This is a genomic window from Candidatus Methylacidiphilales bacterium (assembly GCA_025056655.1).
Classification (GTDB): Bacteria; Verrucomicrobiota; Verrucomicrobiia; order Methylacidiphilales; family JANWVL01; genus JANWVL01.
Map to the genome: position 1 here is coordinate 1 of JANWVL010000112.1, position 55,143 is coordinate 55,143.

Consider the following 55,143-nt stretch of genomic DNA (forward strand, 5'->3'; position numbering starts at 1 on the left):
AACCCAAGGCATAGGAGTATCCCTAGAGGTAGTGCCAACAATATACCCAGACCGCAGAATAGACTTAGACTTAAAGCCAAGAGTCACTGATTTTGAGGGATTTATAGATTATGGTGCGCCAATAAATCAAGGTGACATCTATGACGACGATATCATTACACTGGTGCGGGGCAAAGTAAATTATCCGGTTTTTAACAATCGATCAATAAGCACTAAAGTCCAAGTTGTTGACGGTCAGACTGTTGTAATGGGAGGTCTGATTCGAGAAGATACAGAAAAAATTAGGGACAAGGTGCCTGTTCTGGGCGACATCCCTCTTGTTGGTCGGCTATTTAGAAGTGAAATCGATAAAAACGTTAAGCGAAATTTAATTATCTTCGTTACTGCTAACATCATTCGTTCGACGGGCAAGCCATATTATGAATCAGTGAATCCCGAAGCGACTTTTGTGAGCGAGACAAGCACCAACATTGACTCCCTTCCTCAGTAAAAGTTAATGTAAAATTATGAAATACTTATTCTTTGCAGCCTATCTTCTCTGTGGTTTAGTAAATCTACATTCGCAACAGGCGAAGCCTAAGACTCAACCTATAGATCCCGTTCAGCAAAGGGAAATCGTTAGAAAAAAAGAGGCGGTATTTTCGGCTGTTCAGTCTATAGAAAATGCTTCTATTAAAGAAAGAACGGGAAACTTAGAGGAAGCCTTTGATCTTTATAATCGTGCTGCAGAAGTTTTTCGAACAACTCCTCAGGCAGAGGCTTACTACCAGCAAGCATTAGAAGGTATGCTGAGAGTTGGAGAAAAACTATATGAACAAGCTAAAGAGAAAGGAGATCTAGAATTAGGTTCCAAAATTGTAAATCAACTTTCAAGCTTTGATGCTAACAATCCTAAAATTATAGAAATGAAACAGGCCTTAGATAAATCGCTAGCCAATCCTGGCAGCGGCGACTTTAAAGTTAATCCTGCCGTAACAGAAGCATTTAAAAATAAAGTCGAAAATGTTCAGCGACTTTTAGTTGAAGCGGAACAGTTTAGAAGAACGGGGCAATACGATGAAGCGGAGAAACGACTTAAAAAGATACTAAGTCTAGATCCTTACAATCTTGCAGCATTGCAGGCTCTTGAACGCATCTTCAATGAGAAACATGAATTTGCTGAGAAATATAGAGAAATGTCTAGAGAGCGCTCTCTTCTTGAATTGAAGCAGCGGTGGTCTGAGCCATATAGAAGATCAGAGTTTGAAGAGATTACTGAAGAGAGCATTACTCCAATGACTCGTTCTGTTCGATTCGATACCAGCCGAAAACTCCGTTCTATAATTATACCCTCACTAAATTTCAATGATGCTAGCATTGATGAAGTAGCTGCTTTTTTAAATGCCAAGGCTCGTGAATTGGACCCAGAAAAGGTAGGGATTAATTTTATCGTTCAACCTGAAGCAGCTGTATCCGCTACGCCCGTTACACTTAATTTAACAAACATCCCGCTAGATGAAGCCTTGAGATACATAGCACAGCTTGCAAACGTTAAAACGCGTATAGAAGAATTCGGAGTGCTTATAGTTCCTCTTACAGCAGCCACCGATGTTTTGATACGGAGGACGTTCAATGTTCCCCCAAATTTCTTCCCTGCTACGATGGATGATCAAGAAGCTAATAACCAGCAGCAAGGTCAACGCCGTCGCCCTACTGGGACAGCCAACAGGGGTAACGTCCGAGTAGCAGGCAATCAGGATGTTCAAAGGTTTTTAGAATCTCAGGGTGTAGAATTCCCCGATCGAGCTAGTGCGGTCTATATTCCTGCATCTGGAGTTCTCCAGGTTTATAATACACAGGAGCAAATTGATCTTATAGAAGAGTTAGTAAATGCCGTATCGGGACAGTCTCTGATTGTAGAAATCGAAGCTAAATTTGTAGAAATCAATCAAGAAGATTTGATGGATTTAAGTTTTAATTATTCACTGGATCCACGGTTTACATTCCTTGAAGCTATAACACGTGGTAAATCACAAGGGCAACTTTATGTGCCCTCCGCTCAGACAGCACTTAGAGGTTCGCAAGGGTTTGCAGCAGATACTTTGGATAGTTTAATAGGGAGAAAAAATCTCCCCTCTGCACACCGTTTTGATGTTGCTGGTTTTCTTAACGGGCGTTTTTATTCAGCTGTTATTACAGCATTAAGTCAAAAGCGAAGTGCCGATGTCCTCGTCTCTCCGAGCCTTAGAGTAAAAAGCGGCGAGGATGCAGTGATCAATATGTCTCGCACATTTTACTATCCAACGGAGTTTGAGAAGCCTCGAACCATTTCGATTCCTATAAATACATTTGGTTCGCTAATTGTGGGGCCTGCTGTTGTGATCCCTGCCTTTCCAACCACTTTTGATAAGCGTGACATAGGGATCAAGATGAATATCAAGCCACAGGTTGGAGCAGATAACAAAACGGTAGATCTTTCGCTATTCCCTGAGTTAGTGGAATTTGAGGGATTTATAAACTATGGTGACAGAATATTTATTCCTTCTAGCAGAGGTCCTGTTTTACTTTCAGAAAATAAAATTGAACAACCCGTATTTAACACGCGTCGAGTCAACACTAAGGTGCTAAATAAAGATGGTTATACCGTAGTTCTAGGCGGCCTTTTGAGGGAGGACGTTCAAAAGGTTAGTGATAAAATACCTGGATTAGGGGATATCCCGATCGTTGGTCGATTATTCCGATCCGAAGCGGAAAGGACTCAGAAGAAGAATTTACTAATATTTGTGACCACGCGAATATTGAGGCCAGATGGCGAGCCGTATAATCAGGTGAACATTGAACAGCTTTCTCAAGTAAACTTTTAAAGAAATAACAGGGTTGGCATAGAAAGTGCTAATTTTCGGGCATGAATCTAGAATTTACGAATAAGGAGTATTCAAGTGGGAAATTTAGATTGGTTGAATCTAATCTGATTAAGAAAATTTATTTAGCTCTAGCCTTAGGAGGGTGTTATTTGCATGCGTCGCTGACAATGGCATCGCAATACACCTCTCTAGCTGTGAAAGGCGATGTAACTTACACTGCGAAAGGGACAAGACATCTGCTAAAACCGGGTTTGACGCTATCGGTTGACACTATTATTATTTCAGGTGCAAATGGGCAAGCTATAATCCAACTTGGGCAGAGTTTTCAGGTTTTTCAGATCACGTCGAATACCAAGGCTAAGCTTGCTGCTACAGGGGTAGAAAAGCTCTAAGCTTTAGCGTTTAGAATTGTCCTCATCTTGCGTCTCTTTTGCGGGGTTGTTTAGTAGGATGGCGCCATCCGGCAGTTTATCGCTAGCGCATCGAAAGCCGATCCAATTAGACATATAGTCCGCAGTGTGTCGACGGATGCGACGGGTTATATCAAGCTCCTTGTTGGTATAATTACCTCCTCGTATGACCGGGACATGCTCGGAGCTTATTCGTGAACTATTATCCCATGTATCCGTCCATTCGCTTAGGTTCCCAGCCATCGCATACACACCATACGGACTTCGATCTTCAGGAAATGAGTCGACAGGGGCTGGGCCGGCATAACCATCTACATGACCTCCTGGTTGTTCTTGGGTAAAGCTGTAGTCAATTCCTGAGTTGGCTTTTTTTTCATCTGGGTCGTTTCCCCATGGAAATTTCTGCCCATCTGTTCCACGGGCAGCCTTTTCCCATTCGATCTCTGTTGGGAGACGTTTCCCTGCCCATTTTGCGTAGGCATACGCTGAATACCAGTCTACGTTGAAGACTGGGGAGTCCATAGTTAGCAATTGTCCATTAAAAGGTTTGCGTGCACGAATGCTTGATAGAATTTTATCCCAATCTTGGGGCACGTAGCTGCGATTTTTATCTACTAGGGATGAGTGGGCATAGTCCGAGGCATTTTTTTTGGTGGCAATATCTTCTAGAAATTTTTGATATTGACCTATGGTAACTTCGTATGCATCGATGTAGTATTTGTCTGTTGTTGCAGTATTCCCGTCTTGATAAATGAAGTCTCCGGCTGGAATCTCGACCATGTAATTGAAATTTCTGCCGACAGGGTTGTATGTTATTTTTTGGATGATTATCCAGCTTACGAAGGCACATGAAGCTAAGAGTAGAATAGCAAAGAGAGTGAGCTGGATATTTCGCTTTTTTTCAGCTTGCGCGGCTAGCTTTTGGGCACGTTCGTGTTCAGGTGTGACAGCGATTTCCTTTTTAGGAGCTAGATCAATACAAATCTGTTGAGCTTGGGCTTGAATGGCCTGAATGTCGGGGTTTTCGACAGATGCTGAGACCAGGAGCTCCTGCACGCGTAGAACCGAAGGGTGGCTTGTGTTAAGAAGTTGACGGCATGTGTTAACGATACTTTGTAAACGGAGGGAAGCTCCCGGGGAGTCGGGTAAGTCTGGGTCGACGCAATTTTGTATTTTGACTACACCATCGTCAGAGAGATAGATTTGCTCATCGCTTATCGCGGGATGTTTTATTTCGAGTGATTTCCAGTGAAGAAGAACAGTCGTGAGCGTGTGTATGATCGTGGCAATTAATCGCGGTTCGAGTTTTTTTCCTGATCGTAAAATGTCACGCAGACTAGGGGCTTGCCAGTATTCGCGGACAATAGCTGGGCGTCCTGCAATCTCTGTGGCTTGATAAACGGCAAGAACATTAGGATGTGTGGCTTGTGCCATACTGGCAGCCGATCGGATCAGGCGTGAGTGGGCGGCCTCGTCAGTTTTAGCAGGGAGTATGGAGAGAAGAACTTTTCGGTTGATGTTGCGTTGGGTTGCCTCGTAACATTCGCCCAACGAGTCATCGGGGAGTTTCTTTTCAATAAAGTAAGGGTTCCAAAATATACCTTCGAGAGTTGGGAAGAGGCTAGCGATAAAAATATCAAATAGGTTTTCCTCGCACGGCAGACCTAGAATAGGAAAGCCTTCTAGATAAGGGAGATAATCAGTAAGGTCATAAATACTCGTAACTAAAATCGGCACGCTTGGGTTTTGAGCACGAAAGTTGTAAAGAAACTCTAGGGTGTTGTTTGTCTGGAGATATACTTCTGTGAGGAGCAGGTCTATTTTTTTTTCTGTAGAGTTAGAGTTAAATTCAGATAATCCCTCTTCAGTTCCGATAACTTCAACCGTCGCATCAGGCAGAAGAGCCTGTATGCGCTCACTCATGAAGGTTTGGTAGATTGGTTCGGGGTGAATGATCAGAACGAATCGAGACATATCAAAAACTAATATGCTTGATGAGGGGAATATTCGCTAAGTGGCAGAGCCAGGAGGATGACCTTAGAATGAATGAAACTGCTAGCGCTCTGTAGCATTATCCTCACTCCTTGTTCCTCCATACCTTCTATTAATCTGGGATTGAGGTTCTGAAAAGCTTTTTTTGCTGGACTCGTGCTTCGGGGTTGCCTCTACGGAATAAGACGAAGAGATTTTCGACATTTGAATGAAGTAATTTTTTACCCACGGTGAAATTAAGAAAAATAAGATTTGGAGAATTATCGCAATGGTAAATGCGATTACCGCGATGCGGTAGGTTTTTGGGCGGATGCGTTGAAATCCCGAGGGAGGGAGGGAAGGAAAGGCAGAGGGATTCATGCAGTGAATGGACTGTGCTTGAGGCCTGAGTAGTAGGATTCGAGCCAGTCAAGCGCTTTTTTGTAGCTTTTTCTCTCGAGATAGTGGCGAAGTTGTGGATGAGTCTCGGAAGGAGCTTGGGTTTCAAGGGTAGCGAGTGAGTGAAGGGAGCTTGCTATGCCAGTTGGATTTTGCGAGCGAATGGCTTGGTAGTAGCGATTAAGCTCTGCGAGTAAAGTCTGATAGTATTCCAAGCAATTCATGGAGTGGTGCTAACATCAGAAGTTAAAAGTTGCTGATGGTTCTGCAACTGTTTTAGGCGTAATTGACCGCATGCAGCATCAATATCATGTCCCTTTTCATGACGAACCGTTGCAGAAACGCCATGCTGACGAAGAGTATGAAGAAATGCCTGGATTCGATCAGGGGAAGGACGCCTCCATGGTAACGGATCCACTTTGTTATAAGGAATGAGGTTTATCTTGGCGCGAATCCGTTTAGCATGTTGAGCGAGTAAGGTGGCCTGTTCGAGTGAGTCGTTCAAATCTTCAATGAGGATGTATTCAAAAGTAATTAGGCGATTTTTCTTTTTCTGATAGCTTGCACAAGCTTCTAGCAAGAGAGAAAGTGGATATTTGCGGTTGATCGGCATGATTTTGTTTCGGATATCATCGGTGGCGGCATGAAGTGAAATGGCTAAAGCAAATTGTTCGGGACGATCGGCGAGCTTCAAAATTTGAGGCACAAGACCGCTTGTGGAAATGGTGACATGACGGGCGCCAATGTTTAAGCCCCAGGGTGCATGAATAATCTCTAGAGCTCGCATGAGGGAATCGAAGTTAGCGAGAGGCTCGCCCATTCCCATAAATACAAGGTTATCAACACGTGTCTGTGTGAGAGCTTGTATCTGTAAGATTTGGCTAACAATTTCTGCTGGCGATAAATTCCGTTTCCACCCCTCGAGTCCACTAGCACAAAACTTGCAACCGTAAGCACAACCGACCTGTGTTGATAGGCAAACTGTAAGACGTTTTGAACGTTGACCGTCCTGTCCAATATTTGCAGGGATCAGAACACTCTCGATATAGTCACCTGATCTCAGTCGCCATAAAAACTTCTGTGTAGAGTCGCTTGATCCTTGAATCTTGACTAAGGATAATGCGTTAAGCTCCCATTTGTCCTCCAGTGTGTGTCGGAAGGATAGAGGGAGATTGCTCATTTTCAGAAAACTCAATGTCGCTTTCTTGAAAATCCAATCTAACACCTGATCCTTACGATAAGATGGCTTATCCATTCCCTCCCATTCGTCTGGAAGGTGGTCGAGTAAAAACGGTTTCAACATATCGGCATCAAGGCTGTTTGAATTGATCGCGTGTAATGAGTGTCTGAAGCGTTTGCTTCTTTCCTCCGCTCCATTGAGGCATATTTACGGTGGAGGTGAGCTCAATTTGGCCTCGTTGCTCTAAGTCACGACGGGGAATGAAGAGTGTCTGAGAGGCTGTTTGACCTATACCTAACATGGGAAAATAAAGTCTTTGAGTCGGAAGCCATGACATGTTCACGTCCACATAGATGTTACTTTCAGAACGGGTGCCGCGGTTTTGAACGGAAATTTGGACAGGAATGAGATCTCCCACCTCGTCAGGGACGTGATGACTGACGATTGCGACATCGCGTAGGTTGGGGATATCCTGGTTTAGTAAGCGCATGATATTGATCATTCCATGTCCGTATATCGGATCGTATCCGGGCGCGCCGGAATCGTCAGAGTAAGTTTGCAGCATCTGGATCAGGCTCTGTGGAGTGAGAGACGGGAATTTGTTTAACAGGTGAACGATAGCTCCCGAGACTACGGGAGCAGCAGCTGATGTTCCTGAAAAACGCACAAAGGCCTCGTCTTTCCAAGCTGCGTTTATTCCCCAACCCGGTGCGGTCAGCACAAGGTCATAGCCTGTATTTGAAAACGGCAAATGCTTTCCTGCTGCATCGACTGCGCCGACGGATAGAACGCCGGGGTATGCAGCTGGGAAGGCTACTCTCGGTTGTCCCTGGTTTCCAGCAGCCGCTACTACAAAGACCTTTCTTGCTAAAGCATCTGCGATAGCTTCGCGCAAAAGGCTGCTGTCTCCGGCGCTTCCTAGGCTTAGGTTGATAATCCTAGCGCCGCTCTGCAAGGCCATCTGAATCCCTTGTGCTAATGTAAACGAGTCTCCGTAACCGTCATTGCCTAGCACTGGAATGCTATGGATGATACTCTGTGGTGCGATTCCTGGCACAAGCGGATGATTTCCGACTAAGATTGAGGCTATTGCCGTCCCGTGGCCTGAGGCTGCAGTTTCTGGTTGATTGAGCAAATCGCTCTTGGGTGGAGGCATGGAGATGACCCGCCCAGCTGGTATAGCACTATGGGGTCGGATAGGCGTGTCTAATAATGCAATTATTATTGGAACATTTCGAGAGGCTTGGCTCAAATTCAAACCAAGCCAATCCACAAGGTTGTTGTGAAAAGATTGATAATCGGCTGGATTAAACGATTTGTTTTCAGCGTTGCTAAATGGTGGGATTGAGATGCGGTAGTTAAAATCAATTCCTAATGGCTCTGGGGCTTGTTCTAAGACGTTTCCAAACTGATATAAATTTTCAAATTCGACAGCGATTGCCCGATATGCGGATATCACCCCGATGGTCTTCAGCCCATACCTATCGGCTATTTCACGAAATTGCTCCAGTTCTTCATCGGTAGCAAACCGCAAGACTCTTTGGTTTGGAATTGCTCCTCGAGGCAGTTGAGTTTCGTAGCGTTGTCCTTGAGGAGTCGCGCGCGATGTTTTTTGTGAGGCCTCCTGGTCTATGCTGTTGATTAGACCTTCAAAATTTAAGGCAAGCTCCGGGTCCCCGTGAGAAGTCCTTGCAGGGGAGTAAGGCTTTTTGGGATTCGGTTTGTAGAGAGTTTTTAATAGAAGAACCCCTAAAATTGCGAGCCCGCAGATTAACGCAAAACGAGGGTTCACCCTGAAAGCTTTGTGCATAATCATATCTTAAGCTGTTTTTCCAATTCTGCGAGATTTCATCGAGACGAGCCGACAGACTGACTGATTATAAAACTATATCTTTCCAACAGACAATAGGACTACTTTCTTCATTGCTAATAAATGTCCTCAATCCCAAACTATCATGCCAACATCCAGACGTTGACCGTGTAGATCACTTTGATAAGTTATGTCGCATGCTCAGAGGCAGCTCGGTGGCGTCACTCCTGTTTTTAGGAGTGGCATTTACAACTTGGGCTCAGCGAGATTACATACTCCGTGAAGATAACGGCCGGGTTATCCTTGTGCCCAAGACTCGACTTCAAAAAAAAGCAGAAAATCAAGCTGCTTCGAGGCTTGCAGAAGTCTCTCGCCCGATCAATGATCAGCGTCAGATACGTGAATTTCGCTCACCTCTTCCTATCACAAGCGGGGGGGCAACTCCTGCGCCACTGCCACAACGCACACCGGCCAATCCTAATGAATCATATCCCCGAGAGCAGAGTGAATTCGGAGTTGGCCATCCACGCCGTCCTACGCAGACTTTACAGCCTGCTGATCCGGGAGCTTTAGAAATCGGCAGGCAGGAAACTGGGCGATTAACGTCCCCGGATGCAACTATTGATGGAGTCAGCGTAGAGATTATTGCCCCCAAAGTGGATGAAGTTTTAAGAACCAACGAAGCCCTTGTTTTTCTGAAAGTCAGCGGTTATCCAATCAGTCCCACCGCGTTTCGCGTAAAAGCGATCTTGGATAACGAATCGCCGAGGACGCTCGATAATATTCGGAAACCGATTATTTTTAATAACCTCTCACAAGGTGGGCATTTGCTTCGCGTCTACTTAGTCAAGCCCAATGGTCGTGTCGTAGATGATCCAGGAGCTTTTGCTATGAGACGCTTTTACGTAGGGCAGAAAGATTTTCGCCACCAGATTGATGCCTTAGCTCCGCTTCTGACGGTGAATGATCCAGTGGCGGGACGTATTGAGTTAAGCCCCGCGGGGCTGTTTTGGTTTGACTTTTTGACTCGCAATGCGCCCATCGGTGAGGGGGCTTACGGCATCCGATACCGCTTCAATAATGTCTCTGCGACGGTTTATAGTCCTAAACCGATCTTTTGGCGCGGTCTTAGAGAGGGCCGATATCAGTTCACTGCCGAGCTGATCGATCCGGAAGGAAATGTTGCTGCAGGCCCATTCAACCGCGTAGAGCGGGAGTTTGAAATTGTTATAAACCAACAAGCTGGTGGGGTGGCAGTCCAGAATGATCATCAAAAACTTCAACTTCAAAATCTTCAACCTACCTCACCATCAACCTCTGATGCTGATCCGCCTCTTGATATTGATATTCCGTCTCCATAGGGCTTTTGAAATAAGAGTTGCGGCGCACTCATAAATCTCATAGGAAGAATATTACTGCCGGCGTGGCGAAATGGCAGACGCGATAGACTCAAAATCTATTATGGGCAACCATGTGTGGGTTCGAATCCCTCCGCCGGCATGGGAATAACAGCATTCATGACGGCGAATCCACAAGAAGGTAAAGCCACTTCGCGATCAGATCCGCCTGCTTTGTGGCAAGTCTTGGGGCTGAATATCGTTCCCTTACTTGGGGTGCTGCTTTTCAAATGGGATGCAGGCACGCTACTCGCTGTATATTGGCTTGAAAATGTCGTTATCGGGCTTTTTCATGCCCTGCGACTTGCAACGGCGCGTGGGATTTTTTGGGAAAAACTTTTTCTTGTGCCTTTCTTTCTTATGCATTACGGCGGATTTTGCGCGGGACACGGAGTGTTTATCGTAGTGCTGACACAAGGTGATAAAGCTTTGGACTTAGTCTTCCAAGGCCAGTGGAGTGAAGTGGAGACCATTATCTTTCATGGACAATTCAAAGTGCTTCTTCTTGCTTATCTCATCATAAATGCGTCGGATTTCCTCTCATGGTATAAAAAACCTCGAACGGAGGCCGCTCGGGACATGATCGGCGCGCCATATCCTCGGATCATCTTCTTACATCTCGGCCTTGTGATTGGAGGAGGGATTGCGATGCTTTTCCAATCTGCGCTCTGGATTCTTTTGATTTTGGTCTTGGCCAAATGTTACTATGATTTGCGAGTCCACAAAATGCCTTGGGGAAAAGTAAAAAGTTGAATTTGGTTATCTTCCATGAAATCCAGCACGCAGGATGAGCTTCATAAAAGGGATTTTCAATTTGAGAATACGCTGCGCCCATCTCTTCTTAAAGATTTCATCGGCCAGGAAAAGGTTAAGGAACGTCTGCAGGTTCTTATTCAAGCAGCTAAACTTCGTGGAAATCCGCTTGAGCATCTTCTTTTCAGCGGGCCTCCGGGGCTCGGTAAAACCTCCTTGGCTCACATCATTGCCCATGAAATGGGGGCGTCTCTCAAATGCACATCTGGTCCTGTGATTGAAAAAGCTGGTGATTTGGCTGGTCTTTTAACTACGTTGCAGGAGGGCGACTTGCTTTTCATTGATGAAATTCATCGGCTTGACAAGACCATCGAGGAGTATCTCTATCCCGCTATGGAGGATTTTCGTATAGATATCATCATCGACCAAGGCCCGAACGCACGAAGCATGCGGCTTAATCTTCCGCGTTTTACCTTGATTGGTGCAACTACGCGCAGCGGGATGATTAGCGCTCCGCTTCGCTCGCGTTTTGGAATGCACAATCGCCTAGACTACTATACGGCAGAAGAGCTTACCCGAGTCGTCTTGCGATCGGCACAAATTCTAGGTGTTTCCATTGAACATGAAGCAGCTTTTGAAATAGCTCGTCGCTCGCGAGGCACTCCACGGATTGCAAACAATCTGCTTCGCTGGGTCCGGGATTTTGCATTGGTTAAAAATGCTGGTCATGTGACAGTGGCGATCGCTGACGCAGCTTTGCAGATGATGGAAATCGATCAAGATGGGTTGGATGAGCTGGACACGCGTCTTCTCGAAACGCTGATTTTTAAGTATCAAGGCGGTCCGGTTGGATTACAGTCTCTTTCAGTCGCTGTGGGAGAGGAGGCGGGCACGATCGAGGAAGTGTGTGAGCCTTATTTAATCCTTTGCGGATTTGTTCATCGGACTCCACAGGGGCGGATTGCGACAGAGCGCGCTTTCAAAAAATTTGGAGTGACTCCTCCGAGCAGAACGGGGGATTTCTTTAGCTAGGCTTTGTCTGTTGTAGGGTTTGACAGGAATAGTCGTGTAAGTAAGTTAACTACGTTATGAATAAAATCATTCTATCTCTTGTTATGTTGGCCTTTGCAGTGAGCGCTTCGTTTGCTGCAGGCTGCGGTGGTTGTCCCAAGTCTAAGAAAGAGGGCAAGAAGGGAAAACCCAAGCAGGAAGAGAAACAGGAAAATCGGCAGTCCTGATTAGGGCTTAGAAAAAAGACGAGCGGCTGTCAAAAGACGAGTGGCTGTCTTTGAGGGTATTTTTTGCGAGCTAAGCCAGAGTTTTTTGTCTGCGCTCTGGCTTATGGGACAGAGAAGGCCTTTTGGGTGTTGAGGACTTCATGCTCGACTAGCTCGCCTTCGGCAACGTATTCGCCTGGAGGCAGAGATATGGTCTCTTCGTAGGTGGCGGAGTCGTTTGGGTTTATGGCAAGCGTGCCAAGGACTTGAGCGTAGAGCTTTCCAGCGGAGGAGTTGAAGATCGTTTTTCCCGAGCTATTTCGGACGCGGATTTCATATCTGCGGGCTGTAGAAAACGGTAGGGTGATTACTCGGCGGCTTTTGTTGGTGACGCTGAATGTTAATTTTACTCGGTGTTGACCGAGTTTTTCGATGTTGAGGGTGGGCACGATTTGTTTGTAAGGGATTTCGTTTGCGCGATGGATGCGATTGACGTCTCCGCTCATTCTGAGCTTTTTGGGGTTCGGATTTCTAAATTTTTCGGGGACTGTTTTTTTGCTGGGAGAAACTTCAATAGCGCTGATGGTGGCGGCATTTATTAGTAGGCTGATGAGGGGGATAAAGAACAGTTTCATATGGAGGGATACTACTAAGAAATAGGAATTGGCAAAGGCAAGTTGATTATTGCGACTTTTGTGAAACTTCAGTGGGGTCGGATTTCTGGATAGTCTGCAGAGCCTCAGCGAGGAGGTCGTGTTGCCAGGGGGACCAACGGTAGGTATCGAGGAGGAGTTGTGGGGAGTGGTGCGGATCGCGGCTTAGAATGGTGAGAAGTTGCTTAGAGGCTATGAAAGATGGGGCTAAGTTGCATCGTGCGGCGGCGGAATCGCGGGCAGTTTTGAGGATCTGCATGTTTCTATCGAAATGGGGATTGTGGGTTTTGGGCGAGGGTTTGGGAGGGTGAGCTTCGTCGGGGGCTGCTGAACGGGCGGTATGTATGATCTTGAGAAGTTGTTGTGCGATGTGGGGGTGCCGAGAGAGCCAACGGAGTGTGGGGGGCCATTGATCGAGGTGGCGCGTCTCAAGGCTCCAACGGACTAGGGTGAGGAGTTGCTCGTTGTTAATGACTTTGAAGACGGGCACATCTCTACGCTCTGCTTCTTTTTCGCGCCAAAACCATAGGGCTTTCAAGATCGATAGGCCTTCTTGTGGGAGGTTTCTTGATCCGCGGATGCGCCAACGGTCGTCGGTGTCGTTGTCGTCGAGGGTTCCCTCCTTTGAGCCAGAGTCGGCATTGGAAAAAGCAAGGCGCATTATGCGATGGCATGTCTGTTCGTGCCATGATAAGCGATTGTGGGCAATGAGCTCAGCGCGCATTTTTTCTGCGAGTGGCTGTAGGTAGAAGACATCTGCTATTGCGTAGCGCAACATTTTTTCGGGCAGCGGTCGAATTGACCAATCGTCGCGTTGGCTGGATTTATTGAGACGGACTCCGAAGTAACGCTCGACCAGGGCTGCATAACCGAAGGCTTGGATATTTAAAATCTGAGCGGCAACTGCGGTGTCGAATATGGCTTGAGGGGGATGCGCGCCGACTTGTCTTAGCATTTTGAGGTCATACTCCATGCCGTGGAAAATCCAGGTGTGGCGTTGCCAGAGGGGCCAGATGGCAGACCAATTGTCTATGGCTAAGGCATCGATGAGGGCGTGTTGGGGGCCGTGTGCGAGGGCAATGAGGCATAGTTTCTCTCGATAGTGGTGCAGGCTGTCGGCCTCGATATCAAGGGTGAGGGGGATCTCAGGATTTAGGGAGCGTGAAAAGCGGATGAGTTCTTGGGTTGTGTGAATCCATTTGAATTTATCTGGTGGCTGCATTTGAATTTTTTGGAATAGGTTTAGCTTAGCTTAAAATTTCAATCATGGTGTTTTTTAGGTGAAGAGGGATTTTTTATTTAATAAGTATCTTGGATGGCTAATATAGGGGTATGAGCTTTATTCAACGGATTGCTGATGCGTATACGGTGGTGGGTTTTAACAATGATGAGATCAAGCGATATGGGCGTCACTTGATCATGCCTGAGGTGACCTTGTCGGGTCAGCAGAAGCTTAAGTCGGCGCGAGTGCTTTGTATAGGGACTGGGGGGTTGGGGTCTCCGCTTTTGGCTTATTTGGCGGCTGCAGGGATAGGGAAGATCGGGATTGTGGATTTTGACACTGTGGATTACTCGAATTTACATCGCCAGATCATTCACAAGACGCGGAACGTGGGGAAACCTAAGATTGAGTCGGCGATTGAGACGATCCGCGAAATTAATCCTTACGTGCAGGTGCAGCCTTATCAGACGGCGTTGCGGTCGGAGAATGCGCTTGAGATTATGAAGGATTACGATGTGGTGGTGGATGGGACGGATAATTTTCCGACGCGTTATTTGGTGAATGATGCATGTGTGTTGCTAGGTAAGCCGAATGTGTACGGGAGTATTTTTCGTTTTGATGGGCAGGCGACGGTTTTTTGGGCAGAGAGGGGGCCTTGTTATCGCTGTCTTTATCCTGAGCCGCCTGAGCCTGGGATGGTGCCGAGCTGTGCGGAGGGAGGTGTGTTGGGAGTGTTGCCTGGGGTGATCGGTGTGATTCAGGCGATTGAGACGGTGAAGTTAATTATTGGGGTGGGTGATTTGTTGATTGGGCGTTTGTTGCTTTTTGATGCATTGAAGATGAAGTTTCGTGAGCTCAAGATTCGTAAGGATCCGCGTTGTCCGATTTGTGGGCCGCAGGCGACGATCAAGCATTTGATTGATTATGATCAATTTTGTGGGGTTGTTCCTCAGCAGCAGAATGGGAGGGTTGATGGGGAGATAGGAGAGATGTCGGTTATGGAGTTGTATGAGGCTTTGAGGAGAGATCCTGGGAGTTTTGATCTGATCGATGTGCGTGAGGTTCAGGAGTGGGAGATTGCGCGGATTCCGGGGGCGAAGTTGATCCCGTTGAGTGTGCTGCCTGAGCGGATACATGAGTTGGATAGTTCGCGTGAGATTGTGGTGCATTGTAAGTCGGGGGTGAGGAGTCTGAAGGCTTGTCGGTTGTTGTATCAGGCTGGTTTTCGGAAGTTGAGGAATGTGGTGGGGGGGATTGATGCGTGGAGTGCGGAGATAGATCCGTCGGTGCCGACTTATTGAGTATGGTGGAGTTGCCAGTGAAAAATTCGACGAGAGAGAAAGAAGGGATTCGTTCTCGCCCTTCGGAGGCTTTGGATAATGGGTGGTCGGTGGTTGTGTGGAATGATCCGGTGAATTTGATGAGCTATGTGACGTATGTATTTATGAAGGTGCTGGGTATGAACCGTGCGATGGCTGAGCGGCATATGTTGGAAGTCCATGAAAAGGGGAAGAGTGTAGTTGCGCATGAGAGTAGCAAAGAGAGAGCGGAATTTATAGCTAGGCAGCTTCATAGTTATAATCTTCTGGCGACGATTGAGTCGTGATATGGAGCTAGGGGGTCAAAAGAAGGAGCTGCGGTTGGATGCAGCGCAGTGTGCGGTGGCTGTGAGGGCTGGGGAGTTGTTGATGGAGTTGTATCGCCAGAGGGAGGTGGTTTCGACTTACGATGATGGATTTTTGGGGAGGAGTTGGGATGAGGAGTGGCTGGAGATGTTTGAGGATGAGCGGCAGGGGGAGTGGAACGAGGAGCGCTTGGATCGGTTGGAGGTTTGGCTTCGGAGGGTGAGGAGGGGGAAGGATGAGGAGGGAGCGGTGTTTGTTCTCGATAGTGAGTGTGTAGATTGGGCTTTGAGGGTTTTGAATGATTTAAGGCTTTCGTTGGCTGTGAAGTATAAGGTGACGGAGAGGGATATGTCTCTTCATCCGCTTAAGATTAGGGGGGCAGAGAGGAGAGAAGCTATGTTGTTGATTCATTGGTGTGCGGCTTTACAGCAGGCGCTTTTGGAGTCGGTGCAGGAATGAGGGGGTTAGAGATGGGCGGTGGGTTCTGTTTCGAGCTGAGCGAGGCGCCGCTGGATGTCGTCTTGGAGTAGGGCTTGAAGGAGTGGTTCTATATCGCCATCCATGAATGCGGAGAGATTGTAGAGGGTGAAGTTGATGCGGTGGTCGGTGATGCGGTTTTGGGGGTAGTTGTAGGTGCGGATTTTTTCATTGCGATCGCCGGTGCCGACTTGTGCTTTGCGTGCGGATGCGTATTTGGCGGCTTCTTCGGATTGTTTTTTTTGGAGTAGGCGGGCGCGGAGGATGGAGATGGCTTTTTCGCGGTTTTTGATTTGTGAGCGGCTGTCTTGGCAACGGACGATCATGCCTGTGGGGATGTGCATGACTTGCACAGCGGAGTCTGTGGTGTTGACGCCTTGGCCTCCTGGGCCGCTGGCGCGGCAGACTTCGATGCGGAGTTCTTCGGGTTTGATGACTAGGTCGACTTCTTGTGCTTCGGGGAGGACGGCTACGGTAGCTGTTGAGGTGTGGATGCGGCCTTGCGCTTCGGTGGCGGGGACGCGTTGGACACGGTGGACGCCACTTTCGAAGCGGAGGGTTCTGAAGACGTCTTCTCCGTTGACTTGGAAGATGATTTCTTTGAAGCCGCCGAGGTCGGAGGGGCTGATGTCGTGAATTTCGATTTTCCATCCTTTTCGTTCTGCGTAGCGGGAATACATTCGGAATAGGTCTGCGGCGAATAGGGCGGCTTCATGGCCTCCGGTGCCGGCGCGGATTTCGAGGATGGTGTTGCGTGATTCGTTTTCGTCTGGGGGGAGGATGCCGAGGAGGATGGCGGTGTGGAGTTGTTGGCGTCGGGCTTCGAGTGTGGGGATTTCTTGTTGGGCGAGCTCGGCGAGGTCGGTGTGGTGGGGGTCGTTGATGAGGGCTTTGGTTTTTGCGAGTTCGGATTCGGTCTGAAGGAGTTGTTCCCAATCGCGGAGGAGTTGTTTGATTTTGTTGTGTTCTTTGGTGAGGGATTGGGCGCGTTTGGGGTCGATGGTGAAGACGACGCCGGAGGCGAGTTCGTCTTCGAGTCGTGTGAGTCTTGCTTTTAGTCGCTGGATGTGTGGGGAGAGATCCATGGGGAGGAACGGGGTGGGGATATGTGAAGTGGGGATGGGTGGAAATAAATAAGCCTAGGTGATTGACCTAGGCTTATGGGGTGATGGGGGAGGGGAAACTAGTTGTTTTTTTTCTTTTTGGTGGCGGCGAGGGTGGTGGTGCCGTAGCGGCGTGAGAATTTTTCGACGCGGCCAGCGGTGTCAACGAATTTTTGTTGTCCGGTGAAGAATGGGTGAGAGACTGCGCTGATTCCGAGGGAGACGACATAGTGCTCGACACCGTTTATGACTTCTGTGCGGTTGGATTTCATAGTGGAGCGTGTGATGAATCGGGCGTCGCTGGCGGTGTCGACGAAGACTACGGGGTGTAGTGGGGGGTGGATGTTTTTTTTCATAGGATGAGGGGGAGGATGCAAGATTTTGTTTGGGCAATCAATCAAAATTGTGTAGTAAGGTATGGCTGTTTGGACGGCTCTGTAGCTCAACGGTTAGAGCAGAGGACTCATAATCCTTTGGTTCAGGGTTCGAATCCCTGCGGAGCCAGAATTCTTGGGGCGTGTGGGAGGTTGGGGGTGTTGGTTGAGGGGTGTGGATGGGGATTATGGCTTTCGTTTCTTGGCTTGTTGTTGGAGGCGGCGCTGTTCTTCGAGGGCTCTTTGAAACATTTCGAGGCGGGAGTTGGGTTTGCGTTCGACGCGTTTGAGTTGGGGGATGGGTTTTTTGAGGTTGTGGTATGTCTGGATGATGGAGACGAGGTTGTTGACCGTCCAGTAGAGGGAGAGGGCTGAGGCGAATCCGTAGAAGAGGGGGATGAAGATGAGGGGTAGCCAGCGCATGATTTTGTATTGTTGGTTTTCGGCGGTGGTCGGGGTCATGTGCATGATGTAGATGGAGGTGGCTGTCATGATGAGGGGGAGTGGGTTGATATCGAGGCCGATGATGGGGATGGTGAAGATGGTGTCGGGGCGGGAGAGGTCTTTTATCCAGAGGAATGAGGCGTGGCGGATTTCGATGGCGTGCTGGAGCATGGTGTAGAAGGCGATGAAGATGGGGATTTGGGGGAGGAGGGGGAGGCAGCCGCCGAGGGGGTTGACGCCGTAGTCGGTGTAGAGTTTCATTATTTCGGTTTGGAGTTTGGTGGGGTCGTCTTTGTATTTTTCTTGGAGCTCTTTCATTTTGGGGGCGAGCGCTTGGATTTTCTTCATGGATCGGTTTGCGGCGGATTGGAGGGGCCATAGGATGAGTTTGACGATGATGGCGAGGAGAGTGATGGCGAGGCCGTAGGATTGTATGGGAGGGAAGATGGCAAGGGTGTGGTAGATGGCGTTCATGGTGTGGAGGAGAGGTTTGACGAGCCAGCTGAAGAAGCCGAATTCCATGATTTCTTCTGTGTGGAGGCCAAGTTTTTTGATGCGGTTGTATTCTTTGGGGCCGATGTAGAGGAGGAGCTTTTGTGTGATGGAGCCTCGGGGCGGAAGAATGGACTCGGGGAGGGTGATGTCGGCTCGGACGCCGCGGGGTGGGAGTGAGTAGGGGGTCCATGGGGGAAGGACGAGTGGTCGAAATTCAGTGCGGGTGAGGTGGGGGTGGTCGAGCGGGAGGGCTACTGTTACGAAGTATTGGTTTTTGAGGGTTACCCAGAGAGGGGGAGTGGAGCCGGTGTCGGTCCAAGCTTTTGGAGGGGAGAGTGGGATGCCGAGGAAGTTGAAGCCGTCGAAGCTGTGAGCCATGGTTTTGTGATAGTGAGCTTGGGGGTCTAGCCATCCTGCACCGATGAATTCTGGGCGGTCGTGGATGCATGTGGGGGCGGCATGGCCGAGGTGCCATTTGGATGCGGGAATGGTGATGGGTGAGGAGGTGGTGTTTTCAAGGGTCTGAACTACTTGTAGGGCGTAGTCGTGTGTGAGGGTGAAGGTGCGACGGAGGAGTAGGCCGGGGAGGATTTCGGCATGTGCTTGGATGGTGGGGGTAGGAGCGTCGGCGGGCTTTGTGAGGGTGAAGAGCGTGGGGGTCTGGGGCGTGTCGTTGTTATATTGGGTGGAGAGTATGGCGGTGCCTTGTGTGGCGGTGAAGGTGATGTTTTCCTGGGTGGAGGTTTTGTGTTTTTTGAGGGTGGCTTTGTGTATGCCGCCGCCGTGGGTGGTGATTTGGAGGTGTAGGTAGTCGTTTTCGATGGTGAGGAGTTCTGCTGGGGGAAGGTTGGGTGGGGGGGGGGAGGCGCTCGAGGCAGCTGTGAGAATTGGAGGTGTCTTTTCTTGAAGGGGTGATGTGGCGGTCGGGTCTTGGCTGGAAGGAGGGGGTTGTGGAGGGGGTGTCTTGGTTGGGGGGGTGACGGGGTATTTTTGGGCGATGTAGAAATTCCATGCGATGAGAAGGATAATTGAGATAAGGAGGCCTATCCAACTGGTACGGTCCATAGGTGAGGGAAGCGGTTAATTTGGGACTTTGTTTTCGATTTTGTTTTGGGCTGAGATGATGCCGAGGTTTGGGGTGGAGGCAAGTTTCGTTGTGGGATTGGTGTTGAGTGTGGGGTGGGGGGATGAGTTGAGTTGTTTTCGTGGGATGAGTCGGCGTTGTGGGTTGGATTTGTGGTGGGTTTGTTTTGGGGGTGGGACGGGGTCATATCCGTAGCCGCCCCAGGGGTGGCAGCGGAGGAGTCGGCGGAGTGTGAGGTATGTGCCTTTGATGAGGCCGTGTTGTATCAGGGCTTCTTCTGCGTAGTGGGAGCAAGTTGGAAGATAGCGGCACGTGTTGGAGAATCCGAGAAGAGTCTTGATGGGGTGAGCAAGGCTTCGGTAAAGGGTGAAGAGGTTGTTCAATAAATTACGATTATGCATGGGTGGTGAGTTAGTTGGGGGTATTTTATCTTTATGTGGGCTGGAGAAAAGAAGTCATGAGTTCTTTGATCTGGCCTAGGGAGAGGGATGAAGCTGTGGGTTTAATGATCCAGAGGGTTATGGAGTTTTTGGGGTGGTGTCGTGGGATTTGACGCCAGGCTTCGCGGAACATGCGTCGAAGTCGGTTGCGGAGGACTGCTGTGGTGTTTTTTTTGGTGATCAGGAAGGCGACTTGTGTTTTGTGACGAGGGGAGGGGTGGGGAAGTAGTATGAGGGTGAAGTGAGGATGATAGATGCGGTGGCCTTGTGCGAGGGCTGTTTGGAGATGGGCGCGATGGCGTAAGATGCAGCTTCGCGGCAATCGGAGAGGTGGAAATGGGGTGGGTGTGGGATTAGGTGAGTCGGTGTTTGGCAAAGCGGCGAGAGGTATTTTTTGCGGCGAGACGTTTACGGCCGGCCCGGCGGCGGCGGGCGATGATGTCGCGGCCTTTGGCGGTTTTGAGGCGAGAGAGGAAGCCATGTTGGCGTTTGCGGCGTTTGAGAGAGGGTTGGTATGTGCGTTTCATAGGGATGTAAGTTAGGCGGAAGCCTTGTTTTCTTAGTGTGAGTGGCTTTTGTGCTCAAGTTTTTTTATCGAACAAATTGATTTTAGTGGAACCAGAGAGGGTGCGACAAATCTGGGCAGCGATCTGAGCTTGGTCTGTGTTATGAACGCGCCAGATATGGGCGGCTTTTTTTAAGGTGAGGAGGGCGTTCAAGATTTGGGTAGCCTGATCGAGTTGAGAGAGGTGTTTGGTTTTGCGTGATTGGAGGGGGATGCCCAGAATTTCGCGCAAGAAACGTTTTCTTGAGAGACCTATGAGTATGGGTCTTTTGAGAGTCTTGAGATGCTGAAGTGAGTTGAGTAGGGTGAGGTTATGCTCGGTGGTTTTTCCGAAGCCGATTCCTGGGTCTATCGCGACGCGATTAGGGTGTATGCCTAGGGAGGTAAGATGGGAAAGTTTTTTGTGGAGGTCTTGGACGACTTCTTGGACGACGTCTTGGTAGGTGGGGTTGATTTGCATGGTCTGTGGAGTGCCTTTTGAGTGGGTAAGGACGTAACCGCAGGAGGGGTGGCTGGCGATCACAGGCCATGTGTTGTCTTGGCACCAGTTGCCGCCACTGACGTCGTTGATGATGTCGGCACCGCATTCCAGCGCTTTTGCGGCAACATCCCCGTAGAATGTATCAACTGAAATAAGGCATTTGCCTTTGGCTAGGTCTACAGTTTTGCAAAGGATATGATGGATGCGCCGCCATTCTTCTTTGGCGGTGATTAGGGTAGCTCCGGGGCGCGTGGATTGCCCGCCGATGTCTATGATATCAACCTTTGCTGCGATCATGGCTTTTATGGAACGGAGGGCATGTTTTTCGTTCCAATTTCGGCCTCCGTCAGAAAAGGAGTCGGGAGTGATGTTGATGATGCCCATGATAAAGGGGCCGTTGGAGGTGTGGAGTGTGAGGGATGAGGTTGTCCACTTCATGATTTTGAATCTGAGGATTGTCGAAAAAATTTCTTGTAAAAAAACATATCGCTCCCAAGCTTTTCGACCATGCCAAAAAAGAAAAAAAGCTCGTCTGTTGTAAAAAGTTCAACGGAAACTAAGCGTTCTCGGGCGGCCCAACAAAGCATTTCAGATAAGATTGCTCAACAAGAAAAGAAAGGCGCTCAACTCAAAAGGAAAAGTGGAGTTGGCAATAAGACTAATTCCTCGGCTAGCTCGAGCACTTTGGAAGCTCAACGGTCAAGGGGTGCTCGTAAAACAACGACCGTAAAGTCGGCAGAAAAGCGGAAGCAGACAACGAAGGCTAAGGAGACGAAAAGTTCCTCTAAGGATCAAGTTAAAAAAAACACTAGATCAACTAGGAAGTCTTCACTTCAGGCACAGACGCAAGAGTTGTCTCCTTCTGCATCTAAAAAGTCATTGCCCATCCCTAAATCATTATCTCAGGAACTGAAGCCGATCAAAAGCCCAAAACCCAAGGAGGTAACTTCAATCGTCGAGTCAAAAACTCTGATACTTAAACCGACGAATCAACCTAAAAAATTTGAAGAACTCTCCCCCTTTCATCGTAAACAACTACAAAGACTAGAAGAATTACGAGACCACATACTAGACCAAATGCAGAATCAAGAGCAGATTACTAGGCAACGAGCTGAGGGAAGCGAGGCATCTGCATTTGGAATGCATCAGGCGGACGCGGGGAGTGATTCCTATGATCGGGATTTTGCCCTTTCGCTTTTATCACAGGAACAGGATGCTCTCTATGAGATAGAGGAGGCTATTAAGAGGATTTATTATGGAACTTACGGAATTTGTGAGATGTGCGGTAAGGAAATCCCTAAGGCAAGGCTTGAAGCCATACCTTACGCGCGGTTTACGGTGGAGTGTCAATCAATTATTGAGAAAGAAAACAAGGGTCGGCGCCGATGGGACTCTAATACAACTGTATTTATGGAATCTCCTGACCTAGTTGATCAGGAAAGTGAGTCGTTGACTGAAGAGGAAGAAAATCGCAGGGAATGAAAAACTTCTTGTCATATGAAGTTTTCTTAAGTTAATAAGGAATTAATGATATGGACTTAATGATATGAGTGTAAACAAGAACAAGAAAAATCTGAGGAAAGCTCCCAAACCTCGACGTGTGGCTCGAAAACGGCGTATTGATATAAATGCCGAGGCGATCGATATCCTAAACACAGAACTTCTGAAGAAATTTACGACTGAGAATGGGCGTATTTTGCCAAGGCGGGTCACAGGTATGCCGCTTAGACTTCATCGTAAACTAACTCGCGAGATAAAGCGCGCGCGCACTCTTCTATTGCTTAAATAAATATTCAACGTATTGATTGTTATGTCTAGACGATGTGAAGTAACTGGAAAGTCCCCACGCAAAGGCCACATTATCTGCCGCAGCGGTAAGGCGAAAAAGAAAGGTGGCATCGGCACGCATGTTACTGCCAACACCCCGAGAGTTTTTTTGCCTAATCTTAAAAGAAAAAGGATCTACATACCAGAAATAGGCAAAACTGTATCCTTGCGTTTATCAACACGTGCTCTCAAAACCATCACACGTAAAGGAGCCTACGCGACTCTGAAGAAAGCAGGCCTGATTTAGTAAAACGGTGATATTCGTAGTATGCCATACAGTGTAGTCAGTAGTAAAAACGGAAAAACCTTTTATCTCCACTCACGTAAACAAAAACTGCGTGGCGGACATGAAGTTACGCTATTTTTCTTCAGCCCTCAAATACAAGAGGGTGCGATTGATCATCTTCCAGAAGGTTATCAAGTTTCTGAAAACACACGCACAGGGCTTCCCATTTTGAAGAAAATAAAGGCCTGATCGCTCTCTGTTTCTGATAAGCCCTGACAACCGCCAAGAGAGCCATGCGAAGCCTAGCAGTTCTAACATCAGGGGGCGATTCTCCAGGCATGAACCCGGCTATACGCTCTATCACAAGAGCTGCTTTGCATATCGGGCTTAGAGTGTGGGGCATTAAGAACGGCTACCAAGGCTTACTCGACGATGAGTTTATCCCTTTGGACGCCCTGGTGGTAAGCGGGAAAAACCGTGAAGGTGGGACATTTCTTCAAACAGCTAGATGTGCAGCGTTTCTTAGCGAAGATAAACAACGCGAGGCTGTCGAAATTCTTCGGCGTCGCAAAATAGATGGACTTGTCGTCATCGGCGGTGATGGCTCTCTCCATGGAGCTTTAGCACTACACAACCTAGGTTTCCCGACGATAGGAATCCCCGGCACAATTGATAACGACATTTATGGCACAGATGCAGGCATCGGAGTGGATACAGCCTTAAACACGATTATTTCCCTTGTGGATATGATCAAAGCTACAGCCTCATCACACAGACGATGTTTTGTGGTTGAAGTGATGGGAAGACAATGCGGTTATCTGGCTCTGATGACTACGATTTCTACTGGTTCGCAAGTTGCTGTTATTCCCGAATTCCCATACAACTTTCCTCGGATAATTGATACTTTGGAAAAACGTTTTGCCAGTAAACACAACAACAGTGTCATCATCGTCGCAGAGGGAGTCATGAGTGGAGCAGAGTTTATGCGAAGGCTCAAAGAGGAAGCGCTTGCTATTGGCAAAACTGTGCGACAGGAACTTCGCCTTACTGTGCTCGGCCACGTCCAACGAGGAGGTAGCCCGACACACTTCGACCGTCTCCTAGCAAGTCGTATGGGAGAAATGGCTGTTCAAGCACTCATAAAAGGAGAAAGTGGAAAAATGACTGCCCTGCTTGGAAACACCATAATCCTTCAAGATTTGAAAAGCATATTAGGCCGCCCCAATCCATTGCCACCGGACGCAATTCGTGTTGCACAAAACTTGGGTATTGAAATTGGTGATGCGCCGCGGCCATGAAGTGAATGATGCCGCTGTTGCACTTGTCAATTTTACAATCAAAGAATAAACTCTTGTCATGAGTGGCATTCTCAGCATCTTACGGACACATTTGACCCGCGTTGTGGTATGTTCATTCATTACAAATTTCATTGCCTGGCAGACGTTATCATTTGCTCAGTCGGCATCCGATCCGGCTGCCAGCGAAGAAATTGAAGCTGCACGTCTGCGTCTACTCAAAGCAATAGATGAGATTGAAAACGTAAAGCTCAGCGACGAATCCCAACGAATCCAACTCGAGTCTCTTTACAAGGAAATACAACAACTGAAGGAAGAAAATCGCCGTCTTCGCTCCGATCTCAACGAACAACAAGCATTAATCCAGAAGCTCCGAGCCGATTTAGAACGGTCGGAAAAATCTCTCAATGCTCAACGGGAAGTCCTTGTAAATGAAGTAAGCCGGCTTTCTGTCGAAGCACAAAAAAAGAATAAACCTTCCCAAAAAAGTTCAAAACACACAACCCGAGCAGTTTCCACGGACGAAGAATCTCTCCCTGAAGATTATCATCACGCCGACTCACAAAGACAATCTGGCCGTGAATATTACGTTCATGAAGTCAAAAAAGGACAGACCCTATTTAGCATTGTCCAGGCCTATCGTCAGCAAGGGGCTACCGATGCAACGCTTGAAGAAGTTCTCGAGGAAAATAACCTTAAAAAAACAGATACCCTCGTAGCAGGTCAAAAAATCTACATTCCCAAGGCACCATCCAAACGCTAAACTTTTATTAATAACAAGGAGGATATCCAATAATGAAGGAACCAACACTACCACTCGAAGGAATCACTGACACCGCGCGTAATCAAGACGTATGGCGTTTGCGTAAAGGCAGTGACGGCCCGATCTATGGTCCAGTTAGCAAAGAGGAAATACGGAATTGGGCACAAAATTCCCAGATTGCTCCTGAAGACTATGTTGATCAAAACGACGACAACTGGAAGCCAGCACATGAGTATGCATTTCTTGAAATGGATTGGGAAGTTCAAATAGATCCTCCACACTTTTACGGTCCAACCACAATAGGAGCCATCGAGGAATTCTATCGTGAGGGACTGATCAAAGACGAGACGATTGTTAAGAATTTGAAGACCCATACGGTAAAAACGGTGGCTGAGCTTTTTGATAAATCCATACCTCTTCCAGATACATATTCAAAAAGCCATCAGCCTACGATGCACTATCAATCGGAGAGGGTATCTAACGAAGAACCTGTTCATGCCCGGCCTGTTGCCAGCGATGATGCAATGACGGGTCTTCCGATTCACAATCCTAAAGATCAACAAATTCGCCAACTCGAGCAAGAGCTTCGGTTCCTCAAGAAAGATTATGACGAGTTGCTAGCCAAGTATCGTAAGCTCAATCAACAATTCATAGAGGAACGCAATAAAAATACACGCCATGCAGAGTCCTACTAAACTCTGCTCATTCCTCGCTAAAAAATCTCAGATGGAAATGATTGACCGGCTGTATCGCCTCCTCTATACAGCCTGCTTATGTTTCTTCTAGCTTCAGCACCAGACAAAGGACCTGTTCTCTCTCCCGGTGCACCCACGCTTTTTGAAATCGGTCCTATCCCCATCACCAATTCCATGCTTTACACGTGGGTCGTCGCAGCAGTCATCATTTTCGTGATTCGTCTTGGCACCCGAAACTTATCTGAAATTCCCACCAATCGTTGGCAAAATCTACTCGAGCTAGTCATAGACGGGCTTCGCAACTTGATGAATTCAATGCTCGAGCCCAAAGTTGTCCGATGGGTCTATCCACTCATAGCAAGCTACTTTATATTTATCCTTATGTCTAACCTGATGGGACTGTTGCCCGGAGTCGGAAGCATAAAATACAATCACCAGCCTATATTTCGCCCACCTACCGCGGATGCAAACATGACTATCGCGCTCTCTGCTATATTCTTCTTCATGAGTTTGTGGTGGGCTCTAAAATACAACGGGGTCCTGGGACTTTTTCAACACATCTTTGGCGTAAAGGCCCCCACAAAAGGCCTGATGTATCTCTTCATGTCTTTAATCTTTTTCGGAGTGGGACTGATAGAAGTGGTTTCGTTAATCATTCGCCCTGTTGCACTCTCCATGCGTCTCTACGGAAACATTTACGGCGGGGAAAGCGTGCTCACGGTCATGCTTGGAATAGGAGGGGGCCTGATAGCTCTCCCGTTTTACTTTTTAGAAATTATTGTCGCTATCGTGCAAGCGGTAGTATTCACAATGCTTTGCATTGCGTTTGTAGGCACTCTATGCTCGCATAGCGATTCTCATCACCAAGAGGCTCATGCATAGGATGTAGAGAAATCCCTTTGCCTCGCTGGATCGTGCCAAAGAGCGCGAGAGCGAGACAAAACAACCCAAACTACCAAAATATGAACCCAACATTAATCGCTGAAGCAATCAGCCAAATCAGTATCAACGGTAACCAAATTGCTGCGGGAATGGTCGGGCTTGGAGCCGCTTTCGGAGTTGCAATGGTGGCGGCTAAAGCTGCAGAATCCATTGGTCGCAATCCAGGAGCGTTCGGCAATATCTTTATCGTCGGACTCCTCGGAATGGCCTTTGTAGAAGGCCTAGCCATTCTGGCCTTCTTCCTATTAAGCAAATAACCCTCCTTACTCCAAGCCTCCCCATTATGGACGCCATCGCAGAGATTCTCCAGAGGTTAGAGGTTAACTGGCCTAAACTCATAGCCCAAGCGGTGAATTTTGGGCTAGTGCTGCTAATCCTTTGGCATTTTGCATTCCGCAAAATCATTCGACTTCTCGATGAGCGCCAACAAAAAATTGCTGAATCCGTTCGCAATGCCGAACGGATTCAGCAAGAATTAGCTCAAGCCGAGCAGCAGCGTAAAGACATCCTTTCCCGAGCGAACGAACAAGCCAACGCCCTCATCGCCGAAGCTATGAAGACAGCTGAAGCTCAGTCTCAACGCAAAATCCAAGAGGCCATACGATCTGCAGAGATCCTCATTCAAAAAGCCAAAGAAGCCATTGAGCTCGACCGGCAAAAAATGATGACTGAGCTAAAAGCAGAGATCGCGCGCCTAGTCGTTCAGACCACCGCCAAAGTCGTCTCTATCACCCTCACCGAAGATGATCATCGTCGCTTACGAGAAGAAGCAGCTCGGCAGTTAGCCGAAACACTGCGCTAGCTCAAACTTTCACTTTAGTGAATAACCCTACTCCTGATACCCCTCGCCATATCGCTCTGGTAGGCATGATGGGTTCTGGAAAGACAACTGTAGGACGTTACCTAGCCAAATTAATCCACTGGCCGTATCACGACATCGATCACATCATAGAGAGAGAGACTGGGCAATCTATCGCTGAGATCTTCGATACCATGGGGGAGGCCTTTTTCCGCAGACACGAGCTTGAGGTAATTGAGCGACTGCCAGGTTCAGAACTCAGTGTCGTATCAACTGGAGGCGGCCTATTCATTCAAGAACGGCCGCGTGAAATTTTACTCACCCACGCCTACTGCATATACTTACAAGCCTCTCCACAGGTGCTCTGGGAACGAGTGCGTTTCTCAGAAAATCGTCCACTTCTACAAAAACCAGACCCCCAAAAAATTCTCGCTGATCTGCTTTCTAAACGTGATCCGATCTATCGTCTTGCCCACTACACTCTCAACATCGAAGGAAAAACCATCGAAGCGATTGCTCAGGAAATCGTGACTCATCTCCCCTTCAAAATCACGATCCCGCCCAGTAATCAGCAATAAAAATAAGCCCGAGCGTTACAGCAGCAGCTAGCTTGATTGCCGTGAGGATTAAAAACGATCCTCCAGCGCCGATGCCAACTTTAAAGGATTCAGGCAAGGAATTTCTTCCTGCCAAAAGTTCACCCCCGATAGCACCGATCATCGGTCCAAAGATAATTCCAATAGGAAAGAAGAAAACCCCGATAATCCCTCCTACCAACGCGCCCAGCATTCCCCACCGCGTGCCCCCGAAAAGCTTAGCTCCAAGCATCCCAGCAAAAAATTCAGCGACCCATAATCCTATCCACGCGACCGCCGCCGCCACAACTAGAATGTTCTCAATCCTGTCAGGCTGGAGCAGCTTCACAGCAGCGATCACAAAGAAAATCAACCCCAACCCAGGAATCATCGGCAAAAGTGTGCCAAGTATCCCTACACTGACTCCCAAGACGGCACATGCGAAAGTGAACCACGTCTCGTTGAGCATACCTCAACGCACGCAGACACCGCTGTAACCGGTTCCAAACTTTGAAAGCCGACCTCGTGCCGTGAGCCTTAGCTCCTCATTGCGACAATATTGCATCAAAAAGGTTGGTGTGGATACATGGATCGTGCGCTTGGGAAAGTCGGTCTCGTGATAGAAAAAATAAGGCAACCCCGGCTCATGACGCGGCATCGTAATCAGGGCCGACAAAAGCCCCATATTCTCTACATGAATCAATTCCCCAGCCATGAAATAAAGCACCGGTCCGATCTTATTTTCCGGCTGGAGCAACATCACACCACTGAGTTTTTCATCATGGATAAATTGTATAATCCGAAACAGCGGCAAATCCGCCAACACACCCGAAAAACGCAACCGCCGGTGTGTGGCATAGTGCGAACTCGGATTCAAGATGCGAATTGTCGTACGAAAATTAGAGAACGTCGGCCGCTCCCGACAAAGCTGAAGTTCATGCGACACAATGCAAAACATCTCCCCAAAATTCAGCACCTGATGATGCACCCGTTGGCCATCAATGTAAGTGCCGTGCGTGCTCGCTAAATCCACTAGGATCACCTCATTACCACTGTGCTTGAGCACTGCATGCTCGCGGCTCACGCGGTGATCATCGAAAACGATATCGTTGACTTCCAATCGCCCTATCCGAGCCGATGTAAACGGTTTCAACTCATATACCCGCACGCCATCAATCAAAAGCCACACCGAGTCCAGCGTTTTCTTTGGTATTTTTGATGACTCCTCAGATGCGAAATCGACGTCACCGGGTTGCTCAACTTCAGTGGAAGATAACTTCTGGGCGGACATAAAAATCACTCGAATTATTACACTACACTGCAGAAAATCAAGCAAAAATCACTCATACAAGCAATTTTGTTAAATTTCGTTGACAATACAACCGATAGTTTTATCTCTGCACTGCCCTTAATCGTGCTAATCGTTTTGCAATGTCAGCACTGTCTCCTTTCATAGATTGGCAAATCCAACCCCGCTCTCGTCGTTGTGCACTGACCCATAATCCTTTTCAGGAAGGAGAAATAGTTTACTCAATTCTCGCCCGAGCATCAGCAAAAGAGAATTGGCATCGGCTCGATTATTCCGCGCAGGCATGGTCTCAACGCCCGTCTAACCTCGAAATCCTATGCCAATGGCAATCTCGCTACAAACTACCCCAAGAGCCTAAACCTGCTCCTTCATCGACAAATGGAGACCCTGAGGCCCTTGCGCGTTCGTTGTTATTATCCAAAGACCCCAACGATTACCCACTTTGCACACTTCTGGCTTTAATGTTGGAAAGAAAACGAAAGCTGAAATTTCTCTCTCGACAGCAGGATGAAAAAGGCTCCTGGCTACTCTATGAGCATGTAGCAAGTGGTGAGACGTGGCTCATCCCTGAGGTGATCCCTCAAGAATCTGACTACCCCAAGCTCGAGATGGAAATTCGAAAACGCCTTTCAGTTTCTCAACCCGGCACTTCGACTTCGACGGGTTGATACCACGTATCCCTCCGCACAGGCCTAAAACCAGCTTCCAGAATTGCTTGGCGCAACTCTTCCGCGGTCTGCTCCTGTGGCGTCCTAGCACCGGCCATGTGAAAGATCCGCTCGACCGTTATCGTGCCATGCAAATCATCTGCGCCATAATAGAGAGCGATCTGTGCCAACGGCAATCCTAAGCTGATCCAGTAAGCTGTGATGTGGCGGATATTGTCGAGATATAGGCGAGCCACGGCAATATTCCGCAAATCTTCGACTGCAGTGCATCGTTTGATGTGTGAAAGAGCGTTATTTTCGGATTCAAACGCAAAAGGTATGAATGCCGTAAAGCCTCCTGTCTCGTCTTGCAAGTCACGCAGCCGCCGTAAATGATCAACACGATGCTGCAGGGTCTCCACATGCCCGTATAGCATTGTGCATGTGCTTCGGCCTCCCATTTGATGCCAAAGCCGATGCACCTCCAGCCACTCCTCTGCACTCTCTTTTCCTCTACAAATCTGATCACGCACTGTTGCATCAAAAATTTCTGCTCCACCTCCTGTTAATGAACCTAAGCCACAATCTTTTAATTCGCTCAGGACTTCGCTCACCGGTTTTCGAGCAATGCGATCTGCAAGATGTCGGATTTCGATCGCTGTAAAGGCCTTGATCCACATCTCTGGACAACTGGCTTTTATCCCGCGAATCATCTTCGTATAGTAATCCCAAGGCAAGTTTGGGTGTAATCCTCCGACAATGTGCACTTCGCGGACCCCGTGTTCATAAGCCTCGCGAGCTTGTTGAATAATTTCCTCAATTTCAAAAGTGAAAGCTCCTGGAGCATTTTTCTTCCGTGCAAATGCACAAAACTGGCAGGACAAAATGCATACATTCGAATAGTTGATGTAGCGATTCAGCACATAAGTCGCTGAGTCACCATTCAGACGGCGGCGTGCTATCGTAGCGAGATAGCTCAGCGCAGGAAGGTTGGGACAACGATAGAGTTTCAATGCGTCTTCCTCACTAAGCCGAGATCCTTCAAGGACTTTCCAGTAGATTTCATGAAGGCCGATTTGCTTCAAGAGAGAATCCATACTTCAAGGATTGTCGCCGCGAGAAACAGGTGGCTGATGATGATGTTGCAGTAGAAAAAAGCGCGTTGGATAGATGCTGGCGTTCTGTTTTGTGCCCAATAATGCTGAGCGATGAGCACTATCCCTACTGCAGTCCATATCCCATAATATGCTTCATGAAAATCGCCGTTCAACCCGACCAGTAACCCAATCAGCCATGCCATTAGATGCAAAACTCGCGCAATCCATAGACTCCTCTGCCAGCCGAACCGTGCCGGTATGGAATGCAGTTTCAAAGCTCGATCACTCTCGATATCCTGGGTGGCGTAGATAATATCAAAACCAGCAACCCAGAAGATCACTGTTGCTCCGATCAGCCATGGAAGCGGATCCCACGCATGCCCTTCGACTGCAATCCACGCGCCGATCGGCGCGCAAGACAATGCTAAACCAAGAACGAGATGACTCGCAGATGAAAAACGTTTCATCAACGAGTAGACACAAAAAATCATCACAGCCAGTGGACTTAGCACAAAGCAAAGTAGGTTAATTGCCGCAGCACAAGCGATAAAAAGAACGACACTGACGCTGAAGAGGACTGCAAGTTGTCTTCGCGTAGCAAGCTTTGCTCGATTAGCTGTTCGGGGATTGGCTTGATCTAGATGCCAATCGGCCCAACGGTTGAAAGCCATGGCCGCAGTGCGCGCAAAAATCATGCACAGCACAATCCACAGGCCGACCCAGCCCCTAGGCCATCCGCCACTTGCCAAGAGCATTGATGATAAAGCGAAAGGAAGAGCAAAAAGAGAGTGACTAAATTTTATCAGAGTTAAAAGTCGAAGAATCACAGTGAAAACGTAGATATGTGTTGTCTTGAAGGCCTTTCTCGTAGGCTTCTAAAAGCTTCATACCTTCATTCGGGCGTAGATGGTCTTCTTTAATCAGCTTGTCAATTTGCTCTTTCATTTCACGAACCAAAAAACTGCTATCGTATTGCACATCTTCTAAGACTTTCGCAATGGTGGCAGCGGGGATGGTTTCCTCGATGTAGTAGCCCTCCGGCTCGTCTTCATCTAGGAAAATGTGAGCTTCATTCACACGCCCGAAGAGGTTATGCATATCACCCATTATGTCCTGATATGCACCCATGAGAAAGATACCAAGGTAGTAAGGTTTGCCCTGTGGATGATGAAGAGCGAGTGTAGGATTAACTTTATCTTCGCCAGAGACAAATCGAGAAATTCTCCCATCCGAGTCGCAGGTGATGTCCACTAATGTGCCTCGATAGCTTGTCGGCTCAGAAAGACGATGAATAGGGACTATGGGGAAGAGTTGGCCAAGCCCCCAATGATCGATCAATGATTGAAAAATAGAAAAATTGCATAGAAACTGTGCTGCTAGGGAGGCGCGGAGTGCCTTCACTTCATCTGGCACGGTTTTTGCTTGATCGTAGGAGCGGACAATTGCTTCGGCTAACAACCAATAGAGAGTCTCGATGGCTGCCTTCTCGTGGAGATCAATAATGCCAACATTAAACCGCGACTCTACGTCCTCCTTGATCTCATTTGCATTATGAAAATATTCGCGACGATTCTTTTTATTCAATGTCGAAAGCATAGAGCGCAACTCGCGAACGTATTTTTCCACTGTTGAAGAATTCTGCCCTCTCTGAATCTCATCAATTTGAATAATGTCGCTTGTGCGGGTCCTGGTTTTTTCGATAAATCCAAATACATCTAAAATCAAAACTGAGTGATGAGCGACTGCTGCGCGACCGCTCTCACTCACGATGTCGGGAACGCTAACGCCCTCCTCAGCGCAAATGTCTCTGATGTGGCTCACGACCGACCGCGCATATTCCTGCAAGGTGTAGTTCGTGCTATTCTCAGTCATCGAACGCGAACCATCGTAATCGATGCCTAATCCTCCTCCGACGTCGAGGTAATTTAATTTATCGAAACCTAACTTTCGGATTTTCGCGTAATAACGAGCGCCTTCTCGGACTGCTTTGCGTAGGATTGAAATGTCGGGCACCTGTGAGCCAATATGAAAATGCAGTAATCGAAAATTGTCTCTCATGCCGTGATTTTCCAATAGTCGGCAGGCCTCTAGAACGTCAGCAGTTGAAAGTCCGAACTTAGCATCTTCTCCGCCGCTTAAAGCCCATTTACCGGCGCCTCGAGTTGTAAGACGGACTCGGATTCCAATCATCGGATTGACCTGCATCGCTTCGCTCAAGGGGATTATCGTCAATAGCTCTTCTAGTTTCTCAACTACAAGAATCACTTTCTTGCCCAATTTACGGCCAAGGAGAGCCATGCGGATGAAAGCTTCATCTTTATAGCCGTTGCATATTAAAAGGCTTTCTGGATCACGATGTAAGGCCAGGGCAGCAAAAAGCTCAGGCTTACTTCCGACTTCTAAGCCAAAATGATATTCGGCGCCTGCGCTGATAACTTCCTCGACCACTTCCCGAAGTTGGTTGACTTTAATTGGAAATACGCCGCGATACTGCCCAGCGTAATTTAGTTCTTGTATCGCTAGCCGAAAGGCCTCGTTGATTTGTTGAACTCGGTGTCTCAGTATGTCTTGAAAACGAACTAACATCGGCAGCGATAATCCTAAATCCAGCGCTTCGTTAACGATCTTATACAGGTCCAGCTCACGGCTTCCTGGTCCGAGAGGGCTGACTACAATGTGTCCCTCTGCGTTTACGTGGAAATAGCCTGCTCCCCACATTTCAAGTGCATATTCCTGCTGTGTGCGGCGAACGATCTCTTCATGAGGCATACTATTGCTCGTCGTGAGATTTGCGGCAGTGGGAGCGCTAGCTTGAGCCATTTGCACGGAATATAAGTAAGCCGCCATGAATGGCAATCTTCGTAATGAAGTTCTGGATTATAATTTAAGTTAAAAATAAATAATCCTTGCATTAGCTAATCTAATGTTCATTTTTTTTGAGTAGAGGGTCCTGTCCGAAGCTATGCAAATTGAAGCCTGCAAAATTTTTCGAGACCTGGTTGATACAAAAAGCTTCAGTAAGGCTGCCGCGCATAATTCGATTACGCAGTCAGCCGTGAGCCAGCAGTTGCGCGCTCTAGAAGCGCGTTTCCAAGTGCCTCTGCTCGAACGGTCGAGCAAACGATTTGCATTGACTCGTGAGGGTGAGCTTTTCTACCAAGCTGCGCGTAGAATTATCAAGGAATATACAGATTTTTGTAATGTCCTGTCAGAGCTTCGTAAAGTCGTGTCAGGTTCGCTTCGTGTGGCTACCGTTTACAGTATCGGGCTTCACGAACTGCCGCCATATTTGAAAAAATTCTTGCGCGAGTATCCTCAAGTAAAGGTGCATGTCGAATATCGGCGTTCCAATCAAGTGTATGATGATGTATTAGAGGGAGCCAGCGATATCGGCCTTGTCGCTTATCCGACAGGCAGAAAATCTCTCAAAATTGAGCCGTTTAGAGAAGATCGTCTGGTCGTCATTTGTGCTCCCCAGCATCCTCTTTCAAAACATCAAGAGATTACATTAAGTGCCTTGAGACCCTATAAACTTATTGGCTTTGAACCCGACATCCCGACACGTCGTGCCGTGGACAAGATCCTACGGGCCGAGAACATTGAAATCCAGACCGTAATGGAATTTGATAACATCGAGACGGTCAAGCGCGCCGTTGAGATAGATGCAGGCATTGCTATTGTGCCGCGCGCGACAGTTGAACAAGAGGCTAAAAACGGCACGTTGCACATCATTGAATTCAAAGGTAAGCCCTATTATCGACCGCTGGGTATAATTTATCTTTCAGGTCGAGTCTTATCTCCTGCGATGCGTAAGTTTATTGAGACTTTGCAAGGGCCTGCTCCAGTGGATATGTGAACGACTCATCATTGCCTTAGCGGATGAAGCTGCTAACTTGCGGCCTTCATGAGCGATGTCGTTATCTCAACCTTTTACATATTTCTAGGGCTCTTTTTTCTTTATCTTGGTGGGGAAGGATTGATACGCGGAAGTAGTGCTTTGGCATTCCGCCTTGGTCTCTCGTCTCTGGTGATTGGATTAACAGTAGTAGCCTTTGGCACAAGTGCTCCGGAGCTCTTTGTCAGCGTGCAAGCAGCCTTAGAGGGGAATGAAAACATCGCAGCGGGTAACGTCGTAGGGTCGAATATTTTTAACATCGCTTTTATTTTGAGTATCACTGCTTTGATCCATCCGCTGCGGATACAGTTGCAACTTCTACGTTTCGATGTGCCGATCCTTGTTGGAGTCACTATACTCTTTCTGGGTCTTTTTGGAGATCGAGGCATTTCACGATGGGAAGCTATGATTTTGTTTTTAGGGATCGTTATTTACACGGTGGTTGTTATTCGAATGGCAAAACGCGAAGAAGACAAAAAAGAGATTGTTAAAGAATTTGAAGAAGGCCTTGAAAAACCAGTAGGCACCATATGGCTAGACATCGGCTACGTCATAGGAGGATTGGCGCTTTTGGTGGGGGGATCGCATTTTTTAATTAATGGAGCGTCCTCTGTTGCTCGTTATTTTGGTGTATCAGAAGCAGTGATTGGTTTAACAATCGTGGCTGCCGGAACGAGTCTTCCTGAGATGGCAACTAATGTGGTGGCTGCATTAAAAAAGGAGCCAGACATTGCGCTTGGGAACATTGTGGGTTCCAACATCTTCAACATCCTCGCAATCATGGGAATTGCCGGCTTGGTAGTCCCGTTTCGTGCATCGGAAATTACAATTTTCGATCTCACGACTATGCTCGTTTTTGCAATAGCGCTTTTAGCAATTGTGCTTTCTGGCAAGGAAATCAACCGCTGGAAAGGTAGCCTTTTGCTCTGCGGATACGCTGTCTACCTCTACTATATATGGCCGAAGTAAGATCATCATGCTGATTTTCATAGCGCTCATTTTCTGTGGTGCTTTTGTGTCTCCATGGGTCTACAGAGTTTGTAGAAAGTGCACAGGGCATCTTCTGGCTCTGATTCCCGCTACACTGTTTTTTTATCTTCTCAGTCTACTTCCCCAAATTAGCGCGAGGCAGGTCCTTATTGAAAGTTACCCATGGGCACCAACCTTGGGTCTTAACCTATGTTTCCGCGTGGATGGATTGAGCTATCTTCTGCTTCTTATCGTCAGTGGAATCGGCATGCTTATCGTTTTATACGGTGGAGGCTACCTCAAAAATCATCATCATGAAGATCGCTTCTACGCCTTCATTCTTCTCTTCATGGGATCAATGCTTGGAGTAGTCTGCGCCGATAATCTCTATCTCTTATTCATTTTCTGGGAGATGACGAGTCTAAGCTCCTATCTCCTTATCGGATTTAATCATGAGAGAAAAGAAGCCCGGCAAGCTGCATTACAAGCTCTTCTGATTACGGGTCTAGGCGGTCTAGCTTTATTGGCGGCTATCATCATCATTGAGGTGCGGACGGGCGTTGTCACAATCACGGATCTTTTGAATTATCCCTCATCTCTTACCCAAGATTCATACTACCCATACCTATTAGCCTTAGTTCTAGTCGCTGCTTTTACAAAATCAGCTCAGTTTCCTTTTCATTTCTGGCTTCCATCAGCGATGGCTGCACCGACTCCCGTCAGCGCCTACCTTCATTCTGCTACAATGGTTAAAGCGGGAGTATTTCTTCTAGCACGGCTTTATCCTGTCCTCTCAGGCTCTCTCGCATGGAAGTATAGTCTCACGATATTTGGTGGTTTCACAATGCTGCTTGGTGCTTTCTCGGCCTTGAAGCAGACCGATCTCAAAAAACTGCTCGCCTATTCCACGGTTAGCACACTCGGGACTCTAATTCTTCTTTTAGGGGTGGGCAACACACTTGCATTAAAAGCTGCCGTGCTCTTTCTTCTTGTTCATGCCTTGTATAAAGGGGCTCTGTTTATGGTCGCCGGCACAATCGACCATGAGACAGGCACCCGTAATGTCCACTACCTCGGTGGATTGGGGAGAAAAATGCCGATTACAGCAACAGCGAGTTTTCTAGCAGCTTTTTCTATGGCTGGCATACCTCCTTTTCAAGGGTTCATCAGCAAGGAGATCATCTATGAAGCTAATCTTCAAAGTGGCGCCTATGCTCTTTGGTTAGTGATTGCAGGTGTGTTGACATTTAGTTGTATGATTGCAGTAGCCTTTATTTGCGGATTGCGTCCTTTCATCAGTCGGCACCTCATCACGCCTAAAATTCCCCATGAGGCGCCTTATTCATTATGGCTTGGGCCATTGATTCTTTCTGTTTTAGGTTTGATATTTGGGCTATGGCCACAGTGGATAGACGATTCCCTCTCTTCAGCCGTCACGCATCTTTCAGGCATTCCACACACAGTAAAGCTTTCCCTTTGGCATGGCCTCAATCTTTCCCTTGGGCTTAGCCTGCTCACCCTTCTCATCGGATTTACAATTTACAAAATGCGCCACCGCCTTCGTTCTTGGCATCTTCCTCGCTCGCTATTTCACTACATTACTCCAGCCCATCTCTATGAAGTGATTTTGCACTACATGCTTAGAGTAGCAGAAAGCCTGACCGCCATTATCCAACACGGCTTACTTCGGCGTTATTTGATGGTGTTCGTCTCCATCTTACTTGCGGGGCAATTATGGGCAAATTTCACAGCACAGACCTTCACCTTACCATGGACTGGGACACATTCGATAGCATGGGGCGAATTCATTCTTATCGCCCTCATGCTGCAGGCCGCTCTTGCAGCTTGTGTTCTGCAATCCCGACTGATGGTTGTAATTGCCCTAGGATTTATCGGTTACGGCGTAGCTTTGATATATGCCTTTTACGGGGCTCCAGATCTGGCCATTACGCAAGTTTTAGTTGAAACATTGACCCTCGTTTTGCTTCTGATTTTGCTCTCCAAAGTCTCCCCGTTTACTCAGAAATCTAGCACATATCAAAAGATGCGCGACGCAATCACTGCATTGACCGTAGGCATCATCGTCGCTTTTACGGTCAATCAAGCGCTCCAACTGCAAACGTATCCTTCGATCTCCAAATGGTTCTCAGAAAATAGCCTACTTGCTAAAGGGCATAACGTAGTAAACGTCATCATCGTAGATTTTCGAGCACTCGACACTTTGGGTGAAATCACGGTCCTAGTCCTCGCCGCGATTGGCGTTGTTGCGCTGCTCAAAAAAACTACTTCCACTACCTCATGAACTCAGATCTCTTTCGCATCTCGCTTCGCTGGGTCATGCCCTTACAACTCCTTCTCTCCATCATTCTTCTTCTTCGCGGGCACAACGAGCCTGGTGGAGGCTTTATCGGCGGCCTTCTAGCCGGATGCGCTTTTCTGATCTATGCCATGGCTTATTCCCCGGAAAAAGCGCGAGCCTTGCTTCGCATAGATCCGATTCTTTACATGACGCTCGGACTCGCTGTAGCTGCCCTCAGTGGCGCACTGGCTTGGGCGCAATCACAGCCTTACTTTACTGGGCTTTGGCTCGACCTCAGCATCCCGACTATTGTTGTTGGTCATTTGAAAATCGGCACTCCACTGGTTTTTGACATTGGAGTCTATCTCGTTGTCTTAGGAGTCAGCACAAATCTTGTTTTTCATTTCTGGGAGGCTCAGAACTGATGGAAACTTACTACGCTATACTCATCGGCGGCCTTTTCGCCGCTGCGACTTACCTCATTCTTCGACGAAGTCTGCTCAAAATCATACTTGGCCTCATTCTTTTGAGCCAGACGGCTAACGTGATCGTTTTTGTTTCCCCCGGACTCATCCGTGCGACCGCACCACTCATTGCTGAAGGAGAGGCTCAACCTCCCACTCCTCACGCCGATCCTCTTCCTCAAGCGCTGATTCTCACTGCTATCGTAATTGGCTTTGGTGTGGTGGCGTTTGCCATGGCCTTAGTTTACCGAACACAAAAAGAATTCACCACTGACGACGCCGATCAGATAAAGGAGTGCGACTCATGACCGATCTACTGATAGCTCTGCCCCTTCTGATTCCGTTGACGATCTTTGTCTTACAAATTCTACTAAGAGAACGTCCACAGTTGGTCGACCTCATTTCCTTATTAGGTAGCGGTGCGCTGTTGCTCACGTGCATCCTGCTCGCGTCAAGGGTCTTCTCCGATGGCGCACAATTTATGCAACTCGGCGCATGGAAAGCGCCTTTCGGTATTACCTTTGTTGCAGATCCTTTATCGGTAACGATGCTGACGGTAAGCAACCTCATCGTTTTTGTGATCGCAATTTATCGGCTTGGAGACTCTCCCGATGAAAGACGATCACCGTATGCTCCAGCTTTAACCCAAGGCCTTATCTTTGGTGTGAACGGTGCATTTTTGACGGGTGACCTATTCAATCTTTTCGTCTGGTTTGAAGTCATGCTCATGGCTTCTTTCGCCCTTTGTGCCCTAGGAAGCAAACGTTCACAGCGTGAGGCAGCTCTCAAATATCTCGTTCTCAATTTTCTCTCCTCTGCTTTTTTCCTGATTGGAGTCGGTCTTCTCTATGCGCAAATAGGCACGTTAAATATGGCAGATCTCGTTGAAAAAATACGACAACTCCCTGCCTCCAACTCTCTACTTCCGCCCGCGTTCTTTCTCTTTGTGGCATTTTCGATCAAGACGGCTCTTTTCCCTCTATTCTCCTGGCTCCCGGCAAGTTATCCCACCTTGCCCGATGCGCTTGGAGCCCTATTCGGTGGCCTATTAACCAAAGTCGGTGTGTATGTTTTTTATCGAGTCTTCGGCATGATTATTCCTTTGCACGAGCTTGCGCTTGACGACCTCTTACTTTGGATCTCTGTAGCGACGATGGTGATCGGTGTTCTCGGCGCTGCAGCACATTATGAAATGCGAAAAATACTCTCTGTGCACATCGTCAGCCAAGTCGGCTATATGACCTTAGCGCTCGCGTGGGGCACGCCTACAGCACTTACTGCGGGCATCCTCTACACCCTTCACAACATGATTGTGAAAACAAACCTTTTTCTTGTTTGCGGCACCGTGCGGCAAACAAAAGGCACGGCTGAACTTAAGCTTCTCGGCGGCATATACGCTCAACTGCCGTTTATCTCTGTCCTATTTGCACTCTCAGCTTTCTCCCTAGCTGGGTTGCCGCCCCTTTCCGGATTTTTTGCTAAATTTACCCTGATCCGCGCTGGATTAAGCATTGAAGCCTATCTAACGACTACGGCTGCAATGCTCGTCGGAGTCTTAACCCTCTTCTCTATGACGAAAATTTGGGCAGAGGTCTTCTGGAAAAATCCCACAACTCAAGGCCCCAGCACAGAGAAAAAACAAACCCCCATCTTCCATCGCCTCGCAATCAGCTTGCTGACACTTGCAATGCTCTCCTTCACGTTGCTTCCGCATTCCATTTGGAATATGTGCGAACGCGCCGCCGAATCGCTAATTCACCCTCGCTCTTACTCCAAACCTATCCTTACTTCTCACGACCGACTTTGATTTATGAAAATTCTTCTAAGCCTCAATTTTCTCCTCTTCTATCTTCAAGAATTTCTCCTCTCGAATCTGCGCGTTGCAAAAGATGTGCTTTCGCCACATCCACAGATCGCCCCAGATTTCATCGAGCTCCCGCTTGATTTGCAAAACGACGTAGCAATATTCCTCCTCGCAAACCTCATCACCATGACGCCAGGCACCCTCACCGTTGATTTATCCGAAGATAAAAAAACACTCCTGATCCACTCCATTTATGTTCACGACCCCGTCGCACTAAAATTAGATCTCAAGCAGAACTTCGAACGCCGCATAGCGCGGCTTTTTACCTAGTTTCATGCCTACCACACTATTTTTTCTTTTAATGACCCTTTTCGGAATAGGTTTAATTCTTGCCGTCCTCCGGCTTTCGCTAGGCCCGATTTTAGCGGATCGCGTGGTGGCTCTCGATCTCATAGGCATCATCGTGGCAGGCATGTTATGTCTCTATGGAGTCTATCACCAAAACGCGGTGTATCTTGATATCGTCGTAGTTATCGCAATGATCCTTTTTTTTAGCACGGTTGCATTTGCAGCTTACATCGAGAAACAAAAAACAACAGACAAGGAACACTAAGCCATGCGCGATCTTTTTGTCTCCATATTGATGACACTTGGCGTGATATTTATGGTAATCGCTGCACTCGGCATACTTCGCTTCCCCGACCTCTTTTCCAGAATGCATGCCGCTTCTAAGGCAAGCACTCTCGGCATTAGTCTTGTTCTGTTGGCATTTGCACTCAGCCAGCCGACCCCTCAGACCTTTATCAAAGCTGCACTAGCGATGTTATTTATTTTTTTAACTACGCCTGTGGCCTGTCATCTGCTGAGTCGCGCAGTCTTGCGACGACAACGCACAGGCACGCAAACGCATAACCGCCTAACACCAAACAAACAGCCTTCTAACTCCTGATTGCGTCTAGATGCCAGTTTCAGCCCACGATCAGATTTAAAATTTTCCCCCCCACATAAACGGTTTTCTTTAAGGACTTCCCTTGGAGCCAAGACTCAAGCTCTTTTAGAGCGTAAGCTGATTTTACAGCCTCTTGCTCAGTAGCATCAGGCGCTATGACGATACGAGCGCGCACCTTGCCGTTGATCTGAACAGGAATTTCAACCGTATCCTGTTTCAAATATCTTGGGTCGGCCTTAGGCCAAGGCTCATAAGCAAGAGAATGCTCATGCCCGAGCTGCCGCCACAACTCTTCGGCTATGTGCGGAGCAAAAGGAGACAAAAGCAAGATGAGTGGCTCAATCACAGATCGAGGATGGTGGTCAGCTTTTGTTAAATCGTTCACCAAAATCATCAGCTGCGCGATGGCGGTATTGAAACTAAGCTTTTCAATATCATCAGTGACCTTTTGAATTGTGAAGTGAAGGGAACGAAGGAGTGCCTCAGTAGGCGGCGAATCAGTGAGTTTTGAATTCAGCTCCCATTCTCCATCGGCGTTCTCTTGCATAACAAGTCGCCACACTCGTCCCAGGAAACGATACACTCCTTCGACGCCCTTAGTGCTCCAAGGTTTCATTTGTTCGAGCGGTCCCATAAACATTTCAAAAAGCCGCACTGCGTCTGCACCGTATTCAGCGACGATTTCATCTGGATTGACGACATTGCCGAGGGACTTAGACATCTTTTGGTTGTCCTCACCTAAGATGAGTCCTTGATTAACGAGCTTATGGAACGGCTCAGGTGTTGACACGATACCGATATCATAAAGCACTTTGTGCCAAAACCGCGCATAGAGCAAATGAAGCACGGCATGTTCAGCACCTCCTATGTAGAGATCTACCCCGTGGTCTCCGAGCCAGTATTTTTCTGCCTCAGGAGAGATAAGTGCTTTATCATTTTGTGGGTCGCAGTATCGCAAGTAATACCAACATGAGCCCGCCCACTGGGGCATGGTATTGGTTTCACGCAGTGAACCGTCTGGCAGATGAACCCATTCCTGAGCTTTGCTTAGCGGCGCTAGGCCGGTCGAGGAGGGGCGGAAATCTTCTAGTTCAGGCAGTTCAAGAGGAAGCTCAGACTCGCTCAACGGATGCGGTTCCCCGTTTTTCCATACGATCGGGAACGGCTCACCCCAGTATCGTTGCCGTGAAAAAAGCCAATCGCGTAGCTTGTATTGGACTTGACGTTTGCCGACAGCTCGTTGTTCAAGCCATTCGATCATGACTCGCTTAGCTTCTTTCGTCGGCAAGCCATTGAGAAAGCCAGAGTGGATAGCGAAGCCATCGCCGGTGAAGCATTGCGGTGGCTCTTCAGAAGAGGAACTAGAGGAGAGGTCAGGTTTTACAACTTCTCGAATAGGTAAGCCATATTTCTGCGCGAAGGCAAAATCTCGCTCATCATGAGCGGGCACGGCCATGATCGCGCCAGTGCCGTAGTTGATCAAAACGTAATCTGCGATCCAGATCGGAATTGGCTCTTGGTTTACCGGGTTTATGGCGTAGGCACCGGTGAAGACTCCGCTCTTTTCTTTATTTAAGTCCGTGCGTTCCAGATCTGACTTTTGTGAACAGAGTTTCTGGTAATTTGTGACGGCTGCGCGCTGGTCCTCTGTGACAATTTTTGAGATCAGAGGATGCTCTGGGGCAAGCACCATGTAGGTGGCGCCAAAAAGTGTATCAGGTCGTGTGGTGAAGACCTCGATGTAGGTCTCGGGAAGATTTTGGATATCGAAACGAACGAGTGCGCCCTCTGACTTGCCGATCCAGTTTCGCTGCATTTCTTTCAAGGACTCTGGCCAATCCAAGGTGTCTAAGTCCTGCAGGAGACGCTCAGCATAGGCTGTGATACGGAGCATCCATTGGCGGAGTGGACGGCGCTCTACGGGATGATTGCCTCTCTCGGAGCGCGGTCCTTCAGGGGTGGAGAGCACTTCTTCGTTTGCCAGCACAGTGCCTAGAGCTGGACAATACCACACGGGGGCTTCACTGACGTAAGCGAGGCCACGTTCAAAAAGCTTTAGAAAAATCCATTGCGTCCAGCGATAGTAGCGTGGGTCAGTGGTATCAATTTCTCGTGACCAATCGTAAGAAAATCCCATGGCTTGGATTTGGCGTTTGAAGTTAGCGATGTTGCGCTGCGTCGTGATGCGTGGGTGTGTGCCAGTGGCGATGGCATGTTGCTCTGCTGGTAATCCAAATGCGTCCCATCCCATGGGGTGTAGGACGTTGAAGCCTTGCATACGCTTGTAGCGCGCGATGATATCTGTGGCTGTGTAGCCTTCTAAGTGACCGACGTGCAATCCTGCGCCGCTCGGGTATGGGAACATATCGAGGACGTAGTATTTAGGTTTTTCGGAGCCGGGTTCTCCAGGGTTTGCGGCGCGGAAGGTTTGATTTTCGAGCCAGTAGCGTTGCCAGCGCGGCTCGAATTCATGAAAGGGAAACTGTTTGCGCATAGAAATCTCCGGTGCTTCGTGTAGCGGTGAAACCTAGCACTCCTCGTGGATTGCTGAAGTCTAAAGATGAGGTGGACGTGGCGTTGTTTGAGACTAGAAGACGAAAGAATGAAGAGGATCGTGATAGCAACGACAAGCACTGGGAAAGGAAAAGAATTGCGTGCAAGGTTGGCTTCAGAATGGGTGATCTGGACGCTTCAGGAGGCTGCACAGTATTGGGGAGAATATCCTGACGTGAAGGAGGAGGGGGAGACTTTTATGGAAAATGCACGGGGTAAGGCTGTGGCTTATTCACTGTGGGCAAAGGGGGAATGGGTATTGGCCGATGACTCTGGATTGTGTGTAGATGCGCTGAGGGGGGCGCCGGGGGTTCGTTCGGCTCGTTATGCTGGTGAGCCTAGAGACGATGGTAAAAATTTGGAGCTCGTGTTGGATCAAATGAGGGGCGTAAAAAATCGTGCTGCAGCATTTTATTGTGCATTAGTCCTGGCTAAGAACGGAGAGGTTGTGGCTGAGGTAGAGGGGCGTTGTCATGGGACTTTGGCTCTTTCTCCTAGAGGGACGCACGGGTTTGGTTATGATCCTATTTTTATTCCTGAAGGATATTCAGAGACCTTTGGGGAGCTGCCCGAATCTGTCAAAGCTCGGATTAGTCATCGGGCCAAGGCGTTGGAGAGCATGGTTGAGATTTTGAAGTCGATATAAAAACGCTTGCCCTTTTATGGAGAGACGGAAGCATTCGCGTATGGTGAGTTGTGTTTATAAATCTCATTTTGTTAGAGCTAGGCGTGCCTTTTCATTGACTGAGCTTCTTGTTGTCGTGGCGATTGTAGCGGTATTGGCCTCACTTGTGGTAACAGGTGTGCCGTTAGCTTTGAATAGAGCCCGCATGTCGAAAGCACAGACTGACGTCGCTTCGATTTCTACAGCATGGAGGCATTATTTTGCGGAATACAACTCGTGGCCTATGTCTAACACTTCTGTGGTAGGCGATGGGCTGCCTCGGGAAATGGGGCAAGAGGCTTGCAACATCCTTACTGGACTTGACCTTGCTGATAATCCCAGAGCACTTCCTTTTATTGAAATTTCGCTTAAGGATCGAGAAAACAAAGCGCCGGGAGTGCCTCCGAATTCGCGTGGGCGGTTTATGGATCCATGGAAGCGGCCGTATTATTATGCCCTTGATCATGATTTGAACGATCGGGTGGTTGTCTTTGGAATTGAGATCCCTGCGCCCGTGGCAGCTTGGTCTCGCGGTCCCAAGAATCAGGATCCTATTCCTGAAAATGCGACGCGCACTGTGAGGAGCTGGTAAGGTGCTCAAGACTTGGGTGGGGACGGTAGAGGGGAAAGCAGGGGGGGTGACTTATTTACGGGTGCGGCTTTGGAGGCCTTCAAGATTGCTTGCTTGCGGTTGTAGCTTGGGATGCGGTGGTGAAGTATTGGTTTAGCAACGATTCGATTGTTTTGCGGTCGGGGCGTTGTGTGGTTGAATCGACGGGGAGGGAGAGGGCAAGCACTTCGACGCTAAATCGGCGTTGCGCTTTGCGGATGAAGGTTGTGATGAGTTCTCTTTGCAAGTAGACAAAGCGGTTGAAATCGATGTCGATGTTTTCGTTGTCTGTCAGTAATCCCCAAAACATCAATGCGTGCTGTCCTGAGGCAGGGTGAAAAAAGTTGAAGACATACCAGTCGATCTCTTTTCCGGCGATGGTGTAGCGTTCACGCGTGACTTTTCCTTTGGCTTGCCAGCCTACGCCGGGCATGCAAACGTCGGGGCGGTGCGTCAAAGCTCGACCGTTGGCGCGTGAGGTCTTCCAGAAAATGTGATAGCCCATGGGGCAGGGGAGATCGTTTTGTGGGACAAGGCAGCGAAACGATTTGCCATAGTCTGAGAGCAGAATTTTTTGGCTTTCAGGCTCGAGCTCGTTGATCTGGACGTTGGAGGTCTCTCTTAGTGCGTAATAGGGCTGTTGAAAGCCAGGATATAAAGCTTCGTGCACCAGATACCATAGGTGAGATAGGCCAAATAGTATGCTTGCGGTTGCAAGAAGGGGTTTGATTTTTTGTATCTTCGAAAATGGACTGGAACTCAATGTGGTTATCCATTCTTTGAGTTGGGGAGGGACTGAAGTGGCTCCAGTTGGGGGGCTGACGGGGTTTTCTCTGCCGAGTATGCGACTGATTCCTAGTGCTAGAGCGGCTGCGGAGAGGATTAGGATGCCGAGGAATACGTAGCCGACGGTGTCGTGCCAGGTGTTGATGGCGTCTAGTCCTTGGTAGTTTGCAATGAGGCAAAGCGTGAGTGTGCGGAGAAGATTTATTGGAAATGTGATCAGGAGCGCGGCGATGAAGAAGGCGAGGCGTGCGAGAAGTTTCAACGAGAAAAATTCTCCAAAGACAAATCCGAGCATGACTGCTGTCTGTAGGGAGCGAATTCCGCTGCAGGCTTCATCTATACCTACAGGGCCTACAGCTAGGTGCACAATCTGTCCTTGAGCTTGAGCTGGGATTCCTAAGATATTGAGGACTTCGGCGGCGTTGGCCGCAACATGAAGCATCAAGGATTGCGTTAGGCTTACTTCGAGGGCGCTTGGCCATGGCACTGCTGTGAAGAAGAGGAGCATTGGGAAACACATTATACTCCACAGTTTTCTGCCTCCGATAGCCCATAAATAAAGGGATGTGAGGCTGAATGCGATTCCTGCGATGAGCCAGTTCAGCGGTCTCCAATAAATCGGCGTCTGCCGCACAAGCTCGATCAAAGGCACAAGAAAGACGGTGCCGGCGCTCGTTGCGAGAAAGAGCAACATGGCTTGTGGCGATGGTTCATATGTTGGCAGCTGTTGTCCGCGATCTGTCCAGCGTCGCCAGCCAAAGTAAGCGCAAAAAAGCGGAACAAACCAGCCGTATGAGTAGGCTTCTGTGTTTTCCCAATCGCCTGCGCAGGCCCAAGCTGCCCATAGCCACCAGGCGGCTAGCCACAGTAGGGGGTAGGATTGATTTTGGAGTAGGGAATTGTCTGCTGGTGCTTTTTTAGTGGTTTCCGCGGGTGGGGATGGGGAGGGTTGGGGGTTGGCGGAGTTTTGTGGCATGGCTCTTGAGAGCTTTGGTTGCTAGCTTATGCGTTCTTTTGTGCTAGGCAATGAATCCGTTTTGTGGGCGGTTTGGGGGTGTTTTGGGTGGGTGTGTTGTGGAGTTTCTGGAAGTTACAGGTGGTGAGGGGGGGTGGGTTTGGGTTGTGGTTTGTGTTGCAGGTGAAGCTTGACGGTGATTTTGAGAGGGGGTAGGTATGTGTTTTTGTGTGGAGCTGTGGCTGAGAGGCCGAAAGCGGCGGTTTGCTAAACCGTTAGACGGGTAAAACCGTCTCGAGGGTTCGAATCCCTCCGGCTCCGATTGTTTGGGGTTGTTTTGAGGTGTGTGGGGGGGGCGTTGTCGTTGTGGTGTGTTGCGAAAATGGGGCTTGGGTATTTGTTGGGGAGTAGGTTTGTGGTGGGTTGTTTATGGGTTTGCTTGGTTTTGAGGAGTGGAAAGGAAGATGGGGGTGTTGTGTGTTGGGGTTTTGATGTGTTGTTGGTTTGGGTTTTGTGGAGTGGGGGTGGTGGGCCCTACAGGGCTCGAACCTGTGACCTTCTGATCCGTAGTCAGACGCTCTGAATCCGACTGAGCTAAGGGCCCGTGTGTGTTCGAGTTTAGATTAGGAGTTAGAAGGCTTGCTGTAAATTGTTAAATTGTTTGTTGAGGGGTTTTGGGGTGTGTGGATTGTAGGCATTTGTGGGGGGTGTGGGCAATGGTTTTTATTCGGTGTCGGGTTGGGGGGTGATTTTGACTTGGTCGAGCTCGTATCGGGCTTGGCGGAAGTAGGTTTTGTCGCCGATGACTGTGGCTTGGATGTAGGCGGAGTAGTTGTAGTCGTCGGCGATGAGCATGGTGTTGGCGTCTAGGGTGAATTGGCTGATGCCGCGGTAGACGAAGGCGGCGTTGGTTTTTTTGGAGAGGATGGCTTCTTCGGCTTGGTTTTGTTTGGCGGCTTCGAGGAGGGTTTCGATTTCGTCGGGGTCTGTGGAGGAGGCTGTGATGAGGGTGATCCAGGGGCGACCGTCTTGGATTTTGGCTTTTTGGATTTCTAGGGTGAGGGTGTAGGTGACGTCGGGGAGGCCTGGGAGGGGGAGTTGGCGTTGGATGCGTTGGCCGATTTTGAGTGTTTTTCCGGCGAGGTAGCCGAGGCGGCGGTCCCATTCTTCTTTTTGGTTGGTGAACATTTTTTGTGGGGTGTTTTCTGCGCGGAAGGCTTCGCGGTCGGCTTCGGGTATGGCTTGGAGGGCTTGTTGGAGGAGTTGGTCGTTGCCGTGGACTTCGAGGAGGGAGCCGTGGGGGTCGATGATGTAGGTGAGGGTGATGCCTTGGTAGAAGGAGCCTGCTGGGGTGGTGACGGGTTTGTTGTCTTGTTGGGCGGTGATGGATTGGACGGTGCGGATGAGGGCGAAGTTGTCGGCTTCGCGTTCGTGGTGGAGGAGGGTGCGCCAGGTTTCTTGGTAGGTGGATGTGGTGATGCCGTTGTCGGTGATGACTCGGCGGGTGCGTTCTTCGATGAATTTTTTGTGTAGGGGTGGGTTGAAGCGGAATTTGATGTTTTGTGGGTATGCGGGGGTGCTTAGGAGGAGTGGGATTGTGAGGATGAGGGTGAGTGGGGGGATGGGATTGGGTCGTGGCATGAGTTTAGAAGGGGAGGGGGAAAGATTTCGCGAGCTGGATGACTTCTTGGCGGATGGACTGGAGTGAGTGGGGGTCGTGGCGGTGGTGGATTGCGCTGTGGATGAGGTGGGCGATTTGGGTCATTTCTTTTTGTTTGAAGCCGCGGGTGGTGACGGCTGGTGTGCCGAGGCGTATGCCGCCGCTTTTGATGGGGGGTGTGGGGTCAAAGGGGATGGTGTTTTTGTTGACGGTGATGCAGACGGTGTCGAGGAGTTCTTGGACTTCTTTACCGGTGAGGCCTGTGGGGCGGAGGTCGACGAGGATGAGGTGGTTTTCTGTGGTGCCTGAGACGATGCGGTAGCCGAGGTTTTTTAATTCTTGGCAGAGGGTTTGGGCGTTGAGGAGGACTTGTTGTTGGTAGGATTTGAATGATGGGGATAGTGCTTCTTGGAGGCATACGGCTTTGGCGGCGATGACGTGCATCAGGGGGCCGCCTTGGATGCCGGGGAAGAGTTGGGCGTCTATTTCTTTGGCGTATTGTTGGCGGCAGAGGATGAGGCCGCCGCGGGGGCCGCGGAGTGTTTTGTGGGTGGTGGTGGTGACGAAGTCGGCGTAGGGGACGGGGTTGGGGTGAAGGCCTGCGGCTACGAGCCCGGCGATGTGGGCCATGTCGATGAGGAGGAGGGCTTGCACGGATTGGGCGATGTGGGCGAGGCGGGGGAAGTCGATGATGCGGGGGTAGGCTGAGGCGCCGGCTGTGATGAGGCGGGGGCGGTGTTGATGGGCGAGTTTTTCGATGGTGTCGTAGTCGAGTGTTTCGTCATCGGGGCGGACGCCGTAGTGGATGACGTTGTAGAAGCGGCCGGAGAAGTTCATTTTGTGGCCGTGGGTGAGGTGGCCGCCGTGGGAGAGGTCCATGGTGAGGATGGTGTCGCCGGGTTTGAGGAAGGCGAAGTAGACGGCCATGTTGGCTTGGGAGCCGGAGTGGGGTTGGACGTTGACGTGTTCGGCGCCGAAGAGGGCTTTGGCGCGGTCGATGGCGAGTTGTTCGGCTTGATCGACGTGTTGGCAGCCGCCATACCAGCGGCGGCCTGGGTAGCCTTCGGCGTATTTGTTGGTGAGGCAGGAGCCTTGGGCTTCCATGACGGCGCGGCTGGTGAAGTTTTCAGAGGCGATTAGTTCGATGTGGGTGAGTTGGCGTTGGTGTTCGTTTTGGATGATGTCGAAGAGGGTTGGGTCGGTATGGCGTAGGGTGGGTGTGGATGAGTGGCAGGAGGACTCGATGTGGTGGATTTTTTCGATTCGTCGGGTGTGGCGACCTTGGGCGAATGGGGTGTTGAGCCAGGTGTTGAGGATGTCGGGGAGTTCTTTGGGTTTGATGAAGTCTGCGCCGAGGCAGAGGATGTTGGCGTTGTTGTGTTCTCTGGCGGAGGCGGCGGTTTTTGGGGTGTAGGCGACGGCGGCACGGATGCCGTTTATTTTGTTGGCTGCGATGCTCATGCCGATGCCGGAGCGGCAGATGAGGATGCCTGTTTGAGCTTGGCCTTTGACGATGGCTTGTGCGACGGCTTGGGCGTAATCGGGATAGTCTACGGAGTCTTCGGAGTGGGTGCCGAGGTCGAGGTAGGGGATTTGGTTTTTTTGGAGCCATTCGATGATGCGTTGTTTGATGGGATAGCCGGCGTGATCGGCTCCGATGGCGAGTGAGGTGGCGGTGCTTGAGTGGAGGGATTGGAGGATGTTTTTTTTGATGTGGTGTAGTGCTTCTTGGATTTCATCGCGGCAGGCGCGGTAGGCGTCGAGGGATTGGCCGATGGGGTCGTTGACTTCGGGGTTCATTGAGGGGTGGGCTTCGGATTGATGTTCTTTGAGGAGGGCGATTTTTTCTGAGGCTTCGGGGAAGAGTAGTAGGAGTGTGTCGTAGTGGGAGTAGGTCATGGCGTAGATTTTATCGGCTTCGGCGATCATTTGTGGATCGATGGGGCGGCTGCGGAAGTGGCTGATGTCGATGCCGATTTCTTTCATGGCAGTGATGGCGTGGCTGCTGGGGGGTTGTCCTTCGGCGGCGGCTAGGCCTGCTGAGGAGACTTTGATTTCTGGGTGGTCGCGGAGGAGTTCGCGCATTAGGCCTTCGGCCATTGGGCTACGGCAGATGTTTCCGGTGCAGACGAAGAGGATTTTTTTCATTGGGTGATAGTGGTATCTAAGAGCGGGATGGGGATGTTGGCAATGGTGGAGTCGGGGGTGTGTGGGGTTGGGAGGGGGGTGGGGGTTGGGTGGGTGTGGGGGTGAGGAGTGAGAGGGCTCGGAGGCTGTCCCATGCGATAAGAAGGGCTTGATCGGTGTGGATTGGGGTGGTGGGGGTGTTGGGGGGGATGGGTTTTTGTGGGTGGGTAGGGGGTGTGTAGAGGAATAGGCGGCGGACTTGGCCTGTTTCGATGAGGTGTAGGCTTTGGGTGAGTTGTGAGAATGTTGTGTCGATGTTGTGGTGGGGTAGGATGGGTTTGTTGTAGGGGAGGGTGTTTTGGCGCCAGATGAGGGGACGGTGTGCGATGCTGATGAAGTCGCCTGAGGGTAACGCATACTCTTTGTAGGCTGCGACTCGTCCTGGGGTGGGTTGGCCGATGATCTGGGTGTGTGTGGGGGGAAGGATGTGGATGATTGCTTCGTATAGGCCGCTGGTGTGTTCGCTGGTGAGGATGCGGGTGGGGATGGGGTTGGGTTGTGGGGTGGCGTGGACGAGGATTTTGTTTTTATCCCATTGTAGTGTGGCGGGGCCTTGGCCATCGAGTATGGCGAGGACTTTTGCATAGGTCTCTGTAGGGGTGCCTCCTTGGAGTCCGCGTAGGTCGATGATGAGGCCTTGGACTTTTCCTGAGCGCCAATATTGGAGGCGGCGTAGGGCGGAGGTTGAGAAGGTGGAGTCGAATGCGCGTGGTCGGAAATAGGCGATTTGTTGGGGGAGCATGGCTAGAATGGGGGGTAGGGAGGCGGGGCGGGATGCGAAGCGACGGATGAAGGCTCCTCCGCGGAGTGAGCGGATGAAGGTTTGCATGCGGAGGGCTGTGAGGGGTGGGCGGAGGGTTTGTGGATCGATGTAGTGGTCGGCGAGGATTTTTTTGGCGAATTCGAGGTCGTTGATTTCGCGTTGGGAGATTGTTGTGGGGTCGGCGTGTGTTGGGTTGGTGATGAGGAGTATGCAGAGTAGGAGGGTGGGGATGGTAGGGGGAGGCGTGAGGTTGTGCGTCATAGGTTTTGGGCGATGTCCTTGCGGTAGTGGCTTTTGGGGATCTGGATGGAACGAGCTAAGGCGTATGCGGTTTCACGCGCTTCGCGTAGGGATTGTGCCCATGCCGTGGCGGTGAGGATGCGGCCTGCAGCTACGCGCAGTGTGCCATCGGGGTGGCGGCGTGTCCCTGCATGGAAGATTGCGGTGGATGGGGGGAGGACGGTGGGGAGGGTGATGGGTGTGTGGAGGGTAGGTTGGTGGGGATAGCCTTCTGCTGCGATGACGATGGCGGTGGAGGCGCGGGCGGGGTGGAGGCGGAGGGGGATTTGGTTTAGTGCGGCGTTTGCCGTGGCGTGGAAAAGTTCGTCGAGGGGTGTGGCGATGAGGGGGAGGATGGCTTGGGTTTCGGGGTCACCGAGGCGGACGTTGAATTCGAGGACTTGGGGGCCTTGGTCGGTGATCATGAGGCCTGCGTAGAGGATGCCGCGGTAGGAGATGGAGCGGTGTTGGAGTGTTTGGAGTAGGGGTGTGAAGATGGTGTGGTGAATTGTTTCGAGGATGGATGGGGTGAGCCAGGGAGCAGGTGCATAAGCACCCATGCCGCCGGTGTTGGGGCCGAGGTGATGGTCGTAGAGGCGTTTGTAGTCTTGTGCTGGTGGGAGATAGCGTAGAGTTGTGCCGTCTGTGAGGGCTATGATGGAGATTTCTCGGCCTTCGATGCGTTTTTCGATGAGCACTTTGTCTGCGGCTGAGCCGAGGATGCGTTGGTTGAAGAGGGCATCGAGGATGGAGTCGGATTCTTGATTATCTTTGGGAAGGAAAACGCCTTTGCCTGCGGCGAGGCCATCGGCTTTGATGACGTAGGGGGCGTTGAGTTGGCGTATGGCTGAGCGGGCTGAGTGGAGGTCGGTGCAAGGGATGGCTGGGGGTGTGGGGATGTGTGCTTGGGTGAGGAGTTCTTTGCAGTATGTTTTGCTTGTTTCGAGGCGAGCGGCGGATTGATCGGGGCCAACGGTGGGGATGTTTAGGGCGCGGAGGCGGTCGGCTAGGCCCAGGCTGAGGGGGAGTTCGGGGCCGATGACAGCGAGGTCGGGGCGGTGTTGTGCTGCCCAGGTAGTGATTGAGTCGATTTGGTCTGGGTTGTAGGGGAGTGAGGTGGCGATGGATTCGGTGCCGGGGTTTCCTGGGGCGATGTAGAGGGAATGGTGTGGGTGGGAGAGAAAGTGGGCGATGGCGTGCTCGCGTGCGCCCTGTCCGATGATGAGGATTTTCATGGTTTGAGTGGTTCAGTGTGGGGAGGGGGGATGAGGGTTACGATAGTAGTGGTGTCGGGGAGGAGGTCTGGTCCGATGAGGAAGCCGTGTTCTTCTATGGGGACGATGTTTTTTTCGTATTTTAGAAAGGGTGCTGCGGGTCGTAGTTGGCTTTTTTGGTCGTGGGGGCGGAGTGCGTATTCGATGGGGATGACGATGGCAGGGTCGAGGTCGTAGATGATTTTATCTATGTCTTCTAGGCTAAGTTTGCGGTTGCCGATGGGAACGAAGAGGATGTCTGCACGACCTATGGTGGAGATTTCTTTTGGGGTGAGTGAATGACCGAGGGAGCCTAGGTGGACAATTTTCATTCCGTCTAGGGTGAAGAAGAATATGGTGTTGTGATCGGTGTGTGGGTTAGATGATTTTTGTTGACGGGTTGCGATGCCGTTAAAGATTATGCCAGAGGCGCGGTGAGTGCCGACGGCAACTGGGCCTCGAAAGATGAGGGGGTTGCCTGAGAGGAGTTCGGCGCCATCGTGGACTTTGTTTGAGTCGGAGATGAGGACGACGTCAGCTGCTAGGCCGTGTGGGAATTGGTATCCTGGTGTGCCTGGAGGAAAGGGGTTGATCGCTATGCGGACTCCGGATGAGGAGGTGAGGTAGACGAAGGAACGGCCATACCATTCGATTTGGAGGCGTTTTTTGAGGATGGGTCGGTCTTTTTTGAATGCGGTGGAGGGATGCGGGGTTTGAGCGTGGATCGTGGGGAAATGTTGAAGAGGTAGGAAGAGTAGAACTAGGGTGAGGATGGTATGGGATTTTCGATGTGTGGTGTTGTGTTGAAGGGTGGTGAGAGGGGTTTGACAATTTATGTTTAAAAAATTAAAAAGCATCGATGTTTTTGTGTGGTTTTTTCCGTGTGCTGGGGATGGGTTGTTTTTGGGCATTGAGTGGGTTGGTATATTTTGTAGGGATGGGTGGAGATTGCGCAACTCATTCTCGTAGTGTGACGCGCAAAGGAGGGATGGAAGTGTGTGTGAAGAGTGTGGTTGAGAAGGAGGCTGTGTGCGATGAAGCAGAAAGTGCGAGGAATTCTGGTGGGGGTAAGGTGGCCTTATCTATGGAGAAAAAGAATTTGGGCAGGAGCATCAATAGAGGTGATTTTTATCATGGGATGAGGTCTGAGTCTGAAAAGGTTATTGTTGAGAGGCAGGTTTTGAAGGAGAGACTGAGGCAAGAGAGTCGTGTATTTGAAAGGGATGGGAAGATGTTGCTTGATCCAAAGGCGATGATTGATGTAGGGCTGAGGGATGAGGAAGTAGAAGCACGGGACATTGTGAAAGATAAAATGGTAGGACAACTTCGCGAGGATGCGGTGACTGTTGAGTGGGGGATGGGGATATTGTCTTCGCTGTATCCTGTAGAATGGAATGATGCTAACTACACGTTGTTGCCTTTGATGATGACGATCGGCTGGCAGCTGGACGAAGTGAGCGGAGAGGGTTGGTGGCGAGGTAACACGCAGTTTAATTTTGTCCCGCATTGGGTGCAGGTTGTGCATGGGTTTGAAAATCGGTTTGTGGGGTTTATGGTAGGTCCGCAATACAACTTTGCTCCGAAAGGGTCACGCTTTGGGCCTTTTGTGGGAGCGTTGGTAGGATTTAGTTTTGTAGATAGTGATCTGGTGGGGGAACCGGGCAGATACGGAGGGCAAGGACAAGATTTTTGCTTTACATTTTCTGTTAGGCTTGGGGCTAGGTATCTGATTTCAGATAGGTGTGCATGTGGCGCTGCGATATATTATCAGCATTGGTCGAATGCTGGTTTGTCTGAACCTGATCAAGAGAATAATGGGCTGGACGGAATAGGGCCGATGGTGTTTTTAAGCTATACGTTTTGATGACTTCTATTTTGAAATTCGGAGAAAGCGCTTGGGCATAGGGATGCCAATGAGCATAGATGGCATAGGGG

Annotated in this window: 60 protein-coding genes, 4 tRNA genes and 2 pseudogenes (1 of these 66 only partly in view); 38 read left to right on the top strand and 28 right to left on the bottom strand. The window is 49.3% G+C overall.

Going from position 1 to position 55,143, the window contains the following annotated elements:
* The 3 genes from NZM04_07540 to NZM04_07550 all read left to right on the top strand — a co-directional run.
* Positions 1–490: type II and III secretion system protein (locus tag NZM04_07540; protein MCS7063878.1), on the top strand; the 490-nt coding region annotated here is incomplete at its 5' end.
* A 16-nt stretch (positions 491–506) separates the two neighbouring features.
* The gene (locus NZM04_07545; protein MCS7063879.1) at positions 507–2,843 is read left to right on the top strand and encodes a hypothetical protein; all 2,337 of its coding nucleotides are present in this window, start codon (positions 507–509) and stop codon (positions 2,841–2,843) included.
* Between the two features lie 41 nt (positions 2,844–2,884).
* Positions 2,885–3,235 carry a hypothetical protein gene (locus tag NZM04_07550; GenBank protein ID MCS7063880.1) on the top strand — a complete coding sequence of 117 codons (351 nt, stop codon included), beginning with the start codon at positions 2,885–2,887 and terminating at the stop codon, positions 3,233–3,235.
* Positions 3,236–3,238: 3 nt separating this feature from the next.
* Here the strand turns inward: NZM04_07550 and NZM04_07555 are convergent, their stop codons facing one another.
* From NZM04_07555 to NZM04_07570, 4 genes are all read right to left on the bottom strand, one after another.
* Positions 3,239–5,227, bottom strand: coding sequence for an SUMF1/EgtB/PvdO family nonheme iron enzyme (locus NZM04_07555; GenBank protein ID MCS7063881.1), 1,989 nt, complete (start codon positions 5,225–5,227; stop codon positions 3,239–3,241).
* 374 nt (positions 5,228–5,601) lie between these two features.
* A complete protein-coding gene (locus NZM04_07560) occupies positions 5,602–5,847 on the bottom strand; it encodes a hypothetical protein (protein ID MCS7063882.1) in 246 nt (81 codons plus the stop codon).
* Positions 5,844–6,926 carry a 23S rRNA (adenine(2503)-C(2))-methyltransferase RlmN gene (gene rlmN, locus NZM04_07565; protein ID MCS7063883.1) on the bottom strand — a complete coding sequence of 361 codons (1,083 nt, stop codon included), beginning with the start codon at positions 6,924–6,926 and terminating at the stop codon, positions 5,844–5,846. The genes NZM04_07560 and rlmN overlap by 4 nt, the downstream gene beginning before the upstream one ends.
* Before the next feature lie 7 nt (positions 6,927–6,933).
* The gene (locus NZM04_07570) at positions 6,934–8,613 is read right to left on the bottom strand and encodes a S8 family serine peptidase (protein ID MCS7063884.1); all 1,680 of its coding nucleotides are present in this window, start codon (positions 8,611–8,613) and stop codon (positions 6,934–6,936) included.
* A gap of 197 nt (positions 8,614–8,810) precedes the next feature.
* Between NZM04_07570 and NZM04_07575 the strand changes: the two genes are divergently transcribed.
* The 5 genes from NZM04_07575 (at position 8,811) to NZM04_07595 (ending at position 12,001) form a co-directional block, all read left to right on the top strand.
* Positions 8,811–9,974, top strand: a complete 1,164-nt coding sequence (locus NZM04_07575; protein ID MCS7063885.1) for a hypothetical protein — start codon at positions 8,811–8,813, stop codon at positions 9,972–9,974.
* A gap of 56 nt (positions 9,975–10,030) precedes the next feature.
* A tRNA-Leu gene (locus NZM04_07580) sits at positions 10,031–10,113 on the top strand.
* Positions 10,089–10,763, top strand: coding sequence for a DUF6498-containing protein (locus NZM04_07585; protein ID MCS7063886.1), 675 nt, complete (start codon positions 10,089–10,091; stop codon positions 10,761–10,763). Before NZM04_07580 ends, NZM04_07585 begins: the two co-directional genes overlap by 25 nt.
* A gap of 15 nt (positions 10,764–10,778) precedes the next feature.
* Positions 10,779–11,795 carry a Holliday junction branch migration DNA helicase RuvB gene (gene ruvB, locus NZM04_07590; GenBank protein MCS7063887.1) on the top strand — a complete coding sequence of 339 codons (1,017 nt, stop codon included), beginning with the start codon at positions 10,779–10,781 and terminating at the stop codon, positions 11,793–11,795.
* 56 nt (positions 11,796–11,851) lie between these two features.
* Positions 11,852–12,001 carry a hypothetical protein gene (locus NZM04_07595; GenBank protein MCS7063888.1) on the top strand — a complete coding sequence of 50 codons (150 nt, stop codon included), beginning with the start codon at positions 11,852–11,854 and terminating at the stop codon, positions 11,999–12,001.
* 101 nt (positions 12,002–12,102) lie between these two features.
* Here NZM04_07595 and NZM04_07600 read toward each other — a convergent pair whose 3' ends face one another.
* Complete coding sequence (locus NZM04_07600) at positions 12,103–12,615, bottom strand: BsuPI-related putative proteinase inhibitor (protein MCS7063889.1); 513 nt, start codon at positions 12,613–12,615, stop codon at positions 12,103–12,105.
* A gap of 46 nt (positions 12,616–12,661) precedes the next feature.
* Entirely contained in the window at positions 12,662–13,855 is a 1,194-nt protein-coding gene (locus tag NZM04_07605) for an HRDC domain-containing protein (protein MCS7063890.1), read from the bottom strand.
* A 110-nt stretch (positions 13,856–13,965) separates the two neighbouring features.
* On the opposite strand from NZM04_07605, the gene moeB reads away from it, so the two are divergent.
* From moeB to NZM04_07620, 3 genes are read left to right on the top strand one after another with little or no spacing between them, the layout of a single operon-like run.
* Positions 13,966–15,156 carry a molybdopterin-synthase adenylyltransferase MoeB gene (gene moeB, locus NZM04_07610; protein MCS7063891.1) on the top strand — a complete coding sequence of 397 codons (1,191 nt, stop codon included), beginning with the start codon at positions 13,966–13,968 and terminating at the stop codon, positions 15,154–15,156.
* 2 nt (positions 15,157–15,158) lie between these two features.
* Positions 15,159–15,461 carry an ATP-dependent Clp protease adapter ClpS gene (gene clpS / locus NZM04_07615; protein ID MCS7063892.1) on the top strand — a complete coding sequence of 101 codons (303 nt, stop codon included), beginning with the start codon at positions 15,159–15,161 and terminating at the stop codon, positions 15,459–15,461.
* 1 nt (position 15,462) lies between these two features.
* Positions 15,463–15,939, top strand: a complete 477-nt coding sequence (locus NZM04_07620) for a DUF2017 domain-containing protein (protein MCS7063893.1) — start codon at positions 15,463–15,465, stop codon at positions 15,937–15,939.
* 5 nt (positions 15,940–15,944) lie between these two features.
* On the opposite strand, the gene prfA is transcribed toward NZM04_07620, so the two are convergent.
* On the bottom strand, positions 15,945–17,042 hold the full coding sequence (prfA, locus tag NZM04_07625) for a peptide chain release factor 1 (GenBank protein MCS7063894.1): 1,098 nt from the start codon (positions 17,040–17,042) through the stop codon (positions 15,945–15,947).
* Between the two features lie 98 nt (positions 17,043–17,140).
* Positions 17,141–17,416, bottom strand: coding sequence for a type B 50S ribosomal protein L31 (locus NZM04_07630; protein ID MCS7063895.1), 276 nt, complete (start codon positions 17,414–17,416; stop codon positions 17,141–17,143).
* Between the two features lie 75 nt (positions 17,417–17,491).
* Here NZM04_07630 and NZM04_07635 point away from each other — a divergent pair.
* Positions 17,492–17,564, top strand: a tRNA-Ile gene (locus tag NZM04_07635).
* Positions 17,565–17,620: 56 nt separating this feature from the next.
* Here NZM04_07635 and yidC read toward each other — a convergent pair.
* From yidC to folP, 5 genes and pseudogenes are all read right to left on the bottom strand, one after another.
* A complete protein-coding gene (yidC, locus tag NZM04_07640; protein MCS7063896.1) occupies positions 17,621–19,438 on the bottom strand; it encodes a membrane protein insertase YidC in 1,818 nt (605 codons plus the stop codon).
* A gap of 15 nt (positions 19,439–19,453) precedes the next feature.
* Complete coding sequence (yidD, locus tag NZM04_07645) at positions 19,454–19,858, bottom strand: membrane protein insertion efficiency factor YidD (GenBank protein MCS7063897.1); 405 nt, start codon at positions 19,856–19,858, stop codon at positions 19,454–19,456.
* A 31-nt stretch (positions 19,859–19,889) separates the two neighbouring features.
* On the bottom strand, positions 19,890–20,273 hold the full coding sequence (locus NZM04_07650) for a ribonuclease P protein component (protein ID MCS7063898.1): 384 nt from the start codon (positions 20,271–20,273) through the stop codon (positions 19,890–19,892).
* Positions 20,274–20,292: 19 nt separating this feature from the next.
* Positions 20,293–20,424: pseudogene (gene rpmH / locus NZM04_07655) on the bottom strand (50S ribosomal protein L34).
* 54 nt (positions 20,425–20,478) lie between these two features.
* A complete protein-coding gene (folP, locus tag NZM04_07660; GenBank protein MCS7063899.1) occupies positions 20,479–21,381 on the bottom strand; it encodes a dihydropteroate synthase in 903 nt (300 codons plus the stop codon).
* A 69-nt stretch (positions 21,382–21,450) separates the two neighbouring features.
* Between folP and NZM04_07665 the strand changes: the two genes are divergently transcribed.
* The 11 genes from NZM04_07665 (at position 21,451) to NZM04_07715 (ending at position 28,068) form a co-directional block, all read left to right on the top strand.
* Positions 21,451–22,425, top strand: a complete 975-nt coding sequence (locus NZM04_07665; protein MCS7063900.1) for a TraR/DksA C4-type zinc finger protein — start codon at positions 21,451–21,453, stop codon at positions 22,423–22,425.
* A gap of 64 nt (positions 22,426–22,489) precedes the next feature.
* Positions 22,490–22,732: a 30S ribosomal protein S18 gene (gene rpsR, locus NZM04_07670; GenBank protein ID MCS7063901.1), complete on the top strand. Its 243-nt coding sequence runs from the start codon at positions 22,490–22,492 to the stop codon at positions 22,730–22,732.
* Between the two features lie 21 nt (positions 22,733–22,753).
* Positions 22,754–23,017: a 50S ribosomal protein L28 gene (gene rpmB, locus NZM04_07675; GenBank protein MCS7063902.1), complete on the top strand. Its 264-nt coding sequence runs from the start codon at positions 22,754–22,756 to the stop codon at positions 23,015–23,017.
* A gap of 21 nt (positions 23,018–23,038) precedes the next feature.
* Complete coding sequence (locus NZM04_07680) at positions 23,039–23,245, top strand: hypothetical protein (GenBank protein ID MCS7063903.1); 207 nt, start codon at positions 23,039–23,041, stop codon at positions 23,243–23,245.
* Between the two features lie 44 nt (positions 23,246–23,289).
* On the top strand, positions 23,290–24,294 hold the full coding sequence (locus NZM04_07685; GenBank protein ID MCS7063904.1) for a 6-phosphofructokinase: 1,005 nt from the start codon (positions 23,290–23,292) through the stop codon (positions 24,292–24,294).
* 58 nt (positions 24,295–24,352) lie between these two features.
* Positions 24,353–25,054 carry a LysM peptidoglycan-binding domain-containing protein gene (locus tag NZM04_07690; protein MCS7063905.1) on the top strand — a complete coding sequence of 234 codons (702 nt, stop codon included), beginning with the start codon at positions 24,353–24,355 and terminating at the stop codon, positions 25,052–25,054.
* Between the two features lie 32 nt (positions 25,055–25,086).
* Positions 25,087–25,749, top strand: a complete 663-nt coding sequence (locus tag NZM04_07695; protein MCS7063906.1) for a GYF domain-containing protein — start codon at positions 25,087–25,089, stop codon at positions 25,747–25,749.
* Positions 25,750–25,827: 78 nt separating this feature from the next.
* Complete coding sequence (locus NZM04_07700) at positions 25,828–26,631, top strand: F0F1 ATP synthase subunit A (GenBank protein ID MCS7063907.1); 804 nt, start codon at positions 25,828–25,830, stop codon at positions 26,629–26,631.
* An 80-nt stretch (positions 26,632–26,711) separates the two neighbouring features.
* Positions 26,712–26,948 carry an ATP synthase F0 subunit C gene (locus NZM04_07705; protein MCS7063908.1) on the top strand — a complete coding sequence of 79 codons (237 nt, stop codon included), beginning with the start codon at positions 26,712–26,714 and terminating at the stop codon, positions 26,946–26,948.
* Positions 26,949–26,974: 26 nt separating this feature from the next.
* Positions 26,975–27,493, top strand: a complete 519-nt coding sequence (gene atpF / locus NZM04_07710) for a F0F1 ATP synthase subunit B (protein ID MCS7063909.1) — start codon at positions 26,975–26,977, stop codon at positions 27,491–27,493.
* A gap of 17 nt (positions 27,494–27,510) precedes the next feature.
* The gene (locus NZM04_07715; protein MCS7063910.1) at positions 27,511–28,068 is read left to right on the top strand and encodes a shikimate kinase; all 558 of its coding nucleotides are present in this window, start codon (positions 27,511–27,513) and stop codon (positions 28,066–28,068) included.
* Here NZM04_07715 and NZM04_07720 read toward each other — a convergent pair.
* Positions 28,040–28,534, bottom strand: a complete 495-nt coding sequence (locus NZM04_07720; protein ID MCS7063911.1) for a DUF456 domain-containing protein — start codon at positions 28,532–28,534, stop codon at positions 28,040–28,042. The two genes, NZM04_07715 and NZM04_07720, sit on opposite strands and share 29 nt — an antisense overlap.
* A gap of 3 nt (positions 28,535–28,537) precedes the next feature.
* Positions 28,538–29,356 carry an FHA domain-containing protein gene (locus NZM04_07725; GenBank protein ID MCS7063912.1) on the bottom strand — a complete coding sequence of 273 codons (819 nt, stop codon included), beginning with the start codon at positions 29,354–29,356 and terminating at the stop codon, positions 28,538–28,540.
* Between the two features lie 140 nt (positions 29,357–29,496).
* On the opposite strand from NZM04_07725, the gene NZM04_07730 reads away from it, so the two are divergent.
* Positions 29,497–30,042 (top strand): hypothetical protein, encoded by a 546-nt coding sequence (locus NZM04_07730; GenBank protein ID MCS7063913.1) that lies wholly within the window; start codon positions 29,497–29,499, stop codon positions 30,040–30,042.
* Here NZM04_07730 and mqnE read toward each other — a convergent pair.
* From mqnE to speA, 3 genes are read right to left on the bottom strand one after another with little or no spacing between them, the layout of a single operon-like run.
* Positions 30,012–31,118: an aminofutalosine synthase MqnE gene (mqnE, locus tag NZM04_07735; GenBank protein ID MCS7063914.1), complete on the bottom strand. Its 1,107-nt coding sequence runs from the start codon at positions 31,116–31,118 to the stop codon at positions 30,012–30,014. The two genes, NZM04_07730 and mqnE, sit on opposite strands and share 31 nt — an antisense overlap.
* Positions 31,103–31,945 (bottom strand): putative 4-hydroxybenzoate polyprenyltransferase, encoded by an 843-nt coding sequence (gene ubiA, locus NZM04_07740; GenBank protein ID MCS7063915.1) that lies wholly within the window; start codon positions 31,943–31,945, stop codon positions 31,103–31,105. The genes mqnE and ubiA overlap by 16 nt, the downstream gene beginning before the upstream one ends.
* A complete protein-coding gene (gene speA / locus NZM04_07745) occupies positions 31,911–33,887 on the bottom strand; it encodes a biosynthetic arginine decarboxylase (GenBank protein ID MCS7063916.1) in 1,977 nt (658 codons plus the stop codon). The genes ubiA and speA overlap by 35 nt, the downstream gene beginning before the upstream one ends.
* Before the next feature lie 193 nt (positions 33,888–34,080).
* On the opposite strand from speA, the gene NZM04_07750 reads away from it, so the two are divergent.
* The 9 genes from NZM04_07750 to mnhG all read left to right on the top strand — a co-directional run bounded on the left by NZM04_07750 (position 34,081) and on the right by mnhG (position 41,498).
* Positions 34,081–34,974 (top strand): LysR family transcriptional regulator, encoded by an 894-nt coding sequence (locus NZM04_07750; protein ID MCS7063917.1) that lies wholly within the window; start codon positions 34,081–34,083, stop codon positions 34,972–34,974.
* Between the two features lie 48 nt (positions 34,975–35,022).
* Positions 35,023–35,982 carry a calcium/sodium antiporter gene (locus NZM04_07755; GenBank protein MCS7063918.1) on the top strand — a complete coding sequence of 320 codons (960 nt, stop codon included), beginning with the start codon at positions 35,023–35,025 and terminating at the stop codon, positions 35,980–35,982.
* A gap of 196 nt (positions 35,983–36,178) precedes the next feature.
* Positions 36,179–38,284: a DUF4040 domain-containing protein gene (locus NZM04_07760; protein MCS7063919.1), complete on the top strand. Its 2,106-nt coding sequence runs from the start codon at positions 36,179–36,181 to the stop codon at positions 38,282–38,284.
* On the top strand, positions 38,281–38,706 hold the full coding sequence (locus NZM04_07765) for a hypothetical protein (GenBank protein ID MCS7063920.1): 426 nt from the start codon (positions 38,281–38,283) through the stop codon (positions 38,704–38,706). Before NZM04_07760 ends, NZM04_07765 begins: the two co-directional genes overlap by 4 nt.
* Complete coding sequence (locus NZM04_07770; protein ID MCS7063921.1) at positions 38,706–39,053, top strand: NADH-quinone oxidoreductase subunit K; 348 nt, start codon at positions 38,706–38,708, stop codon at positions 39,051–39,053. The genes NZM04_07765 and NZM04_07770 overlap by 1 nt, the downstream gene beginning before the upstream one ends.
* The gene (locus NZM04_07775) at positions 39,050–40,552 is read left to right on the top strand and encodes a hypothetical protein (protein ID MCS7063922.1); all 1,503 of its coding nucleotides are present in this window, start codon (positions 39,050–39,052) and stop codon (positions 40,550–40,552) included. The genes NZM04_07770 and NZM04_07775 overlap by 4 nt, the downstream gene beginning before the upstream one ends.
* 3 nt (positions 40,553–40,555) lie before the next feature.
* On the top strand, positions 40,556–40,879 hold the full coding sequence (locus NZM04_07780; GenBank protein ID MCS7063923.1) for a Na+/H+ antiporter subunit E: 324 nt from the start codon (positions 40,556–40,558) through the stop codon (positions 40,877–40,879).
* 4 nt (positions 40,880–40,883) lie between these two features.
* On the top strand, positions 40,884–41,162 hold the full coding sequence (locus tag NZM04_07785) for a monovalent cation/H+ antiporter complex subunit F (protein MCS7063924.1): 279 nt from the start codon (positions 40,884–40,886) through the stop codon (positions 41,160–41,162).
* Positions 41,163–41,165: 3 nt separating this feature from the next.
* Entirely contained in the window at positions 41,166–41,498 is a 333-nt protein-coding gene (gene mnhG, locus NZM04_07790; protein MCS7063925.1) for a monovalent cation/H(+) antiporter subunit G, read from the top strand.
* Between the two features lie 19 nt (positions 41,499–41,517).
* Here the strand turns inward: mnhG and leuS are convergent, their stop codons facing one another.
* On the bottom strand, positions 41,518–43,992 hold the full coding sequence (gene leuS / locus NZM04_07795; protein MCS7063926.1) for a leucine--tRNA ligase: 2,475 nt from the start codon (positions 43,990–43,992) through the stop codon (positions 41,518–41,520).
* A 108-nt stretch (positions 43,993–44,100) separates the two neighbouring features.
* On the opposite strand from leuS, the gene rdgB reads away from it, so the two are divergent.
* Positions 44,101–44,697, top strand: a complete 597-nt coding sequence (gene rdgB / locus NZM04_07800) for an RdgB/HAM1 family non-canonical purine NTP pyrophosphatase (protein ID MCS7063927.1) — start codon at positions 44,101–44,103, stop codon at positions 44,695–44,697.
* Positions 44,698–44,737: 40 nt separating this feature from the next.
* The gene (locus tag NZM04_07805) at positions 44,738–45,307 is read left to right on the top strand and encodes a prepilin-type N-terminal cleavage/methylation domain-containing protein (GenBank protein MCS7063928.1); all 570 of its coding nucleotides are present in this window, start codon (positions 44,738–44,740) and stop codon (positions 45,305–45,307) included.
* Positions 45,308–45,386: 79 nt separating this feature from the next.
* On the opposite strand, the gene NZM04_07810 is transcribed toward NZM04_07805, so the two are convergent.
* Positions 45,387–47,087 carry an exosortase/archaeosortase family protein gene (locus NZM04_07810; GenBank protein ID MCS7063929.1) on the bottom strand — a complete coding sequence of 567 codons (1,701 nt, stop codon included), beginning with the start codon at positions 47,085–47,087 and terminating at the stop codon, positions 45,387–45,389.
* Positions 47,088–47,150: 63 nt separating this feature from the next.
* On the opposite strand from NZM04_07810, the gene NZM04_07815 reads away from it, so the two are divergent.
* Together NZM04_07815 and NZM04_07820 are read left to right on the top strand one after the other, a co-directional pair.
* Positions 47,151–47,282: a hypothetical protein gene (locus NZM04_07815; protein MCS7063930.1), complete on the top strand. Its 132-nt coding sequence runs from the start codon at positions 47,151–47,153 to the stop codon at positions 47,280–47,282.
* 16 nt (positions 47,283–47,298) lie between these two features.
* Positions 47,299–47,387: transfer RNA gene (locus tag NZM04_07820), tRNA-Ser, on the top strand.
* A gap of 204 nt (positions 47,388–47,591) precedes the next feature.
* Here the strand turns inward: NZM04_07820 and NZM04_07825 are convergent.
* From NZM04_07825 to NZM04_07855, 7 genes and pseudogenes are all read right to left on the bottom strand, one after another.
* Positions 47,592–47,670 (bottom strand) — tRNA-Arg (locus NZM04_07825).
* 119 nt (positions 47,671–47,789) lie between these two features.
* Positions 47,790–48,707, bottom strand: a complete 918-nt coding sequence (locus tag NZM04_07830) for a hypothetical protein (protein MCS7063931.1) — start codon at positions 48,705–48,707, stop codon at positions 47,790–47,792.
* 4 nt (positions 48,708–48,711) lie between these two features.
* Entirely contained in the window at positions 48,712–49,971 is a 1,260-nt protein-coding gene (locus NZM04_07835; protein ID MCS7063932.1) for a serine hydroxymethyltransferase, read from the bottom strand.
* A gap of 3 nt (positions 49,972–49,974) precedes the next feature.
* Positions 49,975–50,874: pseudogene (rpiB, locus tag NZM04_07840) on the bottom strand (ribose 5-phosphate isomerase B).
* A 16-nt stretch (positions 50,875–50,890) separates the two neighbouring features.
* The gene (locus NZM04_07845; protein MCS7063933.1) at positions 50,891–51,937 is read right to left on the bottom strand and encodes a S41 family peptidase; all 1,047 of its coding nucleotides are present in this window, start codon (positions 51,935–51,937) and stop codon (positions 50,891–50,893) included.
* Positions 51,934–53,190, bottom strand: coding sequence for a phosphoribosylamine--glycine ligase (gene purD / locus NZM04_07850; protein MCS7063934.1), 1,257 nt, complete (start codon positions 53,188–53,190; stop codon positions 51,934–51,936). The genes NZM04_07845 and purD overlap by 4 nt, the downstream gene beginning before the upstream one ends.
* Positions 53,187–54,119: an MBL fold metallo-hydrolase gene (locus tag NZM04_07855; GenBank protein MCS7063935.1), complete on the bottom strand. Its 933-nt coding sequence runs from the start codon at positions 54,117–54,119 to the stop codon at positions 53,187–53,189. Before NZM04_07855 ends, purD begins: the two co-directional genes overlap by 4 nt.
* A gap of 59 nt (positions 54,120–54,178) precedes the next feature.
* Here NZM04_07855 and NZM04_07860 point away from each other — a divergent pair, with 59 nt between their 5' ends.
* Positions 54,179–55,072 carry an acyloxyacyl hydrolase gene (locus NZM04_07860; GenBank protein ID MCS7063936.1) on the top strand — a complete coding sequence of 298 codons (894 nt, stop codon included), beginning with the start codon at positions 54,179–54,181 and terminating at the stop codon, positions 55,070–55,072.
* Here the strand turns inward: NZM04_07860 and nth are convergent.
* Positions 55,060–55,143, bottom strand: partial view of an endonuclease III gene (gene nth / locus NZM04_07865; GenBank protein MCS7063937.1) — the final stretch only. Its footprint extends 579 nt past the window's final position; the window shows 84 of its 663 coding nt (coding positions 580–663); its start codon lies beyond the right edge, outside the window; it ends in the stop codon at positions 55,060–55,062. The two genes, NZM04_07860 and nth, sit on opposite strands and share 13 nt — an antisense overlap.

What these genes read in the sequence shown, in the direction of transcription:
- NZM04_07545 (MCS7063879.1), top strand. Translation starts at nt 507, where the DNA reads ATGAAATACTTATTCTTTGCAGCCTATCTTCTCTGTGGTTTAGTAAAT.
- NZM04_07550 (MCS7063880.1), top strand. Translation starts at nt 2,885, where the DNA reads ATGAATCTAGAATTTACGAATAAGGAGTATTCAAGTGGGAAATTTAGA.
- NZM04_07555 (MCS7063881.1), bottom strand. Translation starts at nt 5,227, where the DNA reads ATGTCTCGATTCGTTCTGATCATTCACCCCGAACCAATCTACCAAACC.
- NZM04_07560 (MCS7063882.1), bottom strand. Translation starts at nt 5,847, where the DNA reads ATGAATTGCTTGGAATACTATCAGACTTTACTCGCAGAGCTTAATCGC.
- rlmN (MCS7063883.1), bottom strand. Translation starts at nt 6,926, where the DNA reads ATGTTGAAACCGTTTTTACTCGACCACCTTCCAGACGAATGGGAGGGA.
- NZM04_07570 (MCS7063884.1), bottom strand. Translation starts at nt 8,613, where the DNA reads ATGCACAAAGCTTTCAGGGTGAACCCTCGTTTTGCGTTAATCTGCGGG.
- NZM04_07575 (MCS7063885.1), top strand. Translation starts at nt 8,811, where the DNA reads ATGCTCAGAGGCAGCTCGGTGGCGTCACTCCTGTTTTTAGGAGTGGCA.
- ruvB (MCS7063887.1), top strand. Translation starts at nt 10,779, where the DNA reads ATGAAATCCAGCACGCAGGATGAGCTTCATAAAAGGGATTTTCAATTT.
- NZM04_07595 (MCS7063888.1), top strand. Translation starts at nt 11,852, where the DNA reads ATGAATAAAATCATTCTATCTCTTGTTATGTTGGCCTTTGCAGTGAGC.
- NZM04_07600 (MCS7063889.1), bottom strand. Translation starts at nt 12,615, where the DNA reads ATGAAACTGTTCTTTATCCCCCTCATCAGCCTACTAATAAATGCCGCC.
- NZM04_07605 (MCS7063890.1), bottom strand. Translation starts at nt 13,855, where the DNA reads ATGCAGCCACCAGATAAATTCAAATGGATTCACACAACCCAAGAACTC.
- moeB (MCS7063891.1), top strand. Translation starts at nt 13,966, where the DNA reads ATGAGCTTTATTCAACGGATTGCTGATGCGTATACGGTGGTGGGTTTT.
- clpS (MCS7063892.1), top strand. Translation starts at nt 15,159, where the DNA reads ATGGTGGAGTTGCCAGTGAAAAATTCGACGAGAGAGAAAGAAGGGATT.
- NZM04_07620 (MCS7063893.1), top strand. Translation starts at nt 15,463, where the DNA reads ATGGAGCTAGGGGGTCAAAAGAAGGAGCTGCGGTTGGATGCAGCGCAG.
- prfA (MCS7063894.1), bottom strand. Translation starts at nt 17,042, where the DNA reads ATGGATCTCTCCCCACACATCCAGCGACTAAAAGCAAGACTCACACGA.
- NZM04_07630 (MCS7063895.1), bottom strand. Translation starts at nt 17,416, where the DNA reads ATGAAAAAAAACATCCACCCCCCACTACACCCCGTAGTCTTCGTCGAC.
- yidC (MCS7063896.1), bottom strand. Translation starts at nt 19,438, where the DNA reads ATGGACCGTACCAGTTGGATAGGCCTCCTTATCTCAATTATCCTTCTC.
- yidD (MCS7063897.1), bottom strand. Translation starts at nt 19,858, where the DNA reads ATGCATAATCGTAATTTATTGAACAACCTCTTCACCCTTTACCGAAGC.
- folP (MCS7063899.1), bottom strand. Translation starts at nt 21,381, where the DNA reads ATGAAGTGGACAACCTCATCCCTCACACTCCACACCTCCAACGGCCCC.
- NZM04_07665 (MCS7063900.1), top strand. Translation starts at nt 21,451, where the DNA reads ATGCCAAAAAAGAAAAAAAGCTCGTCTGTTGTAAAAAGTTCAACGGAA.
- rpsR (MCS7063901.1), top strand. Translation starts at nt 22,490, where the DNA reads ATGAGTGTAAACAAGAACAAGAAAAATCTGAGGAAAGCTCCCAAACCT.
- rpmB (MCS7063902.1), top strand. Translation starts at nt 22,754, where the DNA reads ATGTCTAGACGATGTGAAGTAACTGGAAAGTCCCCACGCAAAGGCCAC.
- NZM04_07680 (MCS7063903.1), top strand. Translation starts at nt 23,039, where the DNA reads ATGCCATACAGTGTAGTCAGTAGTAAAAACGGAAAAACCTTTTATCTC.
- NZM04_07685 (MCS7063904.1), top strand. Translation starts at nt 23,290, where the DNA reads ATGCGAAGCCTAGCAGTTCTAACATCAGGGGGCGATTCTCCAGGCATG.
- NZM04_07690 (MCS7063905.1), top strand. Translation starts at nt 24,353, where the DNA reads ATGAGTGGCATTCTCAGCATCTTACGGACACATTTGACCCGCGTTGTG.
- NZM04_07695 (MCS7063906.1), top strand. Translation starts at nt 25,087, where the DNA reads ATGAAGGAACCAACACTACCACTCGAAGGAATCACTGACACCGCGCGT.
- NZM04_07700 (MCS7063907.1), top strand. Translation starts at nt 25,828, where the DNA reads ATGTTTCTTCTAGCTTCAGCACCAGACAAAGGACCTGTTCTCTCTCCC.
- NZM04_07705 (MCS7063908.1), top strand. Translation starts at nt 26,712, where the DNA reads ATGAACCCAACATTAATCGCTGAAGCAATCAGCCAAATCAGTATCAAC.
- atpF (MCS7063909.1), top strand. Translation starts at nt 26,975, where the DNA reads ATGGACGCCATCGCAGAGATTCTCCAGAGGTTAGAGGTTAACTGGCCT.
- NZM04_07720 (MCS7063911.1), bottom strand. Translation starts at nt 28,534, where the DNA reads ATGCTCAACGAGACGTGGTTCACTTTCGCATGTGCCGTCTTGGGAGTC.
- NZM04_07725 (MCS7063912.1), bottom strand. Translation starts at nt 29,356, where the DNA reads ATGTCCGCCCAGAAGTTATCTTCCACTGAAGTTGAGCAACCCGGTGAC.
- NZM04_07730 (MCS7063913.1), top strand. Translation starts at nt 29,497, where the DNA reads ATGTCAGCACTGTCTCCTTTCATAGATTGGCAAATCCAACCCCGCTCT.
- mqnE (MCS7063914.1), bottom strand. Translation starts at nt 31,118, where the DNA reads ATGGATTCTCTCTTGAAGCAAATCGGCCTTCATGAAATCTACTGGAAA.
- speA (MCS7063916.1), bottom strand. Translation starts at nt 33,887, where the DNA reads ATGCCTCATGAAGAGATCGTTCGCCGCACACAGCAGGAATATGCACTT.
- NZM04_07750 (MCS7063917.1), top strand. Translation starts at nt 34,081, where the DNA reads ATGCAAATTGAAGCCTGCAAAATTTTTCGAGACCTGGTTGATACAAAA.
- NZM04_07755 (MCS7063918.1), top strand. Translation starts at nt 35,023, where the DNA reads ATGAGCGATGTCGTTATCTCAACCTTTTACATATTTCTAGGGCTCTTT.
- NZM04_07765 (MCS7063920.1), top strand. Translation starts at nt 38,281, where the DNA reads ATGAACTCAGATCTCTTTCGCATCTCGCTTCGCTGGGTCATGCCCTTA.
- NZM04_07770 (MCS7063921.1), top strand. Translation starts at nt 38,706, where the DNA reads ATGGAAACTTACTACGCTATACTCATCGGCGGCCTTTTCGCCGCTGCG.
- NZM04_07775 (MCS7063922.1), top strand. Translation starts at nt 39,050, where the DNA reads ATGACCGATCTACTGATAGCTCTGCCCCTTCTGATTCCGTTGACGATC.
- NZM04_07780 (MCS7063923.1), top strand. Translation starts at nt 40,556, where the DNA reads ATGAAAATTCTTCTAAGCCTCAATTTTCTCCTCTTCTATCTTCAAGAA.
- NZM04_07785 (MCS7063924.1), top strand. Translation starts at nt 40,884, where the DNA reads ATGCCTACCACACTATTTTTTCTTTTAATGACCCTTTTCGGAATAGGT.
- mnhG (MCS7063925.1), top strand. Translation starts at nt 41,166, where the DNA reads ATGCGCGATCTTTTTGTCTCCATATTGATGACACTTGGCGTGATATTT.
- leuS (MCS7063926.1), bottom strand. Translation starts at nt 43,992, where the DNA reads ATGCGCAAACAGTTTCCCTTTCATGAATTCGAGCCGCGCTGGCAACGC.
- rdgB (MCS7063927.1), top strand. Translation starts at nt 44,101, where the DNA reads ATGAAGAGGATCGTGATAGCAACGACAAGCACTGGGAAAGGAAAAGAA.
- NZM04_07805 (MCS7063928.1), top strand. Translation starts at nt 44,738, where the DNA reads ATGGTGAGTTGTGTTTATAAATCTCATTTTGTTAGAGCTAGGCGTGCC.
- NZM04_07810 (MCS7063929.1), bottom strand. Translation starts at nt 47,087, where the DNA reads ATGCCACAAAACTCCGCCAACCCCCAACCCTCCCCATCCCCACCCGCG.
- NZM04_07830 (MCS7063931.1), bottom strand. Translation starts at nt 48,707, where the DNA reads ATGCCACGACCCAATCCCATCCCCCCACTCACCCTCATCCTCACAATC.
- NZM04_07845 (MCS7063933.1), bottom strand. Translation starts at nt 51,937, where the DNA reads ATGACGCACAACCTCACGCCTCCCCCTACCATCCCCACCCTCCTACTC.
- purD (MCS7063934.1), bottom strand. Translation starts at nt 53,190, where the DNA reads ATGAAAATCCTCATCATCGGACAGGGCGCACGCGAGCACGCCATCGCC.
- NZM04_07855 (MCS7063935.1), bottom strand. Translation starts at nt 54,119, where the DNA reads ATGCCCAAAAACAACCCATCCCCAGCACACGGAAAAAACCACACAAAA.